We start from the raw sequence: 57257 nt of genomic DNA on the forward strand, positions 1-57257 counted from the left end.
CGTCGCAATAAAATATGATAATATATAAATAACAATAAGTTATTATATTTACCCGTATCGTCGAGGGAACGGCTCGAGACAAAGAGGACGTAAAATGTCGCAAATCGTCGAAGTCGCCGCCGCCGAGCACCGCGCTTTTGGCGCATTGGCGACGATCCGCGCCGGCGACCATCCGCCGCGCCGTCTGACCCGGCAGGAGGCGGGCATCCTCTCCCGCGCGCTCACCGCCGTCGCCGAGGGCGCGAGCGCCGAGCGGCAGATCTTCATGAGCCCCATCGCCAGCGATCACGAATTCGAGGCCGAGGTGCGCGAGGACGGCGTGACCTTGCGCGCTCGAGGCTGCGCGGACATCCTGCTCGACTGGACGCAGACGCGGACGCTGGCCGCCGCTCTGTCCGAATTCGCCGGCTGAGCGCGCCGCGCCCGGCGCGGGGGCTCGCAGGGAGGCGGAGATGGGCGGCTATGTCGGCGCGATCGATCAGGGAACGACCAGCACACGCTTCGTCGTCTTCGACCCTCGGGGCGAGATCGTCGCGCTCGACCGGCGCGAGCATCGCCAAATCTGCCCGCATCCCGGCTGGGTCGAGCACGACGTGACGGAGATCTGGCGCAACACGGAGGCGACGATCGAAGGCGCCCTCGCCGAGGCTCGTCTCGCGCCGAGCGATCTCGCCTGCGTCGGCCTCACCAATCAGCGCGAGACGACGCTGCTCTGGGATCGGCGCACGGGGGAGCCGCTGCGCGACGCCATCGTCTGGATGGACGCGCGTACCGAGCCCCTCGTCGCCCGCTTCGCGGCCGAGGGCGGCAAGGATCGCCTGCGCGCGAAGACCGGCCTGCCGCTCTCGACCTATTTCTCCAGCCTCAAGCTCGTCTGGCTGTTCGAACATCTTCCCGGCGCACGGGAGAAAGCGGAGGCGGGAGAGGTCCTGTTCGGCACGATGGACTCTTGGATCGCCTGGAATCTGACCGGGCGGCATTTCACCGACGCAACCAACGCCTCGCGCACGCAGCTGATGAATCTCGAGACGCTGCAATGGGACGAGGACCTGCTGCGCCTCTTCGGCGTTCCGCGCGCCTGCCTGCCGGAGATTCGCTCGTCGAGCGAAATCTACGGCCTCTGCCGCGGCGCGCTCGACGGCGTTCTGCTCGCCGCGGCGCTCGGCGACCAGCATGCGGCGCTGATCGGCGAAGCCTGCTTCGCGCCGGGCGAGGCCAAGAATACTTATGGCACGGGCTGCTTCCTGCTGATGAATGTCGGCGAGACCCCGCGCCCCTCGTCCAGAGGACTGCTTTCGACGCTCGCCTACAAGCTCGGCGGAGCAAAACCCGTTTACGCGCTCGAAGGCTCGGTCGCCGTCGCCGGCGCGCTCGTGCAATGGCTGCGCGACAATCTCGAAATCATCGGATCGAGCCGCGAGATCGAGATGCTGGCGCGCAGCGTTCCCGACAATGGCGACGTCTATTTCGTGCCCGCCTTCTCCGGCCTATTTGCGCCCTATTGGCGGGAGGACGCGCGCGGCGTGATCGCCGGCCTCACGCGCTTCTCGACCAAGGCCCATATCGCGCGCGCGGCGCTCGAGGCCGCGGCCTTCCAGACGCTCGACATGCTCGAGGCGATGGAGAGCGACAGCGGCGTCGCGCTCGGTGAACTGCGCGTCGACGGCGGCATGGCGGCGAATGAATTGCTGATGCAGTTCCAGGCCGACATGCTGAGCGCGCCGGTGGTGCGGCCGCGCTGCATCGAGACGACCGCGCTCGGCGCCGCCTATGCGGCGGGCCTCGCCGCCGGTGTCTGGAAGAATGTGGAAGAGATCGCCGCCGATTGGCGCGCGGACCGGCGCTGGGCGCCGCTCATGCCGCGAGAAGAGCGCGACCGCAAGCTCGCCAAATGGCGCAAGGCGGTGGCGCGCTCGCTCGATTGGACGAGCGGCTGAGCGCTGCTCCTCTCGCCCATCGGCGAGCAAAATCCCGGTGGACAATGCGCATGCGGCGGTCGTCTCCAGGATTTCGATGGTAGATTTGCTCCCTGTCGACCTCGACGAGGAGCAGCGAGAATGGCCGGTCGACGAGACGTGAGAGCGCGAAAAGCCGATGAACGGCGCTCGAAGGTTCCGAATGTGGACGAGAGCTCGATCGTCGAACGGATACACGAGCTCGCTTTCGATGCGACGACGAGCGTCGCGCCGGCGAAAATCGCCGATCTCCTGGAAAAATGGACGCCGCTGAAAGAGTTCGATCAGAACGACGCGGACGACGTGTGGCTCATCGCGCAGGCGATGGCCTTGGCGAGTCAGGCGCTTTTATACACGTCCTCGCTCAGCGGCGTCTGTCCGCTCGACCGGTTCGTGCGCGAGCGCCGGGCCGGCGCAGGCGCCGAGACTCTCGCCGCGCTCGACGCGCTCGCGCATGCGGAATTCCATTTGCTGCGCATTCTGTCGCGCGCGTCGGAGGAGACCGTGCTCGTCGAAGATCTCGCGAGCGGCGAACGCCTCACCCTTCTTCATTCGGATCTGCCCGACCACGCCATCGCGCTCGATGTCGGCGCATGGCTCGCGCCGCTCCCTTCCGGCGCATTCGTCGCGGCCGGACACATCCTGCCGCTCGACGCCGCCGCCTGCGCGGAAGGCCTGTCCTTCGTGCGGCCCGGCAAGGGCCTGAGCAATCCTCGCCGTTGCGCCGCCGCCGTCTATCGCTATGTCGTTCGCCACGGGGGCCTGCTGGTCGAAGGCCTCAACACGCTTCCGGAGAGCGAGCGCGACGATGATCTCGACGATCTCCTCGACGGGCCGAAAGATCCGTTCGGTCTCCTCGCCGAAGATTTCGCGCAGGCCGATGGCGACGCGCCGGCCGACGCGATTCGCGAGGCGCGCGCCTATGCTTCCGCGCCTTATCTGGTCGAGGCTCTGGGGCGCAGCGTCATCATGCGTCGCTTCGGCAGAGACGCGCTGGCCGAGGCCTATTCCCGCATGGCCTGTCTCATGGTCGAAACGCTCGACCGCCGCATCGCTGCGGGATATGAGACATTCATTCATTCGCTCGCGGATGTGGCGGCGATTGTCGATCGCTCCGTCGCCGAGGTCGGCGCGCCGGCCGAGATCCGCGCCATGTTCGAGGATATGCGCCGGCGCGTGGCCGCGGCGCGCGGCGCGAGAGTGGGCGACGCCGCCGAGGACAAGGAGCTCGCGCGCGTGCTTCAGCTCATTCGAGCCCTGCGCGCCAAGACGGTCGACCAGGGCTGCTCGGAGCAGGAGGCTCTCGCCTCGGCGAAAAAAGTCGCCGAGCTGCTCGACCGCTACGGCCTCTCGCTCGGAGAGATCGAGCTGCGCGCGCAGTCCTGCGAGCATCTCGCCGTCGACACGGGCCGCAAGCGCCGCACGCCGATCGACGAATGCGTGCCGGCCATCGCCGAGTTCTGTGATTGCCGCAACTGGTCCGAGACGACCGCGAGCGGCTCTCTCCGCTATGTCTTCTTCGGCCTGCCCGCGGATGTCGCCGCGGCGCATTGCATCTATGATCTGATCGTTCTCGCCTTCGACGCCGAGATGGCCGCCTTCGAGAAGAGGCGCGACGCCGGGCCGAGGCTGACCGCAAAGTCTTTCCAGATCGGATTTGCGCATGGCGTCGCGCGCAAGCTCCGCGACATGAAGGCCGAACGCGATTCCGCGAACCGGGCGTCGAGCGGACGCGAGCTCGTGCCGATCAAGGCGTCGGCCGTCGAGAATGAATTGGACAAGCTCGGCCTCGCCTTCAGCGAAAAATCGCAACGGCGCCGCCATCGCGTGGAGGTCGGCGCCTATGAGGCCGGCGTCGCCGCCGGCCACAAGTTCGAGCCGCATCGCAGCGTCGAGAGCGAGTGAGCGGCGAGCGCTCACGTCGCGCTTCCGCCGCGAGCGGAAGCGCGACGCGTGCGGCGGCCGCGCCGCTTGTTTGTCGGCGATTTCGGGCGACGACAGCTCGAGCTCGGACGCAACGCGCGCGGCTTTTCGCCACGATTTCTCAAGTTGGTGATTTGTGACGCGAATATGTATATAACGGCGGCCGAACGGCGAAGCAGCCGTCTATCGGGCGGCCGCGCGCGATGCGCGAGCAGGCCACATTTCGGCCGCCGACATTCGCGAACGTGGCGGCGCGAGGGCGCCGACCGTATGCGGCGGCGGACGCCGGACAGTGACGATGTGACGCGCGGATCTCGGGACGAACCCGAACGCCGCCGCGTTTTCAGAGCATCACGGAGCCCGGGACTTCGAGCGGGCGCAGACAGCAAAGGTTGACTATGCCGACCATCGCTCTCGTCGACGACGATCGCAATATTCTCACCTCCGTTTCGATCGCCTTGGAGGGCGAAGGCTATCGCGTTCAGACTTATACCGACGGCGCCGCGGCTCTCGACGGGCTGCGCGCCAATCCGCCGGATCTCGCCATCTTCGATATCAAGATGCCGCGCATGGACGGCATGGAGCTCTTGCGCCGCCTGCGGCAGAAATCCGATCTTCCGGTGATCTTCCTCACCTCGAAGGACGAGGAGATCGACGAATTGTTCGGCCTCAAGATGGGCGCCGACGATTTCATCCATAAGCCCTTCTCGCAACGCCTGCTGGTCGAGCGCGTCAAGGCGATCCTGCGCCGCGCCAACCCGAAGGAGGCCGCGGCGCAGAAGGAATCGGAAGCGAAGGTGCTGGAGCGCGGCGCGCTGGTCATGGACCCCGAGCGCCATACCTGCACTTGGCGCGGCGATCCGGTCGTGCTCACGGTGACCGAGTTCCTCATTCTCCAGGCGCTGGCGCAGCGTCCGGGCGTGGTGAAGAGCCGCAATGCGCTGATGGACGCGGCCTATGACGATCAGGTCTATGTCGACGACCGCACGATCGACAGCCACATTAAGCGGCTGCGCAAGAAGTTCAAAGTGGCCGATCCGGAGTTCGAGATGATCGAAACGCTCTACGGAGTCGGCTATAGATTCAAGGAAGCCTGACAGCGATTCGGCCCTCCATGACCATTGCCGCCGACAACGACACTGTCGCCGCCGAGACGTCGGGGCGCCGCAATCGCGTCGGGCGCGCCGCCTCGGTCAAGCTGCTGCGCCTCGCCCGCGCGGCGCAATCGCGCCTGTCGTCGTCGCTCACGCGCCGCATCGTCGTGCTCAATCTCGGCGGCCTCGTGGCGCTGCTCGGCGGCTTCCTCTATCTCAACCAGTTCCGCGAAGGCCTGATCGACGCGCGCGTGCAGAGCCTGCAGACACAGGGCGAGATCATCGCCGCGGCGATCGCGGCGTCGGCCACGGTCGACACCGACGCCATCACCATCGATCCCGAGAAGCTGCTGCGTCTCGCGCCCGGCGAGAGCTACAGCGTCGAGGAGGGCAGCCAGCCGTCGATGGAGTTCTCGCTCAATCCCGAGCGCATCGGGCCGTTGCTGCGCCGCCTCGTCTCGCCGACGCGCACGCGCGCGCGCATCTACGATCGCGACGGCTATCTGCTGCTCGATTCGCGCTCGGTCAGCGGACGCTCGAACATCCTTCGCTTCGACCTCGGTCCGGCCGGCGGCGCGCAAGGCGCGACAGGCTGGCTCGAGCAGGCGTTCGACGCGCTTCGGCGCTGGACGCGGCGCCCCGAGCTGCCGCTCTACGAGGACATCGGCGCTGGCAATGGCAAGGCCTATCCGGAAGTGGCGAGCGCGCTCGCCGGCGGCGCGCTGTCCGTGGTGCGAGCCAACATCAAGGGCGAGACCATCATCTCGGTCGCCGTTCCGGTGCAGCGCTTCCGCTCCGTGCGCGGCGCGCTGCTCCTGTCGACGATGGGCGGCGACATCGACGCGATTCTCGCCACGGAGCGCTGGGGCATCATCCGCATCTTCCTCGTCTCCGCCGGCGTGATGCTCTTGTTGTCGCTGCTCTTCGCCGGCGCCATCGCCGAGCCGATGCGCCGCCTCGCCGAGGCCGCCGAGCGCGTGCGGCGCGGCGTCAAATCGCGGCAGGAGATTCCCGATTTCTCGCAGCGGCAGGACGAGATCGGCCATTTGTCCGGCGCGCTGCGCGACATGACGACGGCGCTCTACAATCGCATCGAGGCGATCGAGCATTTCGCCGCCGACGTCGCCCATGAACTCAAGAATCCGCTCACTTCCCTGCGCAGCGCCGTGGAGACCTTGCCGATCGCGCGGGACGAGAACGCCCGCGCGCGGCTGCTGACGATCATCAAGCACGACGTCGGCCGTCTCGATCGCCTCATCACGGATATTTCCGACGCTTCGCGCCTCGACGCCGAACTCGCCCGCGCCGATATGGAGACCGTGGATATTTCCGCCGTGCTGAAGACCGTGGTCGGGATGGCGCGCGAGGTCGACCGCGGCGATCATGTCGAGGTGACGCTCGACATCCGCGCCTCGGGCGACGCGCGCCGGCGCTGGCGCATTCTCGGCCATGATTCGCGCCTCGCCCAGGTGTTCGACAATCTGATCGACAACGCCCGGTCTTTCTCGTCGCCCGGCGGCAGCGTGCGCGTGACGCTGCGTGGAGAGCAGGCGATCGGGCCGGGCGGGCAGGCGCTCGACGGCTATGAGATCATCGTCGACGACGACGGGCCCGGCGTTCCGGCCGACGCTTTCGAGCGCATCTTCGAGCGTTTCTACACCGACCGGCCCGAGCAGGGCTTCGGCCAGAACTCGGGCCTCGGCCTCTCGATCTCCCGGCAGATCGTCGAGGCGCACAATGGACGCATCCGCGCGATGAACCGCACCAGGGCGGAGCCGGAGGGAACCGATTCGGCGCGCCCCGGCGATGCGCCGGTCGGCGCGCGCTTCGTCATCTGGCTGCCGGCCGCGAAATGACCGATCCCGCTCCCGTCTTCCCTGCCGAGCGCGCCGAGGAGACGCCGCGCATGATTCACGCCAACGCTCTTCTCATCGGCGCCGCCGGCGTGCTGCTGCGCGGCCCGTCGGGCAGCGGCAAGAGCGCGATTACGCTCGAATTGATCGACCTGGCTCGAAGCAAGGGCCTGTTCGCGCGCCTCATCGGCGATGATCGCGTCGAGATCGAGAACCGCAACGGCCGTCTGCTGGCGCGTCCTCATCCCGTCATCGCCGGCGCGATCGAGGAGCGCGGCGTCGGCATCCTCCCGGCCGTCCACGAGCCGCGCGGGGTGATCCGATGCGTGATCGATCTGCGCGGACGGGGCGAGGACCGGCTCCCGCGGCTGCCCGACTCCGAACCCGCCTCGACGAAACTTTGCGGCGTCGCTTTGCCGCGCCTCGCGGCGGACGCCGGCGAGACCGCGGCCGGGCGAAAGATATTTTCATTTATTCATGATCTTGTAGCATTTTAGCGCCGGACGGAGGTTTTCGCTTGCCAATTTCGCCGCATCGCACAAAATGCCCTCCGAGGCGCCGCGAACGTCGGGACGACATTCGCGTTACTAACGTCGGGAGCCGTCATGCCGATCCTTGCCGGCCCCTCCCGGTTTCGACGTTCTCGTTCTCTCGCGAGACGGTTCATGAGCGGTAGCTGCGAATGATCGGAATGGTCCTGGTGACCCATGGGCACCTCGCCACGGAGTTTCGCGCGGCGCTGGAGCATGTGGTCGGCCCGCAAAAACAGCTCGTCTCGATATCCATCGGTCCGGAGGACGACATGGAGCGCCGGCGCCGTGAGATCATCGACGCCATCGCCGAAGCGGACAGCGGCGATGGCGTCGTCGTCTTGACCGACATGTTCGGCGGCACGCCCTCCAATCTGGCGATCTCGGTCATGAACGGCGGCAAGGTGGAGGTGCTGGCCGGGGTCAATCTGCCCATGCTGATCAAGCTCGCCTCGGTGCGCGAGACGGCGCCGCTCGAGCAGGCGGTGTTGCAGGCGCAGGACGCCGGGCGTAAGTATGTCTACATCGCCAGCCGAGTGCTCAACGCCAAATGACCGACGAGAGTCTATCCGCCGACGCTGCCGACGCCGCGCGCGTCGTCCGGGATCTCGTGATCGTCAACCGCAAGGGGCTGCACGCCCGCGCCACCGCCAAATTCGTCCAGTGCTGCGAGCGTTACGAGGCCGACATCACCGTCTCCAAATGCGGAGACACGGTCGGCGGCAGCTCGATCATGGGCATTCTGACGCTCGGCGCCGCCAAAGGCGCGACGATCACCGTGACCGCCAGCGGGCCGCAGGCCCAGGAAGCGATCGAGGCGCTGGCGGCGCTGGTCGGGAACAGATTCGGCGAGGACGAGTGAGGGCACAGCGAAGAGCGCTGTTCGCTACTCGCTGTTCGTTGCTCTCTCCCGCGGTTTGACCAGCTCGTCCACATCCGGCTCCCCGCAGTGCGCGAGGATTTGGGCGCGAACCGCGTCGCGCAGCTTCAGAGCGGCGGAAAAATCCGTCCCTTCCGGCCGGATCGGCGGCTCGATCCGCAGCGACAGCGCCGCGCGGCGCGGGAACCATTGATCGCTCCGCAACATCGATCGCGTGCCGCGCACTACGCCCGGATAGACCGGCAGGCCCGCCTCGGCGGCGATCTCGAAGGCGCCGAGATAGAAGCCGCCGAGGCCCGGCCGGCGCGTGAAGGTTCCCTCCGGAAAGAAGACGAGATTGCGGCCGCGGGCGGCGGCGGCGATCTTCTCGGCGTCGGCGACGCCGGCGACCGCGTCGAAACGCTCGACGAACAGCGCGCCGAGCCGGCGCAGGAACGGGCCGGCGAAGATCTGGCCTGCGAGCTCGCGCTTCGCGACAAAAGCGGGCGCGCCGGGCAGAAAGGCCGCGAGCAGCGCCACGTCCATATAGCTCGAATGATTGAACACCAGCATCGCCCCGCCCTCCGGCAGGCGCTGCAGCCCCTCGACGGAAACCGGGACGCCGAGCGCCGCGAGCATGGCTCGCGCGATGCGTCGCGTCACGTCCCAACGGCGTTCGAGACCGGGCGTCGCCATCGCCGCGATCCAGGCGGTCGCATAGCCGCAGGCGACGACGAGCCACCACCAAGCCGCGTAACACCAATCGCCCGCGCGGACGGCGAGCCGCGCGAGGCCGGGCCGCAACCCTGCGAGAGCGAGGCGGGCGAGCTGCAGCCACACCGCCCGCGGCGGCGCGCCGAGCCGTCCCTGCTCATAGAGCTCGCGGGCGGCGCCGCGCCTGATCTTGCCGCTCGACGTTTTGGGCGTCGTGCGCGGTGGAACCAGCACGATCTCGTCGGCCGGCGTCCCGCCGATGGCGCTCATCGTCTCCTGCGCCTTCGCCTCGAGCGCGGCGCGGTCCTGTGGAGCGGTCGCATAGGTCTCGGCCACGACGACGATCCGCTCCGTGCCGGAGCGCGGATCGGGAACGCCGAAAACGGCGACGCAGCCTTTGCGAATCCCTTCGATTTCGCCGATCGCCGCTTCGATCTCCTGCGGGTAGAGATGGCGGCCGGCGCGGATCAGAATATCCTTGATGCGACCCGTCACGAAGACGTCGCCGCCGGCCATATAGGCGCGATCGCCGCTGTCGAGCCAGCCGTCGCGAACGAGTTCGCGTGTCTTTCCCTCGTTGCGGAAATAGCCGGCGGTCGCCGAAGGGCCGCGGAACTCGAGCCGCCCCTCGCGCCGCTCGCCGAGCTCGCGCCCGGCGTTGTCCACGATGCGGATCTCGTGCACCGGCAGAGGCTGGCCGCAGGCGACGAGCTCCAGCGCATGCGGGTCGCCGGGCGCAGCCGGCTCGGCCGCCCCGCGCAGGGTCAGGGCCTCCCGATCGACACGATCGATCGGCGGCGTGCGGCCGAGCGGCGGAAAGGCGAGGCCGACGGAATTTTCGGCCAGCCCGTAGACCGGGGCCATGGCCTCGGGACGAAACCCGAAAGGAGCGAATTTTTCCGTGAACCGGCGGATCGTGCGCGCGCCGACAGGCTCGGCGCCATTGGCGACGAAGCGCAGCGAGCTCAGATCGAGCCCCTGGAGCTCGCTCGCGTCGATCTTGTCGAGGCAGAGCTCGAAGGCGAAGTTCGGCGCGGCGCTCAGGGTCCCGCGATGCGCATGGATCGCCCAGAGCCAGGCGGAAGGCCGCGCGAGAAAGGCGAGCGGCGACATCACATGGAGCGGGGCGCCGAAATAGAGGCAGCCGAACCAGGCGCCGATCAGCCCCATGTCGTGATAGAGCGGCAGCCAGCTCACGAAGACGTCCGCGGAGGACGCGCGCAGCGCTCCGCCCATCGCCCTGATATTGGCGAGCAGATTGGCGTGGCTCAGCACGACGCCTTTCGGATCGCCCGTGCTGCCCGACGTATATTGGAGCATGGCGGTCGCCTGTTCGCCGCAGGCGAAGGGCGCGGTCCCACCCTCGCCCGCCGCCCTCAGCTCCTCCACGACGACGATCCGGTCGAGCGTCTCGACGCGGCTGCGCGCAAGGCCCGCGAGGCGCGCGGCTTCCGGCGCGGTGATCAGCATCTTGACGCCGGCGTTGCGCAAGATGCCGATCTGCCGGCGCAGATGATCCTCGATCTGCGAGAGCCGCATGGGCGGATAGATCGGAACGGGAATCGCTCCGGCGTAGAGCGCGCCGAAAAAGCCGATGAAGAAGTCGAGCCCCGTCGGCAGCATCAAAGCGATTCGATCGCCCGGCTCCATGTCTCGCGCCGCGAGCCCCGCCGCCGCGCGCCGCGCTTCCGCCGCCAGGCGGCCGTAGGTCAGCGCGCCGGCGGGGGTCGTCGCATCCTGGAGCAAAGTCAGATGCAGCCGGTCGGGATGGCGCGCCACATGCCATTCCAGCGCTTCGATCAGCGTGCGCGCCACGGTCGCGGCCTCCGCCGGAGGCAAGGGAGCGGCTCGTGCGCGCTCGACGCGCAGCGGCTCACGAGACGACGCCTCGAGCGCCGCGAGCACGTCTGCGATGGTCTCCGCGCGCCCCATCGCCTCGATCGGCAGGCGCCGGTGGAAACTCCGCTCGAGCCGCAGGATCAGCTCGGCGCGGGCGAGGCTGTCGACGCCGAGATCCTGCTCGAGCCGGCTGGAGAGGGCGACCTCGCGCGGCTCGGGGCGAGTCGGATGCAACTCGCGGGCGAAGGCGGCGACGAGCGCGAGGAGCTCGTCCCGCGCCGCTTCGGATGATCGCGGATGCGATTCGGCGCCTTCCGGTCGAGCAGGCACGGCGGGCGTCCCATCCCGAATGCGGCGGCCGGCCAGCCCGCCCGCCCTGCTGCACCCATAGATAGTGCGTCGAAATCCCAGCGCCGCAAGCCCCGCGCAAGCCTGATCTGCCTAGCGTAACTCGTTAGATGCAGCGCAATGCAGTGGAATTGCCGAAAATGGTTTCGCCGATTTCCGCTCTGACCTCCAATTCCCCCGGCGTTCGGGCGTTGTCCCGCGTCTCCGCCGTGGCCGCCAAGGCCGAGGCGACGCCGGCCCCCGCCGCTTCCGCTTCCGCGCCGTCCGCTCCTTCGCCCGGCCCCGGCTTGCGCGACGCTCTGCCGGCGGGCTACCGCAACCTCAATCTTCCGGTCGGCGCCGCGGCTGCGCACGAGCAGCCCGCCGCCGCAACGCCGGGGGCCGACTCCCTCCTCGCCGCCTATGGGCCGAACGCGGCGGCGCTCGCGGATCTTCCGCGCCTCGTCGGCGCGCGCCTGCCGACACGGACTATTCTGCGCGAGACGCAGGCCGCGGCGCTCGCCCGCGCCCAGGCGCGTGGGGAGACGCTGAGCGAATTTCTCGACGTGGCGCCTATTGTCGTCGAGACGAAGCGGCCCTCGCGCAACGCACCCGACGCCGAGACGACGCTCCGTCTCTCGCTGCTCGCCCGCGACGGGGGACGCGACACGACGACGCTGGACGTCTATGTCACCAAGACGGGGCCCCGGGCTTTCGAGGCGGTGGTCTATGACCGCGACTTCGCCTCGAACTCGGGCGGCTTTCCGTATTCGGCTCCGCCGGTGTCGGTCGATCGGCTGCTGCTCGATCCGACGGCCGCGGCGTTGGTCGCGGCTGCGGCCGGGACTCCTCCGCCGGCGCCGTTCATGGCGGAAGAGGGTCGGCCCATGCCCATGATCGCCGCGGCGGTCGCTCTCGCCTGCGCCACGCTTCTCGGCGTCGCCATCGCGCTCGCGGCGGATCGGCCCATCGCCGCCCTGACCCTCGCCGGCGCCGGCCTCGGCGCCTCCTCGCTCCTCATGCGCAGGCGCTCCTGAGAAACCTGCCTCGACGCGTTCACGGGCGACCGCGGGGGTGTAAAAAACGGCGCTCGAACGCAATCTATCAACGCAATCTATTCGTGTATTTTTGAATATATGCAGGTGGGGCGGTCGAGTGAAGGCTCCCGTACGCTTCGAGACGGCTTCAGAAACTTTTTCCAACGCAGCCTGCGGCTCCCCGGCGGAGGGCGAGGGCCCCTCGGCCGCCGAAATCGGCAGAGAAACTGCTTTTCCGGGCGTCCACGACCCCGCGGCGGCGTTCCGATCCGAACGCGACGTCGACAACTCGATCGCGACGGTCGGGCATGAACCGACCATCGCCCTTGCGAAAACTCTACCCCGGTGTCCATGGTGTCACAGGCCCGGGTCAACCCTCGTCTCCCGCCTGCGGCGGAATCAGGTCTTGCCCCATTCGAAGCGACAAGGCGAGCAATGGTCGATATTGCGGAAAATCCGCCGGAAATCTCCGTAGCCATTCCGGTCTATAACGAGGCGCGAAATCTGGGCTCGCTCGTGGCGCGGCTGACGCCCGCTCTGGAGACGGCCGCCCGCTCTTTCGAGGTCGTCTTCGTCGACGACGGCTCGAGCGACCCGACTCTCGAGACGCTGCGCGCGCTCAACGCCGCCGATCCACGCTTCAAGGCGATTTCCTTCAGCCGCAATTTCGGCAAGGAGATCGCCATCGCCGCCGGGCTCGATCATGCGCGCGGCGCGGCCGTGGTGCTGATGGACGCCGATCTGCAGCATCCGCCCGAGGTGATTCCCGACTTTGTCGCCAAATGGCGCGAGGGCTACAAGAACGTCTATGGCGTGCGGCGCGACCGCTCCGGCGATCCCAGGCTGCGCAGCCTCTTCACCGAAATATTCTACGGCTTGTTCGATCGGTTCGGCGACACGTCCTTGCCGCGCGGCGCCGGCGATTTCCGCCTGCTCGACAGACAGGCGATCGACGCCCTCTCGCGCATGCGCGAGAGGGCCCGCTTCTCCAAAGGTCTCTTCGCCTGGGTCGGCTTCAAATCGATCGGCGTGCCCTTCGACGTCGAGGAGCGCGCCGCCGGCCGCTCGAAGTTCGGCTATGGCAAGCTGATCCGCTTCGCTCTGGACGGGCTCATGTCTTTTTCCTCTGCGCCGCTGAAGATCTGGGCCTATGTCGGCATGGGCATTTCTGCCTTCGCGCTCGCCATGGCGTCCTATTATTTCTGGCGCACCATCATCTATGGCGTCGATGTGCCGGGCTATGCCTCGCTCATCGTGTCGATCGCCTTTTTCGGTGGAATTCAATTATTCTCGTTGGGCGTTCTGGGCGAATATATCGCGCTGATCTTCGCCGAGGTGAAAGGCCGCCCGCTCTATCTCGTCGCCGAGCGGCTCGGAGTGGAGGAGCGGTGAGCGGCGCGCGCAGAGTCTCGGGGGACGCCGTTCCGCCGCTCTCACAAGCAAAGGCGTGTCCCTCTCCCATGGGGAGAGAGTGGCCGCGGAGCGGCCGGCTGAGGGGTTTCCCGCTCGCCGGTTTTCGTGCGGGAAACTCCTCACCCGACCCCGCTCCGCAGGGTTGCCTTCTTCCCATGGGAGAGGGAGTCGCGCCCGATCTGGCCGACCTTCGCCGTGGGAGGCGCCGATGATCCGCAGCCTCCTCTCCGTCGGCGGCTTCACGCTGCTCTCGAGGATCACCGGCTTCTTCCGCGATGTCATGCTGTCGGCGATCCTCGGCGCCGGGCTCGTCTCGGACGCCTTTTTCATCGCTTTTCGCCTGCCCAATCATTTTCGCGCCATTTTCGGCGAAGGGGCCTTCAACGCCGCCTATGTCCCCTGTTACTCCAAGGCGCTGGAGCGGGAGGGAAAAGCCTCGGCGAAGGAGTTCTCCAGCGAGGTCTTCACCCTGCTGCTCGTCTCGCAGCTCCTGCTGCTGGCGCTCGCCTACGCCTTCATGCCGCAATTCGTCGCCCTGCTGGCGCCCGGCCTCGACGATCGGCCGGAGAAATTCGAGCTGGCGGTCACGCTGACGCGCATCACCTTTCCCTATCTCCTGTGCATGACCCTGGTCACGCTGCATCAGGGCACGCTCAACGCCAATGGCCGCTTCGCCGCGCCGGCCTTCGCGCCGAACCTGCTCAATCTCTCGGTGATGGCGGCGCTCGCCCTCGCCTTTCTGTTCCCGAACGCCGGCGTCGCGGCGAGCGTCGGCGTCACCATCTCCGGCGCGCTGCAGCTCGCTCTGCTGATGGCCGATGCGCGTTACGCCGGCGTGCTCGAAGGCTTCGCCCGGCCGCGCTGGAAGCGGGTCCGCGAATTCTTCCTCATGCTCGGCCCTGCGGTCATCGGCTCGGCCAGCGGGCAAATCGCCATTTTCGCCGATACGATCATCGCCTCCATGCTGCCCGACGGCGGCCTCTCGGCGATCTCCTACGCCGACCGCATCTATCAGCTGCCCAATGGCGTCATCGGTCTCGCAGCCGGCACGGTGCTGCTGCCCGAGATGAGCCGCCGCCTCGCCGCCGGCGACGAGGCCGGCGCCCATGCGGCGCAGAACCGGGTGATGGCGCTCACCGTCGCGCTCGCCGCGCCCTTTTTCGTCGCTTTCGTCACCATCCCCGAGCTCGTCATGAGCGGCGTTTTCCAGCGCGGCGCCTTCACCGCGGTCGATTCGCTCCGCTCGGCGGATGTGCTCGCGGCGTATGGAGGCGGGCTGATGGCGCTGGTGTTGATTTCCTCGGCGCGGGCGAGCTTTCAGTCGCAGGGCGACACGCGCACGCCCATGTTCGTCGCGCTCGGCGCGGTTGCCGTCAATGTCGCGCTTAAGGTCGCTCTGTTCCGCCCGCTCGGCGCCGTCGGCCTCGCCACGGCGACCTCGGTCGGCCTCTGGATCAATCTCGCGGCGCTGATCGGCATCGCCCTGCATCGCGGCGCCATGCGCTTCGACGAGACTTTTTTGCGCGTCTCCATTGCGAGCCTTTGCGCCTGCGTTCCGCTCCTCGCCGTCGCCGTCCATGGCTATGGTCCGGCGGCATGGCTCGGCGGCCGTTTCGGCGCATTCTCCGACATCGTCGCGCTGGTCGTCCTCGGCGCGGCGGGCGGCCTCGCTTATGCGGCAGTCCTCATCGGCTGTTTGCGCCTGTTCGGCCTGCGCTTGTCGCAGCTGCGCGTGCGCCGCGCCTGAGCCTCAGGCGATCCGCGCGTAGACGGCGTCGATCTTCGCGCCCTTGTCCAGCCCCGCCACGACCGAGATGGTCAGCCCGCGCGCTTCGCTCGCATCGCGGGCGCGGGCGGCGAGCCGTTGCGCGTCGCCCTCGCTCGGCGCGAAGGCGAAGCCGGTCGGTCCCCAGGAGGTCTGGCCGATTCCGGTCGCGCCCTCGTCCGAGAGCCGCGCGAGCAGGCGCTCCACGGCCGCGCTGGTGAAGCGGCGTCCGCCCTGCGCCGGCGCGAAATAATCGCCGACCACCGTCTGGATCTGGGTAATCGCCGCGCCGAATGCGGGAAAGTCGCCTTCCGCCGCCGCCGGCAGCGCCTGCATCAGCACGAGCCGGCAGAGCCGCCCCGCCTCCGCGTCCGAAAACGGCGGCAGCTCGGCGAAGGCCTTGCGCTCCTCGGCCCCGTGCAGCCCGACCGCGGCGGGGTCGGAGATCAGCAGGATACGCCAGTCGGGTGGAAAGGGCAGGCGGGCGACCACCGGCGGCGTCCGGGTCGCCGCGCCACGGCCGCCGTCCACCACCAGTCCGCCGCGCGAAAAAAGTCCCGCGCCGAGCCCTGAGCGGGCGCCGCGCTGCAACAGCTCGGCGTCGGCCGAGACGTCGTCCGGCAGTCCCTCGAGCCGCCGCAGCGCCGCGGCGACGGCCAACGCCAGCTGTGTGCCCGAGCCGAGGCCCGAATGGGGCGGGATGGCCTCGTCCACGACGAGCCGAAAAAATTTGCCCGGCGCGAGCGCCGCCGCCGCGCGCTCGAGCACGTCCGCCGCCCGCTCGGCGTCGGCTCCCGCGACGCTCGTCGTCTCGGCCCTCTCGAGGGTGAGCCGTGTCGCCGGCGCGTCGATGGAGAGGCCGAGCCCGCCGAATTTTCGGCCGAGCGCGCCGTTCATGTCGAGAAAGCCGAGGTGCAGTCTCGCGGCCGCGGCGACGCTCACTCTGGTCGGCATGGCGCCTCGTTTCGGACTTCGTGCGGATTTTCCGCTATATCTCGCTTCCCGGCGCGCGCCGGCAACCACGAGAAGCAGGCGCGAATTCGAAATGGCCGAGTAAGGCGCCGCGCGTGCGAAGGCAAGAGCCCGCCCGCGGGCCGAATGGAGGAGGGGACCCCCATGGCGAAAGAGGAGCGCGTCTACACCGAGGAGGAAGTCACGGCCCGCCTTGCCGCCGAGCTGCCGCGCTGGCGGCTCGAGAATGGCTGGATCCGCCGCAAATACAAGACGCACGGCTGGAAAGGCACGCTGATGGTCGTCAATACGATCGGGCATCTCTCCGAGGCCGCCTGGCACCATCCGGACATTACTCTGTCCTACGCCTGGCTCGAGGTGCGGCTGATGACGCATACGGCCAAGGGCATAACGGACAAGGACTTCGAGCTCGCCCGCAAAATCGAGGAGGTCGTCGGCTGGCGTCCCGGCAAGGACGGTGGCGCGCTCGAGGGCACGCCCGAGAGCGATCAGCGTTTCGCTTATATCAAATACGACTGAGCGGCCCGCCCGCTTCATCTTCTCGTCTTCGGAGAAAAAATGTGACGACGACGACCGAGGCGTCGCGCGAGCGGTTCTTCTCGCTCATCGGAAAGCGGCCCGTCATCATGGGCATCGTCAATGTGACGCCCGATTCGTTTTCCGACGGCGGCCGCTTCCTCGCCCCACAGGCGGCGTCGGCCCAGGCGAAGAAGCTCGCCGCGGACGGCGCCGACATCGTCGACGTCGGCGCCGAATCGACGCGACCCGGCCACACGCCCCTCTCGGCGGAGGATGAATGGGAACGGCTCGAGCCCCTGCTGTCGGCCCTCGTCGCCGATTGCGGGGTTCCGGTCTCGATCGACACCTACAAGGCGCGGACGGCGCGCCGCGCGCTTGCCGCCGGCGTCGCGTTGGTCAACGACATCTGGGGCCTGCAGCGCGATCCCGACATGGCCCCTGCGATCGCCGAAGCGGGGGCGGGCGTCGTCGTCATGCATAATCGCGAGAGCATCGAGGCCGAGATCGACATCGTCGACGACATGCGCCGCTTTTTCGAGCGCTCTCTCGCGATAGCCGAATCGGCGGGCCTGCCGAGGAGCCGCATCCTGCTCGATCCCGGCGTCGGATTCGGCAAGACGCGCGAGCAGGATTTCACCGCGCTGCGGGCGGTCCCGGAGCTGCTCGGTTTCGGCCTTCCGCTGTTGATCGGCGTCTCGCGCAAGCGGCTGTTCGGCGCGCTGCTCGGCGCCGGGATCGATGCGCGCCTGATCGCGACCGTCGCCGCCAATCTCGTCGCCGCCATGGAGGGGGCGCATGTGTTCCGCGTGCATGACGCGGCCGAGCACAGGGCGGCCTTCGCCGTGCTCGAAACTCTGCGGCGCCGGCCGGAGGAGGCGAGATGAACGATCTGACGCGCGTCGGTTTCGGCTTCGGCAGCAATCTCGGCGACCGGCCGGCCAATATCAGAGAGGCGGTTCGGCTCCTCGGCGCGCGCGGGATCGCGACGCTCGACGCCGTGTCGCGCATCTATCGCACGCCGCCTTGGGGCGATCTCGACCAGGGCGATTTCGCCAACGCCTGCGCCCTCGGCTGGACACGCCTCGGCGCCTATGAGCTGCTGGCGGCGGTCAAGACGATCGAGGCCGATATGGGCCGCCGGCCCGCCCGCCGTTGGGGGCCGCGGCTGATCGACGTCGACATCTTGTTTCTCGGCGACGAGACGCTCGCCGATCCCGAGCTGACTTTGCCCCACAAGGAGCTGTTCGCGCGCGCCTTCGTTCTGAAGCCGTTGGCCGAGATCGGCGCCGGTCTGCGGATCGACGGGGCGAGCGTCGCGGAGGCGGCCCAAAGGGTCGCCGCTGACGGGATCGCTCCCTGGGACGAATGTCCACCGCCCGAACCTGAGCCACAGAGCCGCAGTCTGGACGGGTAGTCGTATTATCCTTATGGACGGGGTACAGGCGAGCGACCGAAAGCGAGCAGACTATAGTGTTTTATCAATGTGATATCGGTATATAGAAAATTCCTATCATTCGTGCTTCGGGTAGGTATCTGCAGGAAAATGGGCGTCGTTTGACCATCTGATCGGCAGACGATGGGCTATTCATTAGATAGTCATAGACCACCTCTTTAGATATTGTCATTAGAGACGCGTACGGAAATGGTTGCGGCTCGCCGAACGAGGGTATGGGCGTGGCGTTTCGGGGTGGACCCGGAGTGTTTCGCCATTTGCATTCGTTCTGCGCGGCGGCTTGGGGACTTCGTCTTCGAGTAAGGAAGAAGAAAGCCGGGCTCGTGGCCTTTCGGGGGAGCGGGGATCGGCGCGACGGGAGATCGAAAGACGCGCCGGCGACGGCGCGCGCATTTCACGGAACCGGGAAGACGAAGGCGTTTCCACGCAGGGAGGGGGAACGCGAGGGGCCGCCCCTTGAGAATCCCTGGGAGCACTTAGGAGGATTGAGATGAGCGTAACAACAGAGACGACAGCCGGCGCAGCCGCCGGCTCGGACGCCATCGTGGATCTGCGTGGCATGTGGATCGGCGTTGCCGGCCTGAACATCTTCTATCTGATCGTCCGCATTTACGAGCAGATCTACGGCTGGCGCGCGGGCCTCGACTCGTTCGCTCCGGAGTTCCAGACGTATTGGCTGTCGATCCTGTGGACGGAGATTCCGCTGGAGCTGGTTTCGGGCCTGGCGCTCGCCGGCTGGCTGTGGAAGACGCGCGACCGCAACATCGACGCGGTGGCTCCGCGCGAGGAGCTGCGCCGTCACGTCGTGCTGCTTCAGTGGCTGACGGTCTACGCCGTGGCGATCTACTGGGGCGCGAGCTTCTTCACGGAGCAGGACGGCACGTGGCACATGACGGTGATTCGCGACACGGACTTCACGCCGTCGCACATCATCGAGTTCTACATGAGCTATCCGATCTACTCGATCATGGCGGTCGGCGCGTTCTTCTATGCGAAGACCCGCATTCCGTTTTTTGCGCACGGCTACTCGCTGGCGTTCCTGATCGTGGCGATCGGCCCGTTCATGATCATCCCGAACGTGGGTCTCAACGAGTGGGGCCACACCTTCTGGTTCATGGAAGAGCTGTTCGTGGCTCCTCTGCACTGGGGCTTCGTGTTCTTCGGCTGGATGGCGCTCGGCGTGTTCGGCGTGGTTCTGCAGATCCTGGGCGGCATCAAGCGCCTGCTGGGCAAGGACGGCGTCGCGGCCCTGATCGGCTGAGACGATTGAATTGGACCGCCCGTCTTTCGGGCCGGGCGGTCTGCAGCGACATCTCGCGATCCACAGTCTCCTGATGAACGGGACCTTCGTCCGAACGGCCGCGCGAGGCGCGGGGCCGGCTCGGGCGGGGTTTCGGGAGCGGCGGGGAGCGCGGGGCGAACGATAAGACAACTCGGCGCGAGAGAGCCGGGGACTGGTCGACGGCTGCGGCGGGAACCGCCGGGCGGACCGACACCAAGGAGAAGAGTGATGTCTACATCGAAGAGCGGGGGGGCGATCGGGCCTTTCCATTCGGTCGCGGAAGCGGCGGGATGCGTGAAGACCGCCGACTGGCTGATTCTGACGCTGCTGTTTCTGGCGGTTCTGGGCGGCTATCATATTCATTTCATGCTGACGGCGGGCGACTGGGACTTCTGGGTCGACTGGAAGGATCGCCGCATGTGGCCGACGGTCGTTCCGATCCTGGGCGTGACCTTCGCCGCGGCGACGCAGGCGTTCCTGTGGACGAACTTCAAGCTGCCGTTCGGCGCGACCTTCGCGGTTCTGGGCCTTCTGATCGGCGAGTGGATCAACCGCTATGTGAACTTCTGGGGCTGGACCTATTTCCCGATCAGCCTCGTGTTCCCGTCGGCTCTGGTGGTTCCGGCTCTGTGGCTGGACATCATCCTGCTTCTGTCGGGGTCCTATGTGATCACGGCGGTGGTGGGCTCGCTGGGGTGGGGCCTTCTGTTCTATCCGAACAACTGGCCGGCGATCGCGGCGTTCCACCAGGCGACGGAGCAGCATGGCCAGCTGATGACGCTGGCGGATCTGATCGGCTTCCACTTCGTCCGCACGTCGATGCCGGAATATATCCGCATGGTCGAGCGCGGCACGCTGCGCACCTTCGGTAAGGACGTCGTTCCGGTCGCGGCGTTCTTCTCGGGCTTCGTGTCGATGCTGGTCTACTTCCTGTGGTGGTTCGTCGGTCGGTGGTATTCGACCACCAAGGTGATCTCGAAGATCTGATCGAAGAGACGCGAACGAGCTTCTCTTTGGTCCCTCGGAAAAGAAGAGGAGCGGTTTCCCGCGGGGGGAGCCGCTCCGGAGAAGACGAGCGAGGCCGCCGGCGCGCTCATGCGGCACGGCGGGCTCTGTAGAGAAAACTGGGAGGTAGGTTCACATGAAAGCTTTGGAGAGAATGGCCGGGCTGGCGACCTCGCGGGTCGCGAAGCTCCTCGGCCTGAGCGTCGCGGCGGCTGTCGCGGCGACGGCGGCTTCGGTCGCCCCTGCGGAAGCGCACGGCGAGAAGTCGCAGCAGGCGTTCCTTCGCATGCGCACTCTGAACTGGTATGACGTGAAGTGGTCGAAGACCTCGCTGAACGTCAACGAGTCGATGGTTCTGTCGGGCAAGGTTCACGTGTTCTCGGCGTGGCCGCAGGCGGTCGCGAACCCGAAGGCGTCGTTCCTGAACGCGGGCGAGCCGGGCCCTGTCCTGGTCCGGACGGCGCAGTTCATCGGCGAGCAGTTCGCTCCGCGCTCGGTTTCGCTGGAGATCGGCAAGGACTATGCGTTCTCGATCGATCTGAAGGCGCGCCGCGCCGGCCGGTGGCACGTCCATGCGCAGATCAACGTCGAAGGCGGCGGCCCGATCATCGGACCCGGCCAGTGGATCGAGATCAAGGGCGACATGGCGGACTTCAAGGATCCGGTGACGCTGCTGGACGGCACGACGGTCGACCTCGAGACCTACGGGATCGACCGCGTCTACGCGTGGCACTTCCCGTGGCTGATCGCGGCCGCGGCGTGGATCCTCTACTGGTTCTTCAAGAAGGGCTTCATCGCCTCCTACCTGCGCATCAGCGAAGGCAAGGACGAGGAGCAGATCGGCGATGACGACCGCCGCGTCGGCGCGATCGTTCTCGCGGTGACGATCCTGGCGACGATCATCGGCTATGCGGTGACGAACAGCACCTTCCCGCGCACGATTCCGCTGCAGGCCGGCTTGCAGAAGCCGCTGACGCCGATCACGGAAGAGGGCACGGCGGGCGTTGGTCCGAAGCTGGTGACGACGGAGCTGAAGGGCGGCGTCTACAAGGTTCCGGGCCGTGAGCTGACGATCCAGGTGAAGGTGTCGAACAAGACCGACGAGCCGCTGAAGCTCGGCGAATATACGGCGGCGGGCCTTCGCTTCCTGAACCCCGACGTGTTCACGACGAAGCCGGAGTTCCCGGACTATCTGCTGGCCGACCGCGGCCTGTCGACCGATCCGACCCCGATCGCCCCCGGCGAGACGAAGACGATCGAGGTCAAGATCCAGGACGCCCGCTGGGACATCGAGCGTCTCTCGGACCTCGCCTACGACACGGATAGCCAGATCGGCGGTCTGCTCCTGTTCTTCGGCCCGAGCGGCAAGCGCTATGCGGCCGAGGTCGGCGGCCCGGTCATTCCGAAGTTCGTCGCCGGCGACATGCCCTGATCGACGCGACCCCTTCGATCCACAAATCACCCGGCCGGACCGAAAGGTCCGGCCGGTTTCTTTTCGCGGGAGCGGCTTCCGAGACCGGCCGCCGCCGAGGCGCGCTTCCTTACGAAGAAATCGCCATGGACGTCGGTCGGCGCGCTTGTCGCGCCGACGCCCCCTACGATATTGGGCAAGCAGACGTCATCGCCGGCCGCCTGTCCCCGGGGCCGGCGATGAGCCTACCGCAATGGCTGGAGACGGCGGGGTGACGAGCAAGACCGCGCAGGCCGCGCCGCGCGCTTGGCAGCGCATGCTGTCCGGCCGGCGCCTCGATCTGCTCGATCCCTCCCCGCTCGATGTCGAGATCGAGGACATCGCCCATGGTCTCGCGCGAGTGGCGCGCTGGAACGGGCAGACGATCGGCCCGCATATTTTCTCCGTCGCGCAGCACAGCCTGATGGTCGAAACGATCGCCGGCGCGCTCGAGCCGAGATTGGATCGCAGCGGCCGATTGTTCATGTTGTTGCACGACGCGCCCGAATATGTGATCGGCGACATGATCTCACCCTTCAAGACCGTGATCGGCGACACGTACAAGAGCGTCGAGAAGCGCATTCTGACCGCTATTCTCCAGCGTTTCTCCTTGCCGCCCGATCCCGACCCGGCGCTTCTGCGGCTCGCCAAGCGCGCCGACCGGGCCGCCGCTTTTTTCGAGGCCACGCGCCTCGCCGGCTTTACACGCGCCGAGGCCGAGCGCATCTTCGGCCGCCCGGCGATCGCGCCGGACGCCTGCGGGGAGGCGCTCGCTCCACTCACGGCGGAGACGGCGCAGAAGAATTTTCTCGCCCGTTTCGCCGCGATCGAACGAGGGGATGAGGGGGGGTGAAAATGGCGCGCCTCTACGTCTGCTCGCTCACCAAAGTCGTGGACACGGTGCGCTCCAGCGGCGCCCGCTCGCTCGTCACGATATTGACCGGGGGCGCCTCGCTCGTGCGCCCGTGCGAGATCGCGCCGGAGCGCCATCTGCGCCTGTCCGTCTCGGACATCGACGTGCGCCAGGAAGGACATGTTCTGGCATGCTGCGAGCACATCGAGACACTGCTCGCCTTTGCGCAGGACTGGGATCGTCGTGATCCCCTGGTCATTCACTGCTACGCGGGCGTCAGCCGCTCGCCGGCCGCCGCCTTCATTCTCGCCTGCGCCCTTTCGCCACAGAAGAGCGAAACGGAACTCGCCTCGGATCTGCGACGCGCATCGCCGACGGCGACGCCCAACCGTCGCCTCGTCGCGCTCGCCGACAGGATACTGCGGCGCGACGGCCGTATGTGCGCGGCGATCGAAGGCATCGGCCGCGGCGCCGATTGCTTCGAGGGAGCGCCTTTCGCGCTCGAGCTCGCGTGACGCTTCGACGCGGCGCGAATGTCGATCGGGGGAGCGCTGCGCCGGGCCCGTTGCCCGTGGAGATCGGCCTCACCGCGGCGATCGTCGCCGTGCAGGGCGATGCGCCGCTGATCCTCACCGTGCGCGGAGGCGACGCCGCCGCGCGCGCCTCGCTCCCGTCCGGACCTTTCGATCCGGTCGCGCACAGAACCTTCGAGATCGGCCTACGGTCCTGGGTCGCCGAGCAGACCGGCGCGACGCTCGGCTATGTCGAGCAGCTCTACACCTTCGGCGACCGCGGCCGCCATGCGCGCGCCGGCGACCGCGATCCGCATGTCGTCTCCGTCGGCTATCTGGCGTTGACCCGGATCGCCGATGGCCAGACGGGCGAAATCGCCGGCTTTCGAAGCTGGTATGATTTTTTCCCCTGGGAGGACTGGCGCGAGGACCGGCCGGAGCTTCTCGAATCCACGATCCTGCCCGGCCTCGCCGAATGGGTCGAGGAGGCGCCTGGCGCTCTCTCCTCCTCGGGCCTGAGGCGGCGCGACCGCGTCAATCTCCTCTTCCAGCCGGCGAGCCGCGGCTTCGACGAAGAGAACGCGCTCGAGCGCTACGAGCTGCTCTATGAGGCGGGCCTCGTGGAGGAGGCCTGGCGCGACGGGCGCGAGGCCGCGCTGAAGCGGGGACGACGTCCGCCGCCGCTCGGCGCGCCGATGCAGCACGACCACCGGCGCATATTGGCGACGGCGATGGGCCGGCTGCGCGCGAAGATGAAATATCGTCCGGTGATCTTCGAGCTGATGCCGCCCGCCTTCACGCTCACGGAGCTGCAGAGAACTGTGGAGGCGATCGCCGGACGTCATCTGCACAAGCAGAATTTCCGCCGTCTCGTCGAGACCTCCGCGGCGGTCGAGCCGACGGGCGAAGTGTCCTTGAAGACGGGCGGCCGTCCGGCCGCGCTCTTTCATTTTCGCCGCAATGTCCTGCAAGAACGATCCGCGCCGGGGCTGCGGGTCGGCGTGAGAGGATGATCGCTCTTTAAGAGGTTCTTCACCATGACATGGTGAATTTTCCTCGAGCGTATCCTCGTCGAGCGTAGGGGTGTTGCTTGGGTTATCTGTCGCCGCCGCCCGCTCCGGCGCCGGTCATCGTCTATAAGGACGTGGGCGGTCTCGTCTCGGACTATCAGGCGCAAACCGAAATCTATCGGCGCGAGGGCCGCGAGGTCCGTCTCCACGAATGCCGGTCGGCCTGCACATTGGCGCTGAGCCTGCCCAATGTCTGCGTCTATCCGGATTCGCTGGTGAAGTTTCATCTGGCCTATAACGCCGTCGACCGTCAGACCGACGCAGGCGTCTCGGAAGAGCTGTTCCGCTCCTATCCGTCCGCTGTGCAGCAGCGGCTCGGCGGGCTCACGCGCCAGTACAGGGTATTGACAGGAAACGAGCTGATCTCGCTCGGCGTGCGGAACTGCAACGGCGACCGCACGATGATCGCCTCCGCGCGCCGGGCGCCGAGCGCTCCGGCGCCGGAGAGCCCGATCGGCGATCTCGCCGAGACCGTCCGCGGCGCGGTGGCCGAGGCCTTCGGTCCTTCGGCGCCGGCCCCGCAAGGCCCGATCCGCATCGCCGTGGCGCGGCGCGGCGTCGACGCGACCCCCACCGCCTCGATCGGCGCCCGTGTCGCCGATGCGCCGGAGCCCCCCCGTCGACCGCTCATGCTCGCCGAGGCCGAACGTCCGGCGCCCATGCTCATTCCGGGAGGCCAGCCGATTCTCGCGAGCGGCGTCTTCGTGCCGCCCCTGCCGGCGCGACTCGCACAACGATGAGTGCGCAAAGCGTGAGCGCGGCATTGTGTCCGAATTGCGCCTCGGCTATTTTTCGCCACGATGTTGCACTACGGACACAGTCGGCGGGCAAATCGTGGCGTGCTTGCGCAGATTCCGCGTCACGGCGAAGCGCCGGTCGTGCGCTTCGCCGACTTGTGACTCTTCCCTTCGAACTCCCGCGCCGCTGCGCGCGACTATGAGCCAACTCGTCGGGCGCCCGCGCCCGTCGCCAGCGGAAAGACGAGATAATTTGCTGGATCGCTGGAGACTGACGTCTTTCGTCGGATCATGGATGATCGCCCGCGCCGCCGGCGCTCTTTCGATCCTCGTGACGGCTCTCGCGCCCTCTTTCACCGAGGACGCGGCCGCCAATGGCGAGACGCGCACGCTCTATCTCTACCATGCCCATACGCATGAGCAGATCGCCGCGACCTATCTGGTGAACGGCCGCTACGACGAGTCGGCGCTGGAGCAGCTCAACTGGTTTCTGCGGGACTGGCGGCGCGACGAGCCGACCAAAATGGACCCGCGCCTCTTCGACGTCGTCTGGCAGGCCTATCGCGAGGCCGGGGCGACCGAGCCGGTGCATGTCGTCTCCGCCTATCGCTCGCCGGAGACCAACGCCATGCTGCGCGCCCGCTCGCGGGCAGTCGCCCGCTATTCGCAGCACATGCTGGGCAAGGCGATGGACACCACCATGCCGGGCATGTCCATGTCGCAGATCCGCGAGATCGGCATGCGCATGCAGCGCGGCGGCGTCGGCTATTATCCCCGCGCCGGCACGCCCTTCGTCCACCTCGACGTCGGCAGCGTGCGCTCCTGGCCGCGCATGACCTATGACCAGCTCGTGCGGCTGTTCCCGGACGGCAAGACCGTGCATCTGCCGACCAACAACCAGCCGCTCGCCCGCTATGAGGAGGCCAAGGCCGAGATCGAGGCGCGCGGCGGCTCCTATGCGCCGGTCGAGCGCAAGAGCAAGAGCTTCTTCGCTTTGCTGTTCGGCGGCGGAGACGACGACGAAGACGCCGCGGCCGCCGCGCCGGAACCGGCGCCGCGCAAGCAATGGGCGTCGCTCGCTCCGCGCCGAACCGCCCGCTCGGCCGAGTCGGAGGAGGAGGGCGCGGTCGAGGCGGCGCCGCCGTCCGAGAAGCCGGCGCGGCGCGGCAGGGTGGAGAAGTTGCTCGTGGCCGCCGAGCGCAATCTGCCGCGCGGCGAGACGGAGCTGCGGCAAGGTCCCGCGGAGCCGTTGTCGCCCGAGCGGGCGAAGTCCCCTCCGATCGCCGTCGCCGCGCTTGAGCCTGTCGCCGTCGCCGAGGCGGAGCCGGCGCTCGTTCCGCTGCCGCCGCGGCGCCCATCTGGACTAGCGCTTCTCGGCGCGCCTCTGCCGCCGGCGCGGCCCTACGGGCTCGTCGCGCTCTCCGACGGCCTCGCCTCTGTTCCGTTGCGGTCTGGGGCGGGCGTCGCCATCGCCAATCTCATCGACGCTCCTGCTTCCACGCCGTCTGCGCCGCTGGAGCCACGCCCGGCCAAGCCCGAGCCTCTGCTCGCCTATGCGCCGACCTTTCCGCCCGCCGCCGCGGATGCGCCACTCGCCTCATCCGTTGCTCCGCAGCGCGAAGCGGCGGCCGAACCGACGACAGGTTTGCGCCTTTCCTCCGCCATCGCCAAGGCGCCCGCGGCGGCGGCGCCGCCCGCCGTTGCGAAAATCGCGCTGGTTCCGGCCCGGCTGGACCGTTCGAATTTTCGGGCGCTGACTTCGAGTCGCTCGGCGCGGCTGCTCGCTTCGGGCTCGGCGCTCGGTTCGATGATCGGCGCGCCGCGCTCGGCGGCCCGCGCCGAGTCGAGCCTGTTCGCCGCGACAGCGACAGCTGGTCAGGCCGGCGTTTTCGCCGCCCAGCCGAACGTTCTGCCGGCCGACCATTTCGCGCGGCCCTGACAAGTCGCTGAGCGAGCGATCCGTCGATCCGCTCTCGAATTTGCGGGCCGACGCGGCCGGCGCACGGGCCTCTCGAGCTCACCCTCGTGCTCGAGTTCGCCGGCCGCCCTGTTCTCAGGCCGCCGGCGCCGCCGCCGCCTCGGGGCTCGCCAACATCCGCCGCAGCTCCGCCGCCGGCGCCGGCCGGCTGAACAGGAACCCTTGCATCTGCGTGCAGCCTTCCTCGCGCAGCCGCGCCAATTGGTCGAGCGTCTCGACGCCTTCCGCGACCGTCGCGACGCCGAGGCATTGGCCGAGGCCGGCGACCGCGCGCACGATCGCCCCGCATTCGTGATTTGCGGGCAGCTCGCGCACGAAGGACCGGTCGATCTTGATCTTGTCGAAGGGGAAGGAGCGCAGATAGCTGAGGCTCGAATAGCCGGTGCCGAAATCGTCGAGCGAGATGCGGACGCCGAGCGCGCGCAGCCGATGCAGCACGGAGAGATTGGCGTGATTCTCGGCGAGCAGAACGGTCTCGGTGATCTCGAGCTCGAGCCGGTGAGGGGCGAGGCCGCTCGCGGCGAGCGCCGACATCACCGCCTGCGCCAGCGCCCGCGAGCGGAACTGCGCGGGCGAGAGATTGATGCTCACGCCGATCGGCTCCGGCCAGTTCGCCGCCTCGCGGCAGGCCTCGCGCAGCACCCATTCGCCGATCGGCACGATGAGGCCCGTATCCTCGGCGATGGGGATGAACTCGCTCGGCGGCACGGAGCCCCGCGTCGGATGAAACCAGCGCAGCAGCGCCTCCGAGGCGACGATCTCATTGGTTTCGATGTCGATGACCGGCTGATAATAGATCTGGAACTCGCCCGCGCGCAGCGCTTGCCGCAGGTCGGCTTCCAGCGTGCGCCGCTGGTGAATGGTCGCGGCCATCTGCGGCTCGAAGAAGCGATAGACGCCGCGCCCGTCGGCCTTGGCGCGATAGAGCGCGATATCGGCGTTCTTCAGCAGTGTGTCGGCGTCTCGGCTGTCCGCGGGCGCGACGGAGACGCCGACGCTCGCGCCGATATTCACCTGATGGCCGTCGATGTCATAGGCGCGGCCCAGCGCTTCCACGATGACGCCGGCGAGGCGTCCGGCCTCCGCGTGTCCCGCGTCGAATTGCACGATGGCGAATTCATCGCCGCCGACGCGCGCGACGAGATCGGCGTGCGGCAATATGCGCAGCAGACGTTCTGCGACCGCGACGAGCAGCCTGTCGCCGACCGGATGGCCGAAGGCGTCGTTCACATCCTTGAAGCCGTCGAGATCGAGATAGAGCACCCCCAGCCCCGCCGAGCCGTTCGAGTCGAGGCGCTCCAGCCCCTCGGAGAGACGCATGCGGAACAGCGTCCGATTGGCGAGGCCGGTGAGGGGATCGTGGTGGGCGAGATGGGCGATGCGCGCGGCCGCCTCTCGCTGCTCGGTGACGTCGACGACGGCGAGCAGCACGGCCGGGCGATTCTCGAAGACGAGCTCGCGCGCATAATTGAGAACTTTGATGATGCGTCCGCCGGCGGCGCGATTCGACCAGACGCGGTCGGACGGGAACCGCCGTGTCGGAAAATCGCGGCTCATCGCCAGCGCCGCCCATTCCTCCTCGGCGTAGAGGTCGAACAGGCCGGAGGCGAGAAATCGCTCCCGCGGGAGTCCATAATGAGCCACGGCCGCGTCGTTGACGGCGAGGACGCGCAGGCTCTGCGGGTCGTGGACCCACATGGGCATGGGATTGTTCTCGAACAGGAGGCGGAACGAGGCCTCCCGCTCCTTCAGCTCGGTCACATCGGTCAGCGTGAGGCCGATGAGGTCGCCCATCGGTGAGGCGGCGACGCGCAAATGCGTGGTCTTGCCGCCGGCGCGGCGCTCGACGTCGAATTCGTCGTGCCGCATCGCCTCGAAGATCGCGCCGAGGCGCTCGAATGTCCCATTGGTCATCCATTCCGGCGCGATCTCGCGCAGCCGTCGCCATTGCAGATCGCCCTCGGCGCCGCCCAGAATGCGCGAGGCGCTGTCGTTGAGGCTGACGATCTGCAGATCGACGATGCGCCGCCCGGCCCCATGGACGGCGGCGAGGGTGACGAGGCCATCGCGCGTCGCGCGATAGATGGCGTCGATCAGATTATGCGTCGAGGCGCGCTCGCGGGCGAAGATCAGGAACAACGCGCCGCCCCAGCGGCAGGAGAGGGGAAAGGCGACGATCTCGCAGGTCCGCACCCGCCCGTCGCGGATCGAGCGGGCCAGGGTCGCGGCGGGGGTCGCGCGAAGATGCGCCTGCGCCAGCGCGCCATGCAGCGCGTCGGCGTGATTGCGGGGAAGCGAGTCGATCGAAAGCCGCCGCGGCGCGACGCCGAGCCAGGCGGCGAAGCCGTCGCCGCCATAAAGAAGTTTATAGCAGCCGTTCCGCTCGCGCGTCACGAGCGCCAGATCGTCGGCGAGCCGCCCGAGGCTGCCGAGCCCGATCGCTTCATAAGGCGGCAATCGGTCCGGCGTCGCCTCGACCTGCCAATTCAGGCAGAGTTCCTCGATATCGTCGAACTCGGTGGCGACGCCATATTGCGGTGCGATTCTTTTCATGGGGAGGGATGGAGGCTGGACGCGGCCGGGACGGCCCCGGATGGCGCCAAGCTGAACCATCGCTTTGAAAAAAAAGTAAATGTTTCAACGTCTTGCATGAAATCTTCGTCATATTGTCTTCACAATACGCTCCAGGCTATTGAACAAAAATCGAAAAATGATCGATCGACGGGCCGCGAGCCGTGCGCGTCTTTCGTGGAGCAGGCCGGCGAACATCGGTATATTGACCGGATCAGCAGCCAGCGGACCGCAGCAGAAAAGACGAATGGCCACAAATCGCAAGCCCGCCACGCCGAGGGAGGCTCCGCAGGAGCCGTTCAAGCGCGCCGTCGCCGGCGCCATGCGCGCCATGGCGAGGACGCCGGAGCTCGAGGTGGCCTTCGCGCCCGAGCGCGCGGCGTTGTTCGGCTCGGACGGCAAGGCCAAGGCGCGCCTGCCCGAACCGCCGCGCAAGCTCACGGCGCATGACGCGGCGGTGCTGCGCGGCCACGCAGATTCGATCGCCCTGCGCCTCGCCTGCCATGACGAGGCGATCCATCGCCGCGTGCAGCCCGCCGATCTCGAAGCGCGCGCGGCCTTCGACGCGCTGGAGCAGGCGCGCGTCGAATCGATCGGCGCGCGGCGGATGACTGGGGTCGCCGCCAATATCGGCGCCATGCTCGACGACCGCTATCAGCGCGCCAAACTCGGCGACATGGCGAGTCGAGACGACGCGCCGCTCGAGGACGCGCTCGCCTTGATCGTGAGGGAGCGGCTCACAGGCTTCGCGCCGCCGCCCCATGCGCAGAAGCTCGTCGATCTCTGGCGTCCCTTCGTCGAGGAGCGCGCCGGAGACGAGCTCGACAAGCTGTCGGCGTCGATCGAGAATCAGCGCGGCTTCGCGCAAGCGGCGCACCGGCTGCTCACCGCGCTCGAACTGTCGGGAGAAAGTGCGGGCGGCGAGGAGCAATCCGAGGATTCTGAGCAGGACGAGCCGAAAAACCCCGACGAGTCGGAAGGGGACGAGAACGAGGAGGAGACGCCTTCCGGCTCCTCCGAAATGGAGACCGCCATGGCCTCCGAGGAGTCGCTGAAGGAGGGCGAGAGCGAGCCGGCCGAATCGCCGGACGCCGACAAGATGGAGGAGGTCGAGTCCGGCGATCTCGACGAGGCGATGGAGGCGCGTCGCGGCCAGGCGCCGCCGCCCGACCGAACCGGCGGCGACTATAACGTCTACACGACGCGCTTCGACGAGATCGTGAAGGCGGAAGAGCTGTGCGACGCCGAGGAGCTCGACCGGCTGCGCGCCTATCTCGACAAGCAGCTGCTGCATCTCTCCTCGGTGGTCGGGCGCCTCGCCAACCGGTTGCAGCGGCGGCTGATGGCGCAGCAGAATCGTTCCTGGGAGTTCGACCTCGAGGAGGGCATGCTCGATCCGGCGCGCCTGCCGCGCGTCGTCATCGATCCACAGCAACCGCTCTCCTTCAAGCGCGAGAAGGACACGGATTTCCGCGATACGGTGGTGACGTTGCTGCTCGACAATTCCGGTTCTATGCGCGGCCGCCCGATCACTGTCGCGGCGACCTGCGCAGACATTCTGGCGCGCACCTTGGAGCGCTGCGGCGTGAAGGTCGAGATTTTAGGCTTCACCACCAAGGCGTGGAAGGGCGGACAGTCGCGCGAAGCCTGGATCGCCGACGGCAAGCGGCCCAATCCGGGCCGGTTGAACGATATCCGCCATATCATCTACAAGGCCGCCGACGCGCCCTGGCGGCGCGCCCGCCGCAATCTCGGGTTGATGATGCGCGAAGGCCTGTTGAAGGAGAACATAGACGGCGAGGCGCTCGACTGGGCGCATCGCCGCCTGCTCGCGCGCTCCGAGCAGCGTCGCATTCTGATGATGATCTCCGACGGCGCGCCGGTCGACGATTCGACGCTCTCGGTCAATCCGGGCAATTTTCTCGAGCGCCATTTGCGGCACGTGATCCACGAGATCGAGACGAAATCGCCCGTGGAGCTGATCGCCATCGGCATCGGCCATGACGTGACGCGCTATTATCGCCGCGCCGTCACCATCGTCGACGCCGAGGAGCTCGGCGGCGCGATGACCGAGAAGCTCGCGGAACTGTTCAGCGAGAATGCGCAGACGCCCGCGGCGGCGGGCGGCTTCGGCGCCGCGCGCCGTGTCGCGCGGCGCTGAGTGATTTCCCGCATAGGCGGTTCGTTTCGATCCGGTTAATTTCGTATCCAGCGCTCAACCGCGCCGAAACCACGGGTCGGCGGCGGGAACTCGAGGGCGGCAATTGCGTTTACGTTTCGGCGCGATGGTCGTGTTCGCGTGGAGTGACGATCATCCGCGCGCCTTCGTGCGACGGATGAAAGTGACGAGGGGTTGCGTAATGATTACCTTTGGCAAAGTTCGAAATGCGGGATTGCCCGCGGCGTCCTACGAGCCGCTCGACGTCCAGAGGGTTCTGTGCGTCGCCGCGATCTTCTCGCTGGCTTCCCTTCCCCTGCTGCTTTGTGTCGCGTTATCGATCTGGGGCTGACACGCCGCCCGGAGCGATTGCGGTCGACCTCGATGGGGCGCGGCGGCAAGGGCGGCCAGTGAAAACAGGAGACCCCGCGTTGCCGACGCGGGGTCTTTACGTTTTCGAGACTCTGAAATGGCTCAGGCGCTCGGCGCGGCCAGCTTCTTCGCGATCTCGCGCTTCAGAGCGCGCGCGCCGTCCGACAGCTCCGTCTCACGCGCCTTCAGCAGGAAGGCGTCGAGCCCCCCGCGATGCTCGACCGAGCGCAGGGCCGCGGCCGAGACGCGTAGCCGCACGGAGCGCGCCAGCGCGTCGGAGGCCAGAGTCACATTGACCAGATTGGGCAGAAAGCGCGTGCGCGTCTTGCGGTTGGAGTGGCTGACGAGATTGCCCGTCTGCACGCCTTTGCCGGTCAGTTCGCAACGGCGGGACATGGTCTTCTTCCTTTCGATCGGCCGAATGCGCGCAGTTCCGCGCTTCGAAATCGTCGCATGACGAGAAATTCGCAAAAGGCTCTCGCGCCCCGGGCGAGCCCTTGGTTGCGCGCCTTATAGCGGCAGGCTGGGCGAGAGGTCAACAGAGGATCGCATTCGACCGATGTTTCGGTCTCGCGCTCATTGCCGCGGCGGGACTTTCAGCGCTGCTTCGATCGCGATCAGGGTGGGCACGATCGCTGATTTTTCGCGTTCGAATTCGTCGACGACGATCACGCCGCCGGCTTTCTCCAGGGCCTGAATGACTTCGAGACGGCGCTCTAGCGCCTCGAAGAGATTTGCAGCGACAGCACGCTCCAGCTCGATCCTGATCATCGTCGTTTCCGCGGCGGAAGGAGAGACCGGGAAGAGTATTACCGACAGCCGCGGCCGATGGGAACGGCAGAAAAGCGGCTCGGCGCGCCCCGGGGGCGTCGCCCCCGCCGGAGCGTCACCAGCTGAAGCGGACTCCGGCCTTGCCGCCGCCGCCGATGAGGCCCGAGCCGCCGCGGACTTCGCCTTGCACGAAGGACGCAATTCCCTCGCCATGGTCGAAATTCAACGCGACGATCCCGCGGCCACGCGGCTTGCCCTCATTGGATTGCGCGAGGAAATTGCCGCCGTTGAAGGCCAGCACGCTGACGAAGCCCCCAGCGACGAGCACGTCGTCATAGGCGAGGCCGGTGACGGTGAGAGTGGTCGGAGTGGCGGCGAAGAGGAAGTTCGTGCCGACGCGCGCGCCGCCCTGCACCCGCACCTGCTCGCCGTCGGCGAGGCCGAGAGCTTTCGCGGAACGGTCGTAGAGAGTGGCCGTATATTGGGCGCCGACGGTCGGCTCAAGCCACAGATTCGTCGTGAGCGGCAGGCGATAGTTCAAATTGCCGGCGAGGCTGACATTCTTGACGTTGGTGGATTGTGCGGCGGAATAGGGAACGATTCGCGCCGCCACGCCATAGTAGATATTGCCTTCGCCGTCGATGTAATTGGGCGCGAAGGCGATATTGTCGGTGAAGCTGGCGTTCAGATTGAATATGTCCGCCTTGGCGAGGAAATCCGCCGAGAAGGGGCCGTCGAAATAGGTCGCATAGACGCCCGCCGAGCCGCCGTTGAAGCGCGCCTGGAGCCGGCTCGAGCCATTGTCGACCAATGCGAGGTTCGAGGAGATCGCCGCTGTCGTCAGCGTGAGGTCGGAATGGGCGGCTCCGAGCAGCACGCCCGCGATGAGGCCGTCGTCCGGCTTGAAGACGCCTCGCGACGTGAGGTCGAAGCCCATCTGGAAGCCGTAGCTCGTCGTCTCGCTCTTGGCGCTCACCCGGATCGGGATGGTCGACATGCCGAGATTGACGCCCGGCAGGACATAGGCGTCGCCGCCGCCGGTGCGCCGCTCGAAATCGCCATAGCCTTCGATCCAGGAGCCGAAGCGGGCGTCGGGCGAGATCGGGATCGGCGTTCCGAACAGCATCCAGCGCGCTCCGCCCGCGCTTTCCGCGCCGATCGGCTCGATCTCCCCGGAAACGGCCGGCGCCGACGCATATCTGCGCTTGCCTCCGGCGCCGGCGGGACGGCTCGACGCGGGCGATCCGACGCGGCCCTTCTCCTCGGCGACGGCGACGCGCTTGCCCTTTTCGGCGCGCGCGGTTTTCGCCTGCGGGGTCTTGGCCTGTGCGGTCTTGGCCTGCGCGGTTTTCTCGCGAGTCGTCTTGGCGCGCTCGGCCGGCCGCTGCTGGGCTTCCCGCCGCTGCTGCTCGTTCGGCCGGCACTCGCCGCCGACGCGGGAGAAGCCCGCCGCGCAGGACGCCGCCTCCTGCTCGCGCCGCTCCCTGAGCTTGCCGAGCGCGCTGTTGTTGCTGCCCTGCGTCGTGGATTGAGAGAGCGAGCTCAGCGCCTGGCTGGCGAGGGCGGCGCCCGAAAAACCGGACGCGTCGTAACATTGGCCGTTGATGAGCGGGGCGGTGCTCGGACACAGCACGTTGCGGGTGCGCTCGGCGAAGGCTTCGAGCTCGGGATTGTCGCCTCCGCCGACGGCTCCCGCTGAGCCGTTGCCGGCGCCGCCTCCGATTTCCTGCCCCCGCGCCGCTCCAGCCCCGAGAAAGCTCGCGAGAGTGGCGGACGCCACGAGAATGAGAATCAGTGTCGCCCGTTCCGTCATCGCATCGTTACCCTTGACAAGTTGTTGACGCGTATAACAATTCTACTGCTCGCAAAACTCTGGCCCCGATCAGATTACCTTATTCGCGGCCGCTGCGTAGGATTCCTTAAGGCGGAAATGGTAAAGATGTTACGAATGTTGCAAATCTGCCACAGGCTCCTCCTCGCGCTGGCGCTCCCATTCGCGCTCGCCACGGCGGCGTTCGCGGACGACCTCGACCTCTGCATCGATTCCGCCGCGAACCCGGACGCTTCGATACCCGCCTGCACGCGGCTCATCGAGCGGGGCAAATTGACGGAGGAGCAGGCGGCGGAGGCCTATAGTCAGCGGGGCGAGGCGAAGGTCGGCAAGGGCGACCTGGACGGGGCGTTGAGGGATTTCACCGCGGCGCTCGATCGGAACCCCAAGCTGACGGTCGCCCTCGAGCGTCGCGGCCTCGTCCACAAGCGGCTCGGCGAGCCCGAGCTCGCCATCGCGGATTTCAGCCGCGCGTTGCGCGACGATGCGTTGCGCGACGAGCAGCATCGGCCGCTGGCGGCCGATCTCTACAACTTCAGGGGCGCGACGCTCCTCGACAAGGACGAATACGACGCCGCCATAGCCGATTTCAACCGGGCGATCTCGCTCGAGCGAAAACATGTGAACGCCTACATCAATCGAGGCCAGGCTCATTACTTCAAGCGCGACTTCGACAAAGCGATCGCCGACTTCGATCAGACGGTGCGGCTGAAGCCCGACGAGCCTTTCGGCTATTCCAACCGCGCCATGGCGCGAATGGAAAAGGCGGATTTCAAAGGCGCGGTCGCCGATTACGACCGCGCCATCCGGCTCGAACCCAAAAATCCGACCTGGCATACCCGCCGCGGCGAAGCCTGGCGGCTGCAGGGCGACCTCGAACGCTCGCTCGCCGACCACGATCACGCGCTCTCGCTGAAGCCGAGCGAAGAAGTCTACAATAATCGCGCCCTGACGCTGAAGGACATGGGCCGGCTCGCCGAGGCCCAGAGCGACTGCAGCGAGGCCATACTGATCAATCCGAGCTTCGATCTCGCTTATACGAACCGCGGGCTCGTCCGCCGGCTCTCCGGCGATCTGCGCGGCTCCTTGCGCGATCTCGACAAGGCGGTCGGCCTCGCGCAGCGGTCGCCGATCGCGCTGACCTTCCGCGGCGACGCCTATCGCGAGATCGGGGACCTCGAGCGCGCTCTCCAGGACTATGACGAGGCGATCCGCATCCTTCCCGACTTCATCGCCGCGCATACCGGCCGAGGTCTCGCCCTGGAGAAGAAGAAAGACCGCGAGGGGGCCAAGGCCGCTTATCGAAAGGCGGCAAGTTTCTCCTCGGACGCCGGCGCGGGGGTCGCCAAGCCGGCCCAGAAGCTCGCGAACGAGCGGCTCGCGGCGATCAAGGCCGAGGATATCGCCGAGGGCCTGGATTTCGACCCCGGCGTCCGCGTGGCGCTCGTCGTCGGCAATTCGGCCTATCGCGCCGTCCCCGTTCTGCCCAATCCCGAACGGGACGCCGACGCCGTGGCCAAGGCGCTCGAAGGTCTCGGCTTCAAGACCGTGATCAAGGTCTACAATGCGAGCAACGCCTCCTTCCTCGCCGCTCTGAAGATGTTCGAGGAGAAGGCGGCGAAGGCGGACTGGGGCGTGATCTTCTACGCGGGCCACGGCTTCCAGATCGCCGGCGGCAATTATCTCATTCCGGTCGACGCGCAATTGCGCACCGACCAGGACGTTCAGAAGGAGGCCGTCCCGCTGGAGCGCGTGCTTCAGGCGGCCAACAAGGCGAAGAAGCTGCGTCTCGTTCTTCTCGACGCCTGCCGCGACAATCCCTTCGAGCCGAAGATGAAGCGCGTGATCACGACGCATGTGGTGACGCGCGGCCTGTCCAGCATCGAGCCGCGCGGCGGAACGCTCGTCGCCTATGCGACGCGCGACGGCAATACGGCCGAGGACGGCGACGGCGACCACAGCCCCTTCACCCAGGCGCTGCTCGACAACATCACCAAGAGCGGGCTCGAGATCAACATGCTGTTCCGCCAGGTGCGCGATCAGGTGCTGAAGCTGACCCAGGGCCGCCAGGACCCGTTCACCTACGGCTCGCTGTCGAGCGAGCGGTTCTATTTCGTCGGCAAATGACCCGTCGCGGAGCGCGGCCGCTCAATTCAGGCCGTATTCCCGATAATCGTTCTCGATCGAGGGATTGATGCTCTTGGCCTTGGCCATGTCCTCGTCGGCCTTGTCGGCCTGTCCGAGCTTGAGGCGCGAAAGCCCGCGCCCATAGAGCGACGACGCATGGCGGGCGTTGTATTTCAGCGCCTCGTTATAGTCCTCGATCGCCCCGTTCAGATCGCCCTGCTTGAAGCGGACGAGCCCGCGGCTGTCGAGCGCGTCGGTGAAGTTCGGCCGGCGGCGCAGCGCCTCGTTGCAATCCTGCAGAGCGCGGGAGAGCTCATTGGCGATGGCGCGGATCCAGCAGCGGTTGTTCCAGGAGTCGACATTGTCGGGATTGAGCCGCGTCGACCGCTCGAAATCGGCGAGGGCGGCGGGATACTCGCGGTGCAGCGCCAGCAATTGCCCGCGCCGGCTGATCGAGGTCTCGTCGCTCGGATTGCGCGCGATGCGCGCGTCGAGATCGGTCTTGAGCGCCAGCTCAGACGCGGAATAGGCCTTGACCTCGAGCGGCCGGCGGTCGGGGAAGGTCGGCGTCGCCGGTCCCGGCTTCGGCCGGTCGGGCGCCGTGACCTGCTCCTGCTTCTTCGGCTCCGGCGGTTTGACGGGCTCGGGGATTTTCAGGGGCTCCGGAACCTTGACCGGCTCCGGCGTCTTCAGCGGAGCCTTGGACGGCGGTTTCGGCGATTCGGGGCCGGCGGTCCGGCGATTGCCGTCGAGCCAGAAGGGCCCCTCGAGTCCATTGTCGAGCAGCGGCGCTGGCTGGCCTTTCGACTGGCGCGCGATTTCGTCGCGCGCGGCGGCGAGCGCCTGCGCCACATTGCGCTCGGCGTCGCCGATCTGGCGGACGATCTCGGTCACGAACAGGCTGTTCTTCGCCGACGGCGGGTCGTTGGTGATGGCTCCGACGGCCGAATAAAATCCGAGCGTTCCCGTGCTCGACGGTGGAACGGCGAGACCCGGCGGCACGCTGCGGAAGCGCGTGTCGAACGGGTTGCGCCGTGAGGCGTCGACGAAGACGATGCGCGCCTTGACGTCGCGCGCCGCGATCTTCGCCAGCACGCCGTCGAGCGACACGGCCTGGCTGGCGACGTCGTCCTCGCTCCAGATGTGCGCGTCGACCGGAACGAGGTAATTCCTGCCGCCGGCCTGCACCGCATAGCCGGCGAAGAACAGCACGGCCGTCGAGCCGGAATCGAGACGCTGCAGGAAACGCTCGATCGCGCTTTCCATGTCCTTCTTGCCGAGATTCTTCGCGACCTCGGTCTGGAAGCCGAGCCGTTGCAGCGTCTCGGACAGCTTGTCGGCGTCATTGGCCGGCGTGGTCAGCTCCGCTTCCCCGTCCGGATAGGCGGCGTTGCCGATCAGCAGCGCCTGGCGCGGCGAGCCGGACGGAGCCGCGCCGCCGGCGGAAAAGAAGGCGCACGCCGCCAAGAGCGTCGAAGTCACGGCGAGAAGCCGAACGAGCCTCATGTATCACCCGCGCTGAGATGCCAATGTTCGGACGAGCGGACGTCCGTGCGCTCGCCGCCCGATTAGCATATTTCCGCCGCGGCTCGATAGCGGTTCGTGACAGGGCTTCGAAGTCGGGTTAACGCAGCGACGCCGCAGGCGCGCCTCGAGAAGGCGTTGCCGGTCCACGCCGTTTCGCTTAGAGACGAACGGGCGATCCTCCCGCGGCCGGAGCGACCTGGTTCTTGCGATTCATATCCGACACCAAGCGGCGTTGCGCCGCCCGATCCGCGCGCGCGGCGGTCGCCGCGGCGCTCTGGACCAGCCTCGCGGCGCCGTCCGTCGCGTTCGCCGCCTGCCGCGGGCGCGACGTCTTCCCCATTCTGAAGACGGTTTCGCCGCTGGTCTTCGCCCGCATGGCGGCGGAGGTCGAGGCGACTCCCTTCGCCGAGGGGCGCTTGTTCCGCCTGACCGGCGCGGGCGGCAAGCGCTCCTATCTGTTCGGCTCGCTCCATCTCGCCGATCCGCGCGCGTCGAATTTCTCGCTCGTCGTGAGCGAGGCGCTCGCCGAATCCGACACGGTCGTGCTCGAGATGGTCGAGACCGCCGAGGATCTCGACCGTATCACGAAGGACGATCCCGCCCGCATGCGCGCGACGCTCGTCGCCGACAAGGACCGCCGCGCCGAGCGTCTGCTGTCCCGGGACGAAGTCGGCCGGCTCGAGGCCCTGGTTCGCCATCGGCGCATCGGCGGCTTGCCCCTGCTCGACTTCAAGGCCTCGGCCCTGGCGCTGCTGCTCGATCTCCCGCCCTGCGCCGCGGACGCCGCCGATCAGAAGAGCTACGCCGACGCTCTGCTGGCCGAAGCCGGGCGGCGCAAGGGCGCGGCGGTCGTCGGGCTCGAGACCTTCTTCGAGCAGATCGAAATCCTGGACGGATTGACCCGCGCCGAGGAGCGAGACCTGCTGGCGGCGGCGCTGAAGCAAGCCGATCAGGCGGAGGACGCCGTCGAGACGACGCTCGAGCGCTACAAGGAGAAGAATCTCGGCTGGCTGCTCGCCTGGATGCGATCGGCCGATCCGCTGCCCTTCGTCGCGGGCGCGCAGATTCCGCCGCCCTTTCTCGACCGGCTGATCACCAAGCGCAATTATCGGATGCGCGATCGCGCCTTGCCGATCGCCGCACGCGGGGGGGCTTTCATCGCGGTCGGCGCGGCGCATCTGCCGGGCGCCGAAGGGCTCCTTTCCCTGTTCCGGCAGTCCGGCTACGAGATCGAGCGGATCGAGTAGCGGCGGGGCGGACCCGTCAGCGGGCGTCGCCGCGCGAAACGCGGTCGCGTCCCGCCTCGGCGGCCGGGGCGTCCTCGACGCGGATCGGCGCGACCAGATCGCCGTCGCGCAGGAACGGCCCGGAGCGGACGACGACGAGATCGTCGGCGGTGACGCCGGAGCGGATCTCCACATCGGTCCCCGACAGCAGGCCGATCTCGACCCGGCGCGCGACGACGCGATTGTCGACGACGACATGCACGATCGTGCCGTCCGGCTGATACATGATCGAGGAATAGGGCACGCCGGTTCCGCATCGCTCGGCGACGAGGATGACGCCGCGGGCGAAGACGCCGGTCTGCAGCGAGCGGCCGGAGTCGATGGCGATCTTGACGCGGCCCAGCTGGCTCGCGGGATCGACCGAAGGCGCGATGAACTGCACTTTCGCCGGCGCCGGCGGGGCGCCGAGCGGGGTGACGACGACCTTCTGCCCGACAGAGAGCTTCTTGAGATCGTCGATGGGCGCCTCGGCGCGCAGATCCATCTCGCCATTGGCGACGATGCGGAACAACCCCCCCTGACGCGGCGAGGCGGGCATGCCCGCCACGGCGGCGTTGCGGCTGACGACGCCGGCGACCGGGCTGCGCAGAGCGATGGTCCCGGCGCCGCCCGGCGAGCCCTCGAACGGCGCGAGCTGGGCGAGGACCTGGCCGGCCGACACGATATCGAGCGGCTCGACCAGAACCTGCGAGACCACATAGCCCTCGCGGCTCGCCCCGACCTCGACCTCGCGCCGCGCGCTGATCGCGCCCGTCACTTCCACCTGATCCTTGAAGCACATTTCGCGCGCGCGTTTCACCGAGACGGAGAGGGCGCCGGCCGGCGCCTCCGGCTTGTCGGCGGCCTGCGCCGCCGCGGCCGCGAGCATCGCGAGGAGGGAGAGCGGGAGGCGCCGGCGGGCGATCCGAGAGACGCGAGCGGACGCGCCGCTGTTTCCGCCGCGCGTCGCGGCCCGATCCTCCTGCGTCATGACGCCTGTCATCTCCCCGTCCGTTTGCGGCCGCCGCTCGAAAAGAGTGAATCGATCATGCCGCCGATGTCGCCGTCGCCCTTGCCCAGCGCGCCGCCCAAGGAGCCGAGCGCATCGATCGAGGAGCCGAGCGCGCCGGCGAGATCGGCGTCGACCGACGGGTCCCGCCATGGGCCGTGGACGCGGATCGGCGTCTCTATGCGCTTGCCGGCGAGCGACAGGCGCGCCTTGAAGGTGAAATCGATCGCGCCCTTGACGAGATCGGCGCGGCCGGCGCCGGCGGCGTCGACGAGCTTCGACTCGAACTTCAGATCGTTCGAGGCCGCCGTCCCGTTCTTGAACGTGAAGGAGCCGCCGAATTTGCGGAAGCGCGTGAGCGAGCCGTCGTCCACGGCGCCGAGCAGCTCGGAGGCGAAGGGAATGCCGATCGTCTGGCCGACGCCGCCTCCGCTCACCCGGCCGTCGGAGAGGGAGATTTCGGCGCGGCCTTCCGCCGCCTGCAGCGCTTCGGCGAAAGAACCGCCGGTCGTCTGCAGGTCGACGCGCGACGTGGCGACGCCGTCGAGGAGGCGTCCTGCGCCGGCGTCCGCCATGAGGGAGCCGATCCGGGCGCCGCCGATCGACAGGCTGATCTGATGCACGAGCCCGGTCTCGCCGCGCGCCCCGAGCGTGTAGCGTCCGCGCAGACCGCCGTCATAGAAGCGTTTCGCGTCGATCGCGACGTCGACCAGCCGGTCGGCGGCCGTGGTGCGCGTCGTGACGTCGCCGAAGCGGAAATGGCCGATGCGCAGATCGTCGATCGCGATCGTCGCCTGGAGCCGCAGCTGGTCGAGCGCGCGCGGATCGATCTGTTCCAGATCCTGCACCGTGACGACATGAGCGCCGCTTCGCGCCTCGGGCGACACGCGCAGCGAGGAGCCGGCGGAATCGTCCGTCAGAACCATCCGGCTCACGCGAATATCGGCGGCAAGGCTCGGCTGCGACGAGAGATCGAGAGAGGCGTCGGCCGTGAAGGGCGCGTCGCCGACCGTTCCGTCGACGCGCGCGAGCCGCAGGCGCGACGAATCGAGGGAGACCGTCCCCGTCGCCTCGACGCGTTGACCCGTCCCCGCCGCGCGCGGCGCGACGACGAGCTTCGCCGCCCCGTCGCCCAGAGGCCAGGAGAAGCCGATCGAAGCCGTGTGGGACTTCGTCTCCAGAGCCAGATCGACCGCGGCCGTTTGCGCGGCGGGCGCGAGCCGGCCCGACAATTCGAGCCCATCCGCGCGGGCCGAGAGGGTCGTGGCGTCGTCGATCGCCACGCCCCGCGCCGCCGCCTTCAGCGCCGCGAGCCGCGGGAGCGGCCGCGACGTCGCCGCCGCGACGATGTTCAACGGATCGGACGTTCTCTGCGGCCGAGGAAGATCGAAGGCGACGCCGCCGAGCGTCGCGCGCCACTCGCCCGACTCGCCGAGGAGCGCCGAGAGATCGCCGGAGAGTTTGGCCTCGCGTACGGCGAGGAGCGGCCGGCGCGCCGCGTCGCCGCTCGCCTCGCGCGCCGTCACGTCGCGCAACGCCAGTTCCGGGCCTAGATCGATGTCGAGCGCGCCGATCGACCAGACGAGGCCGGTTTCCGCGCCGAGGCGTTGCTCAAGGCTGCGCAGCAGCCGGTCGGAAACGCTCGGCCAGAGCGCGACGCCGAGCGCGGCGACGGCGGCGAGAGCGATCGGCCCGGCGAGAACACGCGACAGTTTCACGGCGTCGCGACCTTTCCAATTGCGGCCGGCCGCTCAGCGCGCCGGCCGGACCGCGCGCCGCTGCGCCCGTTCAACTCGGACCCCGCGAAAAGCGTTCCCATGCGTCACTCGACGCGCGCTTTGTCCCGGCACCAGGAACGCCACACTTCGTCGGTGGAGGCGGGCTCCTTGTCGAAGAGGCACCAATCGGCGTCCGATCGGATCGAGCGCGTGGCGACTTTCTTGTCGTCGCCCGCGATGACGGTGCGGCAGGCGCTGCTCAGATGCGCCTTTTCGCGCTTGAGGCAGGCGACGATCCCATCGACGTTCGGAATCTCGGACATGCACAGGCGGAACACGTCGGGCGTGCAGGCGGCGCGCTCGGCGGTGGTGCCGCGCTCGGCCGCCGCGGCCGGGCCCGCGAGCAGCAGCGAGCCGAGGACAATGACTGCGATCTTCATTCTCATCCCCTCACTCTCGGCCGAGACGCCACGAAGAGCATACCGCGCTCGGTGTAGCGGACCGAGGAGCAAATCGGCTTTCGCCCTGAAACCGTCGAGCGCCGACGGCGCTGGCTGTCGGCAAGCTATCACAGCGGACGCTCGGCCGGCAAGGAAGCGGACGAAAGCTATCCGAGCCTCGGTTCTATGCCGCGCTACACTCGCCGCGGCGTGTCGTGAGGGGCGGTAATCGTGACGAAAGCTCGTTTGCCCGGACGTTTGCTTCCGATCGCGTCTTCGCGCCGAGCTATGGGACGGTTCCGGATTACGCCGCCTTGATCGGGCGCAGCGTAGAGCCGCTGCGCCGCGACCGCTCAGTCGATCCCGGCCCCGGTCCAATCCTCGAAAACCACCGCCGAACCGTCTGCCCGCTCCGCCGCCAGAGCGCAGGCGTAGCCCGGCGTCGGCGGCAGGGCGTGCATCATCCAATCGGACACGCGAAGCGACTCGTCGCACGAGCAGAGCAGCGCCGGGGCGCGCGCCGGATCGACCTCCACGTCGAAGGCGTCGAGCGGAAAGCTCAAGCCGAGGCCCAGCGCCTTCACCACGGCCTCCTTGCGCGTCCAGGCCGCATAGAAGGATGCGAGCCGATCCGCGGCGGCGGCGATCCCGCTCTGCTCGCGCGCCGAAAAAGTCGTGCGGACGAGATCGTCCACATCGGCGATCGGGCGGATGGCCTCGATATCGACGCCGAGCTCGCGCTCGATCCCGAGAGCGACGAGCACGACCTCTCCGGAATGGCTCGCATTGAAGCGTAGGGGCGAGCCGAGCGCATATGGAAGGCGCGGCTTGCCGAAGGGCCCGTTCTCGAAGGCGACGCGCCGCGGCGCGACGCCGAGGAGCCGCCCGAGGATCATGCGCAGCATGGCGCGGCCGAGCGCGAACAGGTCGGCGTCGCCCTGTCGCAGGAAGCGCGCGCGCTTTGCGCTCTCTTCGTCCGACAGCGTGGACAGGAGCCGCGGCAGGCGCCGTCCCGGCTCGCCGGTCAGATCGGCGCGCCAGACATGGATTTCGTTGCGCGTCAACATGCCCGCCTTCTCGTCCGCCCTCTCCGGCTCGAATACTGTCCGAACGAAAACGGAAAGCAAGCTCAGGACGCGCCCGCGAATTGCTCGAGCAGCGCGTCGCGCGCCTCCGCGATGCGACGGTAGAGCTCGTCGCTGCCGCCGGCGTCGGGATGGGCGGTCTTGGCCTCGCGCCGAAAGGCGGCCTTGATCTCGGCCGGCTCGAGCGCCCCTTCCAGCGGAAGGTTCAGCGCCTTGCGGTGCTCTCGATCGTCGTCGTCGTCGAAGTCGAAACGCATCTGGAACGCCCGGCGCTGCGCGCGTCCTTCGAGTCGCAGCTCGACCTGATCCTCTTGCCATCTCCGGCGGGACATGACGAGGCAGGCGCCGAAGGCGATGCGACCCTGCGCCTCCAGCTCGTCGAGGCTGAACGGGCCGACCACGCCGTAAGGGTCCGCGAGATAGGCCAGCCGGCCGCCCTCGCTCTCCTCGATGCGGCCGATCGCCACCTTGTCGAGGACCCCGAGCGAGCCGTTCCAGACGACCCATTCTTCTTTGTCCGACATTCCCGCCCGCTCTCGTCCACGCGCCGGCGCCGGGCGCCCCGCAATTGTGCGAAAGCGTCCGCTATGACCGGCCCGAAAGGCCGGTCATGCATGTTCGGAGCCAGCGCGCGGGGCAGGGTCCGTCAGGCCGGCGCGAGCGTCTTGGCGAGAAACACGCGCCTGTGGCCCGGCGGAAAGCCCGAGATTTCTCCGCAGCGGGAAAATCCGTATGTCTCATAGAAGGCGACGGCGCGCGGATCGAAGCTGTCGAGATAGACGCCGACGCATCCGCGCGCCCGCGCCGCCTCTTCGGCCCGCCGCAGCAGGCTGGTCCCGAGGCCGAGGCCCCGGCGTTGCGGCGCGACCCAGAGATGCCGGATATAGAGCCAGCGCCAATGCGTCACGCCATTGAGGCCGCCGAGCAGCGCGCCATTCTCGTCATGGGCGAGGATGGAGACGGGCGCCTCGTCGCGCGGAGAAAAGCGCGCCGCGATCTCCGCGCCGAGCGCCGAAGCGACGGCCGGGCTCTCGCGCTCGAGGTCGTGGAGGACGACGCGAACGGGCGCCGTTTCGGGAGATTTGTCGTTCATGGTCCGATCCCGGCAAACCGGCGCCCCGCCGATTTTATTCTGTGTCCTCGCGGCGCTCGCCGCAATGCCGACCGTCTCGGACGCCGGCGCGGCCTCCCGCCGGGTCGAAGACTATCGGCCCGTCTTCCTCGCCTGCCGCGACGCGGCGGGCGCTTCGCGCCTCGCCATCCGGCGGATGCGGGTCGGCGGCGCCGGCGCTCTCTTGACCGTCGATCCCGAGACGCTCGCGACCAGCGTCGCTCCGGCCGCCGACTGGCGCTGTGTGGAAACGGACGATTCCGCGCAGGCGCATACGCGCTTCTCGCGCGCGCTGCGTCCCCTCGGGCAGGACGGCGGTTTCGCCGATGGACGCAGCGTCTCGACCAACGCCGGGCTCGCCCATGGCGCAGGCGGCGGCTCCTTCCTGACCGGCGACCTCTGCCCGAGCCGCAGAGCGCTCGATCGCGGCTTTTTCGAGCGTCTCGCCGCCGCAGCGCCGGGGGCGCCGGTCGCGCTCTCCGTCTCGGGACGCTGGCTGCTCGGCCATAGCGCGGATTTCGAATGGCTCATGGAGAAGGCGAGGAGCGGCGCGCTGGCCATTTCGTGGGTCGATCACTCTTTCGACCATCCTTACGTTCGCGGCCTGGCGGAGACGCGCAATTATCTGCTGCGGCCGGGGAGCGACCTCGACGCCGAGATTTTCGCGACAGAGCGCCTCTTGATCGAGAAAGGGGCGACGCCCTCGGTCTTCTTCCGCTTTCCCGGCCTGGTCGCCGATACGCGGCTCGCCGAGGCGCTGCGCCGGCGCCATCTGATCGCGCTCGGCGCCGACGCCTGGCTCGTGCTGTCGCCGGCGCCACGCGCCGGCTCCATCGTCCTCGTCCATCCGAACGGCAATGAGCCCGCGGGTCTCCGGCTGTTCGAGCGCCTGCTCGCGAGCGGGCGGCTGCAGCGGCCGTTCCGGCCGATCGAGCAGGCGCCGGAATAGCCCCGCTCAGCCGGCGCGAAACGTCTCCCAGCCGGCCGCGCGCAGCCGGCAGGCGGGACATTCGCCGCAGCCGCGCCCCCAGTCGAAGCGCCGGCCGCGCTCGCCGAGATAGCAGGTGTGGCTCTCCTCGACGATGAGCGAGACGAGCGCCTCGCCGCCCAATTGCTCGGCGAGGCGCCAGGTCGCCGCCTTGTCGATCCACATCAGCGGCGTATGGATCGCGAGCGGACGGTCCATGCCGAGCGAGAGCGCGGTCTCGACGGCGCGGATCGTGTCGTTGCGGCAATCGGGATAGCCGGAATAATCGGTCTCGCACATGCCGCCGACGAGATCGCCGATCCCGCGCCGATAGGCGAGCGCGGCCGCGAATGTGAGGAACAGGATGTTGCGGCCGGGAACGAATGTGTTCGGCAGGCCCGAGGCGTCGAAGGCGATCGCGGCGTCGCGCGTGAGCGCGGTCTCCGAGATGGCGCCGAGCGCCTCGATCGAGATCGTGTGATCGTCGCCGAGCCGCTCCGCCCAGAGCGGCGAGAGCCGCGCCAGTCCCGCGCGCAAAATCTCGCGCTGCTCGAGCTCGACGCGATGGCGCTGGCCGTAATCGAAGCCGATGGTCTCGACTCGGGCGAAGCGCGCCAGCGCCCAGGCGAGGCAGACAGCCGAATCCTGTCCGCCGGAGAAGAGGACGAGAGCCGAGGCGTGGGGAGTGTGCGTTTGGTCGGTCGATGTCATGGCGGCCTGTTTCTCGGGAACGGTTCTTTCGCCCTTCGTCCTTCGCGCAATCGAAGCGGTTCATGCAATATGGTTCCGCTCGACGGGGGCGCCGGCCTCGGCCTGTCGATCTGCCGCAGCCTCGTCGAGGCGATGGGCGGAACCATCGTCGCCCAGAGCCCGGCGAAGGGGCGCGCGCATGCTGATGCGCTTTCCCATCGCCGAGCAGCCGCGCGTCGTGAGCGCGCCGCCTACCAGCGATAGCCGAGCTTGGCGGTGACGGTGCGTCCGGCGGTGTAATTGCACGCGACGTTCAGGAAGCAGACCGCGTGGACCGCATCCGACACATTATTGGCGTTATTGGCGTTGACGGCGAGTCCGATGATTACTTTCCTGGACTTGTGGGCGTCAACGCAGGGGCTAGGAGTTTGTAACAGTTCCAAGAAAAATTTCGTATCACGGGAGTTGCCACAGTCTGATTATTTAGATTTATTCTTATTCTCGACTTGGAGCCGTCGGCCCCCGTTGCGCCCTCGACTCCTCGCGTGGGCGTGCTATGCGACGGTCCGGGCTCGGGGGCGCGTCGCCACGCCGCCGAGCCGGAGCCTCGACCGCGCCATGTTCCTCACGCGAGACGACGTCAAATCCATCGTCGACGGCCTCATCGGACGCTCGCAGGCCGATTCCTGCACGGTCTTCATCGAGGGTTCCGAGACGCAGAGCCTGCGCTTCGCCGGCGGCAGCGCGACGACCAATGTCGCGAGCGCACAGGCGCGCCTCCGCGTCGCCTCGCACATCGGCGCCCGTTCGGGCTCCGTCTCCGTCGGCGGGCTCGACGCGCGGGAGCTGGAGCACGCTCTGGCGCGGTCGGAGCAGATCGCACGGCTGATGCCCGAAGATCCCGAATTCATGGCGCCGCCCGGCCCGCAGAACTATCTCTCCGGCGCGCGCCATGACGAGGCGACGGCGGCGCTCGGCCTCGGCGATCTCGCGCAAGCGGCGGCGCGCATCATCGAGGAAGGACGTGCGCACGGCGTCGCGATGTCCGGCTTCGCCGGCTCCGGCCGCCGCTTCGAGGCGATAGCGACGAGCAACGGCCTCTTCGCCTATGACCGGACGAGCTTCGTCGATTTCTCGACGACGGCGCGCCGGCGGGACGATCTCTGGTCCGGCTGGGCCGGCGGGCGCGCTTTCGCGGCGACGGCGCTCGACGCCGCCGCGATCGGCCGCCGCGCCGCCGAGAAGGCGGCGCAGGAGGCCGAGCCGGTCGATCTGGAGCCCGGACGCTACACGGTCGTCCTCGAGCCGGTCGCCGTCGGCGAGCTCGCCCGCTGGCTCGTGTGGATGATGGATGCGCGCGCGGCCGACGAAGGCCGCAGCTTCTTCTCTGCGCGCAGCGGCGCCTCGCGCATCGGCGAGAAGCTGTTCGACGAGAAGATCACGCTTCGATCGAGCCCGCAGGACGAGATCGCGCCCGAGTCGTGCTTCGGCGCCGAAGGCCTCGCGCAGACGCCGCGCCGATGGATCGAGAAGGGCGTGCTGCGCGAACTCACGCGCTCACGTTTCTGGGCGCAGAAGACCGGCCTCGAGCCCGTTCCCACCGCGCGCGGCTTCACGCTCGAGGGCGGCGCGACGAGCATCGACGAAATGATCCGGGCGACGCGACGCGGCGTGCTGGTGACGCGCTTCTGGTACACGAACATGCTCGATCCGAGCAGCCTGCTGCTGACCGGCCTGACGCGCGACGGCAATTTTCTCATCGAGAACGGGCGCATCGTCGCGCCGGCGCGCAACATGCGCTTCAACGAGAGCCTCGCGCATATTTTTTCGCGCGTCGCCGCGATCGGACCGAGCGCGCGCGTCTGGGTGGACATGGGCGGCGATGCGGCGATCGGCGCGCCGCCGATGATGGTGGAGGAGTTCGAATTTTCGTCGAAGTCGAGCGGGATTTAGAGGCGCCGCCCTTCCTTCTCCCGCTCTGCGGGAGAAGGTGGCCCTCGCGTCAGCGAGGGTCGGATGAGGGCCGCCGCGGTTCTCCGCGGCTCGGCGAGTCATTTTCGAAATCATTGGAGCGGGACCGACCCTCATCCGACCCCGCTTCGCGGGGCCGCCTTCTCCGGCCCGCGGGAGAAGGGAGCGCCCTTTATTGCCGCGTCTCGTCGTAAGACTTCTCCTCGACGATGGCCGAGCCGCAGAAATCGTTGATGCGGCGCTTCAGCAGCGCGCGATGGTCGTTGCGCTGGTAGACGCTGCGGGCGAGCGCGACGAACTCGGCGCCGAAGTCCTGCCGCTTCTCGCAATTGCGGATGTGGTCCTCTATGTCCCACAGCGCGAGATTGGTTTCTTTCAATTCGCGCGTCAGAGCGTCGAGCGCGCCGCCGCGAAAGCCCCGTTCGTCGCGCTGGCGGCACAGCAGCGCGAGCTCGCGCGCGACATTGGCGCGCTTGGCCGGATCGACGATTTTTTCAGATTTGATTTCGAGAATCGTGATCCGGTCGATCAGATCGCCGACCGAGCAAGGCGTCATCACCGGCTCGGCGTGCGGCGCGCGCGCAACGCGGTCCAGCTCATGCGCCACGCGTGCGAAAACCTCGTCCCAATCGCCGCGCTGCTTTTGCCGGAACAGGCGCGCGCTGTCGTACCAGGGCGTGTTCTCGCGCTCCAGCATCCAGCGCCATTCGGGCGAATGCTTGATCGCGATCCACACCGGCTTGCCCAGCGCGCCCGCGAGATGGGCGATCGACGTGTCGATGGTGACGACGAGATCGAGATTTTCGATCACCGCGGCCGTATCGACGAAAGCGTCGGCGCCGGAATCGAAATCCGCGCCGAGCGACTCGACCCGCATGCCGTCCGGCGCGTTCCGCAATTGCTCGGCGCCGAAATTCTTCTGAAGGCTGACGAGCCGCACGCCCTCGACGCGCGCGAGCGGCGCGAAAGCCGCGAGCGGCGCCGCGCGCGTATGATCGGAGCGCGAATGCGAGCTGCCGTGCCAGGCGATCCCGACCTTGAAGCCGTCGCCGCGCATGCGCTCGCGCCAATGCGCGACGCGCTCCGGCTCGGCGCGGAGATATGGACGTCCGCAAATCGTCTCCGCGCGCGTCGCGAAGGCGCGCGGCAGGCTGCAGATCGTGACGCAATAATCATAATCCGCCTCCGGCGGCGGCGCCGTGACGATCGCGACATCCGGCCCGAGGCCGCGCATCACGCGCGCGAGCGAAGGGCGGCAATGGTACGTCGCGCGCGCGCCGGCCTGCGCGAGCAGCGGCGCATAGCGGCTGAACTGCAGCGCGTCGCCGAGGCCGGCTTCGTCCAGCACGAGGATGGATTTGCCGGCGAGCGGCTCGCCGCGCCATTCCGGCCAGCGATAGGAGATCTCGGCCTTCGGCCGGTCGCCCTGCACCCATCTGTGCTCGAACAGCTCCAAGCCTTCTTCGAATTGCCCGAGCAGCAGCAGCAGAGAGCCCTTGTTCGCCTTGGCCTCCGCGTTGCGCGGATCGATCGCTGCGGCGCGGTCGAAATCGGCGAGCGCCTCGTCATAGCGGCCGAGCTCCTTGAGCACGATCGCACGTCCGCAGAGCACGTCCGCATCCGCGCCCGCGAGACGCAGCGCCGCGTCGAAAGAGGCGAGCGCTTCGTCGAGCTCGGCGCGGCGCAGCTCCGTCATGCCGCGGCATCGCCAAGCGAGCGCGAAGCCGGCGTCGACGGCGATGGCCTCGATCGCGGCCGCATGCGCCTCGTCGAAGCGTCCGAGCTCGAACAAGGCCATGCCGCGGTTGGTGGCGAGCCGCACGTCGCGCGGCGCGCGCGCGAGCGCCGCGTCGAAGACGGCGAGCGCTTCGTCGAAGCGTTTCAATTCGTGCAGCGCATTGCCCTTCGTCAGCAGGGCGGGCGCATGATCCGGAGCGATGGACAGGATATGGTCGCACAGCGCGCCGGCTTCGCTGAAGCGGCGCAGCGCCATGAGGGCGGCTGCGGCGCCGTCGGCGGCGTCGAAATAAGTCGCGTCCAATGCGAAAGCCTGCGCGAAGGAAGCGAGCGCCTCCTCATGGCGCTCGAGGCGCGCGAGAGATACGGCCCGGTTTCGCAGCAATGCTTTGTCGGCAGGCTCGCGCGCGAGAGCGCGATCGTAGTCTTCGACCGCCTCCGCGTCGCGCCCGAGCGCGTGCAGGGCGAGGGCGCGGTCGCCGAGAGCGGCGGCATGGCCCGGCGCGAGGGCGAGAACCTGCGTCAAAGCGTTGCAGGCGTCGAAATGTCGCTGCAGCGACAGCAGCGCCTCGCCGTAATTGAACCAGGCCTCGGCGTTGCCGGGATCGAGACGCAGCGAGGCCTCGTAATCGGGGAGGGCCTCTCTCGCGCGTCCGCATTTTTGCAGGGCGACGGCGCGGCCCCACAGCGCTTGCGCGTGATCGGGAGCGAGCGCGACGGCGCGGCCGAAATGCGCGATCGCCTTTTCCTCTTCGCCCTTTGCGACGCGAATGAGGCCGGCGAGATAGCTCGCGAAAGGATGTGCGTCGACGACGTCGCGGCGTTCGTCGATTTTCCGTGTCGCGGCAGACAGCGAGCCTTCGCGCACATCCGCCATCAACGTCGTGAGAAAGAGTTCGGAGTCGGCGGGCAAGCGCGAGAGCTCGGGGCGTGGCTTGCGCTGTTTCGGCCTCATCGACCTGCCTCTTCGCATCTGCAACGAACAGCCCGAGTAGAGGCCGGAGCTTGTCTCGGACTGACTTCGCGAGAGGGAGTGCGCCAACGCCGCACTTATCGCACCCGATATGAAAAAAGCGTTCACCAGGGATCGTTAACGTCTAAGCCACACGAATCGAGTATGAATTCATTGGTGGCGTCTAGACAGGGATCGATGATCGAAGTCCCGGCGAAGCCATTGGCGCGATCGGCGCTCTATGACACGGGGCAGGATATGACCAATTCGTCGCAGCGGTCGATGACGATGGAGCAGAGGCTCGGATTCATGGACATGTCCGAGGAGGCTCGGACGGCGCTGCGACAGCTCAAGCCTCTTCTCGCGCGTGCGCTCGGCCCGGCTCTCGACGTCTTCTACGACAAAGTTCGCGCGGATGCGCAGCTGCGCGCCTTCTTCAGCGACGAGCGCCACATGACCGCGGCGAAAGGCGCGCAGCAACGGCATTGGACGCAGATCGCCGGAGCGGATTTCGGGCCCGAATACGAGCGCATGGTGCAGAGCGTCGGCAAAGCGCATGCGCGTATCGGCCTGGAGCCCAGCTTCTACGTTTCCGCCTATGCGGTGATCGTCGATCGGCTGATTCGAGCCGTGGTCGAGGAAAGCACGCCGAGCTCGATGTTTTCCGGCAAGGGACGGGCCGGCCGGCTGGCGCAGAGCGTCACGGCGCTCGTCAAAGCGGCCTTCATCGATATGGATCTGTCCATCTCGGTCTATCTCGACACTCTCCGCGAGCAGCGGCGCGTGGCGGACGAAAAGCGCGCCGACGCCGAGGCGGCGCAGCGCCGCGCCCTCGATGCGATGGCCAGAGCGCTCGACGCGCTCGCCCATGGCGATCTTCAGCGGCGCATCGACGAGACGCTCGACGGCGACTTCGACAAGATCAAGGACGATTTCAACAACGCCGTCGCGAAGCTGCGCGATGCCTTCGCCGACGTCGGCAATTCCGCGAGCGTCATCCAGTCGTCGAGCACGGAAGTGTCGCGGGCCGCCGACGATCTCGCGCGGCGCACGGAGACGCAGGCGGCGAGCCTCGAGGAGACCGCTGCGGCGCTCGAAGAGATCACCGCCACGGTGAACAAGACCGCCGAAAGCACGCGCCATGCGAGCGAAGTGTTCGACGCGGCCAAGGCGGAGGCCGAGAAGGGCGGCGCCATCGTGCGCGAGGCCGTCGGCGCCATGCGCCGCATCGAGCATTCGACGCGCGACATCGGCCAGATCATCGGCGTCATCGACGAAATCGCCTTCCAGACGAATCTGCTCGCGCTCAACGCCGGCGTCGAAGCCGCGCGGGCGGGCGAAGCGGGGCGGGGCTTCGCCGTCGTCGCATCCGAGGTGCGGGCGCTCGCCCAGCGGTCGGCCGAGGCCGCCAAGGAGATCAAGGGCCTCATCGCGGCGTCGACGGCGCAGGTCGAGAACGGAGTCGTGCTGGTGACGCGCACCGGCGACGCGCTGGAGCTGATCGTCGGACAGATCGGCGATGTGAGCCAGGTCGTGACCGAGATCGCCGCCGGCTCGAGAGAGCAGGCGACCGGCCTGAGCGAGGTCAACAAAGCCGTCAGCCAGCTCGACAGCATGACGCAGCAGAACGCCACCATGGTCGAGCAGACCACCGCGGCGAGCCACAGCCTGTCTCACGAGGCGGCGGAGCTCACGCGGCTGATCTCGCATTTCAAGCTCGTCGCCGGCGCGAGAGAGGGCAGGCCGGCGGCGGCGGAGGCCCGACGGCCGTCGGCCTCCGCTCCGCGCCGCCGCGCCGCCGCGGGCGGCGTCCAGTCGGACGCCGCGAGCGACGTGGATTGGCGGAGCTTCTGAACGATTCCGCCATTCGCCGCCGCATGCGGCTAAGTAATTTCCACAGGCAGTTTACAGCGCCCGCGTAACGTATCAAGCCTCTCGATCCAGCGCGAGGCGGAGCGCCCCGCATCCACGATCGAAGCACGCCGAGCGCGAGCCGGCCCGCAGCGGCTTCGATCTCAGATGTCCACGGCCGAAGCGGCCCCGGAGCGCGCGTGACTTCCAGACGCAAGCGTCGACGGCGCCCGCTTCCGCCGCGGAAGGGAGGCAGATCGGTGGACGAAACCTGCGTTCGCGTCCGCGAGCCGTCGAAGCTGCTGCGTCGCGTGTCGGACAAGGCGACGCGCGCGGAGGACGGGTCGGACGCCTCGCGGCCGAGCGTCGAGCGCATCTGTCGCCGCCTGCTCGAGGAGCTGCGCGAGGGTACGGTCGAGCTGGACCAGAATGCGGTCATTCTGCACTGCAATCGGCGATTTCGTGAGATGCTCGGGCGGCCCGTCGCGAATCTGGCAGGCGGACGCCTCCTCGATCATGTCGCGTCCCCACAGGCGGACCAATTCGCCGAATTCCTCGCCACGGAGCGGGCGGAGAGCCGGGAGTTCGAATTCGCGCGCGCCGACGGGTCGCTGCTGCCGGTGAGCGTCGCGCTCGGCGCGCCGATCGCTTCCTCCTCGCGGCTCGCGGTGGTCACCGATCTTTCGCAGATCAAATGGATGGAGCGCAGCTTCGCCGCGGGCGAGGCGTTGCGCGAGCGCGAGAAATGGCTGCGCCTCGCCGTCGCCGCGGGCCGGGTCGGCACGTTCGACGCCGATCTCGTCAGGGGACGCAGCTGCTTCTCGGCGACTGCGCACGAGATTCTCGGCCTGCCGCCCGAGCGCGCGATCGCCCTGGCCGAAGTCGAGGCCATGCTGTTCGAAGCGGACCGGCCAGGCTTCGAGGCCGAGCTGCGCGCGGCTTGCGCAGGCGCGAACGGCGGCGAATGGAGCTACGAGCTGCGCATCAGGCGCGCCGACGGCGCGCTGCGCTGGATCGCCGTCGCGGGCCTGTTCGAGCTGCGGCGCAGCCCGCGCGGACCCGTGCCGATACGCGTGCTCGGCACGGCGATCGATGTGACCGAACGGCGCGAGATCGAGGAGTCCCTGCGCCGCAGCAACGAGCGCCTGCGGCTCGCGCTCGCCGCCGGCGCCATCGGCAGCTGGGAGCTCGACATCGGCTCCGAGACGGTGGAGGTCGACGCCAAATACCGCGAGATCTACGACCTGCCCGCCGAGGCGCCGATCCGCACGCAGATGGTGCTCGACCTCATCCATCCCGACGAAGCCGGCGCCGTGGCGCGCGCGATCCTCGCCGCTCTCGATCCGGCGGGCGACGGCCGCTATCAGGCCGAATATCGCATTCGCAGGCGCGGCGACGGCGACGAGCGCTGGATCGCCTCGCGCGCGCAGGCGTTCTTCGAGAGCAATCGCGCCGTCCGCATGATCGGCGTCGTGAGCGACATCACCGAAAAGAAGAGGAGCGAGGGCGAGTTGCGCGAGAAAGCGCAGCTCGCCGAGCAGCTCGCGGGCGTCGCGGCTTCCGTGCCCGGGCTCATCGCCTCCTTTCGTCTCGCGCCGGACGGCGGGGCGTCGCTGCCTTACACTTCGCCGAATGTCGAGGAAATCTACGGCCTTTCGTCCGAGGCGCTGCGGGGGAACGCGGAGATCAAATTCGCGCGCATCCATCCGGACGACCTCGCGCATGTGCAGGAGAGCATCGCCGAATCGGCGCGAACGATGACGGTCTGGCGCGACAGCTATCGTTACAACCATCCTCGCAAGGGCTGGATCTGGATCGAGGCGCAATCCTCGCCGATCCGTGAGCCCGACGGCGCGGTTCTGTGGAACGGCTATCTGCAGGACGTCACCGAGCGCAAGCGCATCGAGCAGGCGCTCGTCGACAAGGAGGCGCGGCTGCACGCGACCGTCGAAGGCGCGCACGACGCGATCGTCACGTTCGACGAGCGGGGAGCGATCCAGTCGCTGAATTCGGCGTCTGTGCGCATGTTCGGCTATTCTCGGGCCGAGGCGATCGGAAAAAGTGTAGAAACGCTCATTCCCGCTTGTGTCTGCGGCGGACGCCGGTCGGGGCTTCTCGCGCGCATGCACGAGACTTGCGCGGAGGCCGGCGCGATCTGCGAGGCCGAGGGGCGGCGCAGGGACGGCGCGCCCTTTCCGGCGGATCTCTCGGTCAGCGAGGCGGCTTATCACGGCCGGCGACTGTTCATCGCATTCGTCCGCGATCTGAGCGAGAGGCGCCGGATCGAAGCGCGGGTGCAGAAGCTGCATGCGGAGCGGCTCAACGCGGTCGGGGAGTTCGCCGCGGGTCTCGCGCATGAGCTCAATCAGCCGCTCTCGGCGACGACCATCTATCTGAAGGCGGCGCGGCGCCTGTTGCAGATGCCGGCGGGCCAGCGTCCCGCCAATGTCGAGGACGCGCTCGACAACGCCGCGACGCAGATCATGCGCGCCGGCCAGATCATCTGCCATCTGCGCGAGTTCATCACGCGCGGCGAGCCCGACAAGACGATCCAGAGCCTGCACGAACTCATCGACGAGGCCAACGAGCTCGTCATGGTCGAAGCCAAGCAGGCCAATATTCGCGTCGCCTTCCAGTTGAACGCGCCCGACGACCGTATCCTGGCCGATCGGGTGCAGATCAAGCAGGTCGTCGTCAATCTGATGCGAAACGCCAAGGATGCGATGAGCGCATCGCGGACGCGCAGGATGATCGTCTCGACCCGGCTCGCCAGCCGGAGCATGATACGGGTGGATGTCGCGGACACGGGCTCGGGCCTCACCGAGGAGGCGCGGGCCGGCCTGTTCGAGCCCTTCACCACCACCAAGGCCAACGGCCTCGGGGTCGGCCTGACGATCGCGCGCTCGATCGTCGAGGCGCATTATGGGAAGATATGGGCCGGCCCCAACCGGGACGGAGGCGCGACTTTCAGTTTCACTTTGCCGCTCGGCGTGGAGACCGAGACGTGAGCCATCCGATCGTCCATGTCATCGACGACGACGCCGCGGTGCGCGACGCCTTGCGGCTGCTGCTGACGACCGAAGGTCTCGACGTCGTCACCCATGATTCTGCGCTCGGCTTTCTCGCCTCCGTCGATCGCGAGAGCACCGGCTGCATCGTCACGGATGTGCGCATGCCCGAGATGACGGGAATGGAGCTGCTGCTCAAGGTGAAGGAGATGGGCCTCTCGCTGCCGGTCATCGTGATCTCGGCTCACGCCGACGTGCCGCTCGCCGTGCAGGCGATGAAGGAAGGCGCGCTCGACCTTCTGGAGAAACCCTTCGACGACGAGGCCCTGCTCACCGCCGTGCGCCAGGCGCTGGCCTTCGACAGCGGCAAGCGCGCGCAGACCTCGCAGGAGCAGGAGATCGCGCGTCGGCTCACGACGCTCACCGGCCGCGAGAACGAGGTGCTGGCCGGGCTGCTCAAGGGCCAGCCCAACAAGATCATCGCCCATGAGCTCGGCATCAGCGTGCGCACGGTCGAGGTTCATCGCGCCAATGTGATGGCCAAGATGCAGGCCGGCAGCCTGCCGGAGCTCGTGCGCATGTCGCTGACGGGACAGGCGAAGGGACCACAATCGGAGCCGGACGCCCAGCCGCCGGGAGATCGCTGAGCGAGAGGATGGGGGAGCAGCGCTATGAAGGACGATTCGGCGCGCCGTGCGCGGCGCGCGAGGGACCATTGCGATCAGGACCGCCGTGCAGCCGGCTGCGGCGGATCGTCGACGTCTTTCTGGCGGCGCGTGCGCATCATTTCGGTTAATATGCACGTATAGATGGAATATCTCGATCGTCACAGGCGCGGAGCGGCGACGCCCCAGGGGGTCGCGCCTTCCGTGTGAAAACCTCTATCGGGCGAAATATGATGATGAATTGTTCGAGCTTCGCGAGCGGCGGCCCGGCTCGGGCCTTGTTGATCTGCA

Annotated in this window: 48 protein-coding genes; 32 read left to right on the plus strand and 16 right to left on the minus strand. The window is 67.9% G+C overall.

From position 1 onward, the window contains the following. The first annotated feature begins 94 nt into the window (after nucleotides 1–94). From AC6IW9_RS06420 to AC6IW9_RS06455, 8 genes are all read left to right on the plus strand, one after another. Nucleotides 95–412 (plus strand): hypothetical protein, encoded by a 318-nt coding sequence (locus tag AC6IW9_RS06420; RefSeq protein WP_497770418.1) that lies wholly within the window; start codon nucleotides 95–97, stop codon nucleotides 410–412. 40 nt (nucleotides 413–452) lie between these two features. Beyond that, entirely contained in the window at nucleotides 453–1937 is a 1485-nt protein-coding gene (gene glpK / locus AC6IW9_RS06425) for a glycerol kinase GlpK (RefSeq protein ID WP_497770421.1), read from the plus strand. Nucleotides 1938–2057: 120 nt separating this feature from the next. Further along, nucleotides 2058–3860, plus strand: a complete 1803-nt coding sequence (locus AC6IW9_RS06430; RefSeq protein WP_497770423.1) for a DUF2786 domain-containing protein — start codon at nucleotides 2058–2060, stop codon at nucleotides 3858–3860. A 416-nt stretch (nucleotides 3861–4276) separates the two neighbouring features. Further along, complete coding sequence (locus tag AC6IW9_RS06435; protein ID WP_222574859.1) at nucleotides 4277–4975, plus strand: response regulator transcription factor; 699 nt, start codon at nucleotides 4277–4279, stop codon at nucleotides 4973–4975. Nucleotides 4976–4992: 17 nt separating this feature from the next. After that, on the plus strand, nucleotides 4993–6828 hold the full coding sequence (locus AC6IW9_RS06440) for a sensor histidine kinase (protein ID WP_497770427.1): 1836 nt from the start codon (nucleotides 4993–4995) through the stop codon (nucleotides 6826–6828). Further along, nucleotides 6825–7322, plus strand: coding sequence for an HPr kinase/phosphorylase (locus AC6IW9_RS06445; RefSeq protein WP_497770430.1), 498 nt, complete (start codon nucleotides 6825–6827; stop codon nucleotides 7320–7322). The genes AC6IW9_RS06440 and AC6IW9_RS06445 overlap by 4 nt, the downstream gene beginning before the upstream one ends. Nucleotides 7323–7507: 185 nt before the next feature. Further along, on the plus strand, nucleotides 7508–7909 hold the full coding sequence (locus AC6IW9_RS06450; protein ID WP_222574856.1) for a PTS sugar transporter subunit IIA: 402 nt from the start codon (nucleotides 7508–7510) through the stop codon (nucleotides 7907–7909). Further along, the gene (locus tag AC6IW9_RS06455; protein ID WP_497770434.1) at nucleotides 7906–8217 is read left to right on the plus strand and encodes an HPr family phosphocarrier protein; all 312 of its coding nucleotides are present in this window, start codon (nucleotides 7906–7908) and stop codon (nucleotides 8215–8217) included. The genes AC6IW9_RS06450 and AC6IW9_RS06455 overlap by 4 nt, the downstream gene beginning before the upstream one ends. 24 nt (nucleotides 8218–8241) lie before the next feature. Here the strand turns inward: AC6IW9_RS06455 and AC6IW9_RS06460 are convergent, their stop codons facing one another. Then, nucleotides 8242–11097 (minus strand): AMP-binding protein, encoded by a 2856-nt coding sequence (locus AC6IW9_RS06460; RefSeq protein WP_497770437.1) that lies wholly within the window; start codon nucleotides 11095–11097, stop codon nucleotides 8242–8244. Nucleotides 11098–11255: 158 nt separating this feature from the next. Here AC6IW9_RS06460 and AC6IW9_RS06465 point away from each other — a divergent pair, with 158 nt between their 5' ends. The 3 genes from AC6IW9_RS06465 to murJ all read left to right on the plus strand — a co-directional run bounded on the left by AC6IW9_RS06465 (nucleotide 11256) and on the right by murJ (nucleotide 15291). Beyond that, entirely contained in the window at nucleotides 11256–12131 is an 876-nt protein-coding gene (locus AC6IW9_RS06465) for a hypothetical protein (protein WP_497770439.1), read from the plus strand. A gap of 435 nt (nucleotides 12132–12566) precedes the next feature. Then, on the plus strand, nucleotides 12567–13523 hold the full coding sequence (locus AC6IW9_RS06470) for a glycosyltransferase family 2 protein (RefSeq protein ID WP_497770442.1): 957 nt from the start codon (nucleotides 12567–12569) through the stop codon (nucleotides 13521–13523). Nucleotides 13524–13752: 229 nt separating this feature from the next. Continuing rightward, nucleotides 13753–15291, plus strand: a complete 1539-nt coding sequence (gene murJ / locus AC6IW9_RS06475; protein WP_497770445.1) for a murein biosynthesis integral membrane protein MurJ — start codon at nucleotides 13753–13755, stop codon at nucleotides 15289–15291. A gap of 3 nt (nucleotides 15292–15294) precedes the next feature. Here murJ and AC6IW9_RS06480 read toward each other — a convergent pair whose 3' ends face one another. Then, nucleotides 15295–16263, minus strand: a complete 969-nt coding sequence (locus AC6IW9_RS06480; RefSeq protein ID WP_497770447.1) for a beta-ribofuranosylaminobenzene 5'-phosphate synthase family protein — start codon at nucleotides 16261–16263, stop codon at nucleotides 15295–15297. A gap of 162 nt (nucleotides 16264–16425) precedes the next feature. Between AC6IW9_RS06480 and AC6IW9_RS06485 the strand changes: the two genes are divergently transcribed. The 11 genes from AC6IW9_RS06485 (at nucleotide 16426) to AC6IW9_RS06535 (ending at nucleotide 27101) form a co-directional block, all read left to right on the plus strand. Further along, nucleotides 16426–16800 carry a 4a-hydroxytetrahydrobiopterin dehydratase gene (locus AC6IW9_RS06485; protein WP_497770449.1) on the plus strand — a complete coding sequence of 125 codons (375 nt, stop codon included), beginning with the start codon at nucleotides 16426–16428 and terminating at the stop codon, nucleotides 16798–16800. A gap of 107 nt (nucleotides 16801–16907) precedes the next feature. Next, nucleotides 16908–17684: a dihydropteroate synthase gene (gene folP / locus AC6IW9_RS06490; RefSeq protein WP_497772455.1), complete on the plus strand. Its 777-nt coding sequence runs from the start codon at nucleotides 16908–16910 to the stop codon at nucleotides 17682–17684. After that, nucleotides 17681–18214 carry a 2-amino-4-hydroxy-6-hydroxymethyldihydropteridine diphosphokinase gene (folK, locus tag AC6IW9_RS06495; RefSeq protein ID WP_497770452.1) on the plus strand — a complete coding sequence of 178 codons (534 nt, stop codon included), beginning with the start codon at nucleotides 17681–17683 and terminating at the stop codon, nucleotides 18212–18214. Before folP ends, folK begins: the two co-directional genes overlap by 4 nt. A gap of 529 nt (nucleotides 18215–18743) precedes the next feature. Then, the gene (amoC, locus tag AC6IW9_RS06500) at nucleotides 18744–19514 is read left to right on the plus strand and encodes a bacterial ammonia monooxygenase, subunit AmoC (protein WP_497765230.1); all 771 of its coding nucleotides are present in this window, start codon (nucleotides 18744–18746) and stop codon (nucleotides 19512–19514) included. A 249-nt stretch (nucleotides 19515–19763) separates the two neighbouring features. Continuing rightward, nucleotides 19764–20522, plus strand: a complete 759-nt coding sequence (amoA, locus tag AC6IW9_RS06505) for a bacterial ammonia monooxygenase, subunit AmoA (RefSeq protein ID WP_497765231.1) — start codon at nucleotides 19764–19766, stop codon at nucleotides 20520–20522. A gap of 154 nt (nucleotides 20523–20676) precedes the next feature. After that, a complete protein-coding gene (amoB, locus tag AC6IW9_RS06510; protein ID WP_497765232.1) occupies nucleotides 20677–21972 on the plus strand; it encodes a bacterial ammonia monooxygenase, subunit AmoB in 1296 nt (431 codons plus the stop codon). A 232-nt stretch (nucleotides 21973–22204) separates the two neighbouring features. Then, a complete protein-coding gene (locus AC6IW9_RS06515) occupies nucleotides 22205–22843 on the plus strand; it encodes an HD domain-containing protein (RefSeq protein WP_497770454.1) in 639 nt (212 codons plus the stop codon). 2 nt (nucleotides 22844–22845) lie between these two features. After that, nucleotides 22846–23358, plus strand: coding sequence for a tyrosine phosphatase family protein (locus tag AC6IW9_RS06520; protein WP_497770456.1), 513 nt, complete (start codon nucleotides 22846–22848; stop codon nucleotides 23356–23358). Next, nucleotides 23355–24368 carry an NUDIX hydrolase gene (locus AC6IW9_RS06525; protein WP_497770459.1) on the plus strand — a complete coding sequence of 338 codons (1014 nt, stop codon included), beginning with the start codon at nucleotides 23355–23357 and terminating at the stop codon, nucleotides 24366–24368. Before AC6IW9_RS06520 ends, AC6IW9_RS06525 begins: the two co-directional genes overlap by 4 nt. A 77-nt stretch (nucleotides 24369–24445) precedes the next feature. Continuing rightward, nucleotides 24446–25165, plus strand: a complete 720-nt coding sequence (locus AC6IW9_RS06530; protein WP_497770462.1) for a hypothetical protein — start codon at nucleotides 24446–24448, stop codon at nucleotides 25163–25165. 250 nt (nucleotides 25166–25415) lie between these two features. Beyond that, complete coding sequence (locus AC6IW9_RS06535; protein ID WP_497770465.1) at nucleotides 25416–27101, plus strand: peptidoglycan L,D-endopeptidase MepK; 1686 nt, start codon at nucleotides 25416–25418, stop codon at nucleotides 27099–27101. A 114-nt stretch (nucleotides 27102–27215) separates the two neighbouring features. Here AC6IW9_RS06535 and AC6IW9_RS06540 read toward each other — a convergent pair whose 3' ends face one another. After that, complete coding sequence (locus AC6IW9_RS06540; protein WP_497770468.1) at nucleotides 27216–29693, minus strand: putative bifunctional diguanylate cyclase/phosphodiesterase; 2478 nt, start codon at nucleotides 29691–29693, stop codon at nucleotides 27216–27218. Between the two features lie 265 nt (nucleotides 29694–29958). On the opposite strand from AC6IW9_RS06540, the gene cobT reads away from it, so the two are divergent. Then, nucleotides 29959–31872 (plus strand): cobaltochelatase subunit CobT, encoded by a 1914-nt coding sequence (gene cobT, locus AC6IW9_RS06545; protein WP_497770471.1) that lies wholly within the window; start codon nucleotides 29959–29961, stop codon nucleotides 31870–31872. 103 nt (nucleotides 31873–31975) lie between these two features. Continuing rightward, entirely contained in the window at nucleotides 31976–32221 is a 246-nt protein-coding gene (locus AC6IW9_RS06550; protein WP_497770474.1) for a hypothetical protein, read from the plus strand. 122 nt (nucleotides 32222–32343) lie between these two features. Here the strand turns inward: AC6IW9_RS06550 and rpmB are convergent, their stop codons facing one another. The 3 genes from rpmB to AC6IW9_RS06565 all read right to left on the minus strand — a co-directional run bounded on the left by rpmB (nucleotide 32344) and on the right by AC6IW9_RS06565 (nucleotide 34825). Further along, entirely contained in the window at nucleotides 32344–32637 is a 294-nt protein-coding gene (rpmB, locus tag AC6IW9_RS06555) for a 50S ribosomal protein L28 (RefSeq protein WP_497770477.1), read from the minus strand. Between the two features lie 180 nt (nucleotides 32638–32817). Further along, nucleotides 32818–33012, minus strand: a complete 195-nt coding sequence (locus AC6IW9_RS06560; protein ID WP_497770479.1) for a hypothetical protein — start codon at nucleotides 33010–33012, stop codon at nucleotides 32818–32820. 115 nt (nucleotides 33013–33127) lie between these two features. Then, complete coding sequence (locus tag AC6IW9_RS06565; RefSeq protein WP_497770482.1) at nucleotides 33128–34825, minus strand: autotransporter outer membrane beta-barrel domain-containing protein; 1698 nt, start codon at nucleotides 34823–34825, stop codon at nucleotides 33128–33130. A 135-nt stretch (nucleotides 34826–34960) separates the two neighbouring features. On the opposite strand from AC6IW9_RS06565, the gene AC6IW9_RS06570 reads away from it, so the two are divergent. Then, nucleotides 34961–36970, plus strand: coding sequence for a tetratricopeptide repeat protein (locus AC6IW9_RS06570; RefSeq protein WP_497770485.1), 2010 nt, complete (start codon nucleotides 34961–34963; stop codon nucleotides 36968–36970). A gap of 21 nt (nucleotides 36971–36991) precedes the next feature. Here AC6IW9_RS06570 and AC6IW9_RS06575 read toward each other — a convergent pair whose 3' ends face one another. Further along, a complete protein-coding gene (locus AC6IW9_RS06575) occupies nucleotides 36992–38476 on the minus strand; it encodes a caspase family protein (RefSeq protein ID WP_497770488.1) in 1485 nt (494 codons plus the stop codon). A gap of 224 nt (nucleotides 38477–38700) precedes the next feature. Between AC6IW9_RS06575 and AC6IW9_RS06580 the strand changes: the two genes are divergently transcribed. Next, nucleotides 38701–39744 (plus strand): TraB/GumN family protein, encoded by a 1044-nt coding sequence (locus tag AC6IW9_RS06580; RefSeq protein WP_497770490.1) that lies wholly within the window; start codon nucleotides 38701–38703, stop codon nucleotides 39742–39744. Nucleotides 39745–39760: 16 nt separating this feature from the next. Here the strand turns inward: AC6IW9_RS06580 and AC6IW9_RS06585 are convergent, their stop codons facing one another. The 6 genes from AC6IW9_RS06585 to AC6IW9_RS06610 form a co-directional block, all read right to left on the minus strand. Continuing rightward, nucleotides 39761–40765 carry an efflux RND transporter periplasmic adaptor subunit gene (locus AC6IW9_RS06585; RefSeq protein ID WP_497770493.1) on the minus strand — a complete coding sequence of 335 codons (1005 nt, stop codon included), beginning with the start codon at nucleotides 40763–40765 and terminating at the stop codon, nucleotides 39761–39763. Then, nucleotides 40762–42489: an AsmA family protein gene (locus tag AC6IW9_RS06590; protein ID WP_497770495.1), complete on the minus strand. Its 1728-nt coding sequence runs from the start codon at nucleotides 42487–42489 to the stop codon at nucleotides 40762–40764. The genes AC6IW9_RS06585 and AC6IW9_RS06590 overlap by 4 nt, the downstream gene beginning before the upstream one ends. A 104-nt stretch (nucleotides 42490–42593) precedes the next feature. Further along, entirely contained in the window at nucleotides 42594–42929 is a 336-nt protein-coding gene (locus AC6IW9_RS06595; protein WP_497770497.1) for a hypothetical protein, read from the minus strand. 353 nt (nucleotides 42930–43282) lie between these two features. Continuing rightward, nucleotides 43283–43996 carry a 4'-phosphopantetheinyl transferase family protein gene (locus AC6IW9_RS06600; RefSeq protein WP_497770499.1) on the minus strand — a complete coding sequence of 238 codons (714 nt, stop codon included), beginning with the start codon at nucleotides 43994–43996 and terminating at the stop codon, nucleotides 43283–43285. A gap of 62 nt (nucleotides 43997–44058) precedes the next feature. After that, on the minus strand, nucleotides 44059–44538 hold the full coding sequence (locus tag AC6IW9_RS06605; protein WP_497770502.1) for a J domain-containing protein: 480 nt from the start codon (nucleotides 44536–44538) through the stop codon (nucleotides 44059–44061). Between the two features lie 122 nt (nucleotides 44539–44660). Continuing rightward, complete coding sequence (locus AC6IW9_RS06610) at nucleotides 44661–45107, minus strand: GNAT family N-acetyltransferase (RefSeq protein WP_497770505.1); 447 nt, start codon at nucleotides 45105–45107, stop codon at nucleotides 44661–44663. 64 nt (nucleotides 45108–45171) lie between these two features. Between AC6IW9_RS06610 and AC6IW9_RS06615 the strand changes: the two genes are divergently transcribed. Then, nucleotides 45172–46074 (plus strand): polysaccharide deacetylase family protein, encoded by a 903-nt coding sequence (locus tag AC6IW9_RS06615; protein WP_497770508.1) that lies wholly within the window; start codon nucleotides 45172–45174, stop codon nucleotides 46072–46074. 6 nt (nucleotides 46075–46080) lie between these two features. Here AC6IW9_RS06615 and queC read toward each other — a convergent pair whose 3' ends face one another. Further along, entirely contained in the window at nucleotides 46081–46803 is a 723-nt protein-coding gene (gene queC, locus AC6IW9_RS06620) for a 7-cyano-7-deazaguanine synthase QueC (protein ID WP_497770511.1), read from the minus strand. 69 nt (nucleotides 46804–46872) lie between these two features. On the opposite strand from queC, the gene AC6IW9_RS06625 reads away from it, so the two are divergent. Then, the gene (locus AC6IW9_RS06625; protein WP_497770514.1) at nucleotides 46873–47046 is read left to right on the plus strand and encodes a hypothetical protein; all 174 of its coding nucleotides are present in this window, start codon (nucleotides 46873–46875) and stop codon (nucleotides 47044–47046) included. Here the strand turns inward: AC6IW9_RS06625 and AC6IW9_RS06630 are convergent. Further along, nucleotides 47034–47225, minus strand: a complete 192-nt coding sequence (locus AC6IW9_RS06630; protein WP_497770517.1) for a hypothetical protein — start codon at nucleotides 47223–47225, stop codon at nucleotides 47034–47036. The two genes, AC6IW9_RS06625 and AC6IW9_RS06630, sit on opposite strands and share 13 nt — an antisense overlap. Before the next feature lie 175 nt (nucleotides 47226–47400). Between AC6IW9_RS06630 and AC6IW9_RS06635 the strand changes: the two genes are divergently transcribed. Continuing rightward, a complete protein-coding gene (locus tag AC6IW9_RS06635) occupies nucleotides 47401–48735 on the plus strand; it encodes a TldD/PmbA family protein (protein WP_497770519.1) in 1335 nt (444 codons plus the stop codon). Between the two features lie 190 nt (nucleotides 48736–48925). On the opposite strand, the gene AC6IW9_RS06640 is transcribed toward AC6IW9_RS06635, so the two are convergent. Further along, nucleotides 48926–51571, minus strand: coding sequence for a DUF6165 family protein (locus tag AC6IW9_RS06640; RefSeq protein ID WP_497770521.1), 2646 nt, complete (start codon nucleotides 51569–51571; stop codon nucleotides 48926–48928). Nucleotides 51572–51640: 69 nt separating this feature from the next. On the opposite strand from AC6IW9_RS06640, the gene AC6IW9_RS06645 reads away from it, so the two are divergent. The 3 genes from AC6IW9_RS06645 to fixJ all read left to right on the plus strand — a co-directional run bounded on the left by AC6IW9_RS06645 (nucleotide 51641) and on the right by fixJ (nucleotide 56948). Then, nucleotides 51641–53296: a methyl-accepting chemotaxis protein gene (locus tag AC6IW9_RS06645; RefSeq protein ID WP_497770524.1), complete on the plus strand. Its 1656-nt coding sequence runs from the start codon at nucleotides 51641–51643 to the stop codon at nucleotides 53294–53296. A gap of 257 nt (nucleotides 53297–53553) precedes the next feature. Next, the gene (locus tag AC6IW9_RS06650; protein ID WP_497770527.1) at nucleotides 53554–56301 is read left to right on the plus strand and encodes a PAS domain S-box protein; all 2748 of its coding nucleotides are present in this window, start codon (nucleotides 53554–53556) and stop codon (nucleotides 56299–56301) included. Then, on the plus strand, nucleotides 56298–56948 hold the full coding sequence (gene fixJ / locus AC6IW9_RS06655) for a response regulator FixJ (RefSeq protein ID WP_497770529.1): 651 nt from the start codon (nucleotides 56298–56300) through the stop codon (nucleotides 56946–56948). The genes AC6IW9_RS06650 and fixJ overlap by 4 nt, the downstream gene beginning before the upstream one ends. Nucleotides 56949–57257: the final 309 nt, after the last annotated feature.

Source organism: Methylosinus sp. shoA, from assembly GCF_059718125.1.

Excerpts from the sequence above, each read along its gene's own strand:
- glpK (WP_497770421.1), top strand. The coding sequence starts at position 453 with ATGGGCGGCTATGTCGGCGCGATCGATCAGGGAACGACCAGCACACGC.
- AC6IW9_RS06570 (WP_497770485.1), top strand. The coding sequence starts at position 34,961 with ATGTTGCAAATCTGCCACAGGCTCCTCCTCGCGCTGGCGCTCCCATTC.
- murJ (WP_497770445.1), top strand. The coding sequence starts at position 13,753 with ATGATCCGCAGCCTCCTCTCCGTCGGCGGCTTCACGCTGCTCTCGAGG.
- AC6IW9_RS06595 (WP_497770497.1), bottom strand. The coding sequence starts at position 42,929 with ATGAAGATCGCAGTCATTGTCCTCGGCTCGCTGCTGCTCGCGGGCCCG.
- AC6IW9_RS06470 (WP_497770442.1), top strand. The coding sequence starts at position 12,567 with ATGGTCGATATTGCGGAAAATCCGCCGGAAATCTCCGTAGCCATTCCG.
- AC6IW9_RS06440 (WP_497770427.1), top strand. The coding sequence starts at position 4,993 with ATGACCATTGCCGCCGACAACGACACTGTCGCCGCCGAGACGTCGGGG.
- AC6IW9_RS06450 (WP_222574856.1), top strand. The coding sequence starts at position 7,508 with ATGATCGGAATGGTCCTGGTGACCCATGGGCACCTCGCCACGGAGTTT.
- AC6IW9_RS06565 (WP_497770482.1), bottom strand. The coding sequence starts at position 34,825 with ATGACGGAACGGGCGACACTGATTCTCATTCTCGTGGCGTCCGCCACT.
- amoC (WP_497765230.1), top strand. The coding sequence starts at position 18,744 with ATGAGCGTAACAACAGAGACGACAGCCGGCGCAGCCGCCGGCTCGGAC.
- AC6IW9_RS06615 (WP_497770508.1), top strand. The coding sequence starts at position 45,172 with ATGCCGACCGTCTCGGACGCCGGCGCGGCCTCCCGCCGGGTCGAAGAC.
- AC6IW9_RS06585 (WP_497770493.1), bottom strand. The coding sequence starts at position 40,765 with ATGACAGGCGTCATGACGCAGGAGGATCGGGCCGCGACGCGCGGCGGA.
- amoB (WP_497765232.1), top strand. The coding sequence starts at position 20,677 with ATGAAAGCTTTGGAGAGAATGGCCGGGCTGGCGACCTCGCGGGTCGCG.
- queC (WP_497770511.1), bottom strand. The coding sequence starts at position 46,803 with ATGACATCGACCGACCAAACGCACACTCCCCACGCCTCGGCTCTCGTC.
- AC6IW9_RS06560 (WP_497770479.1), bottom strand. The coding sequence starts at position 33,012 with ATGATCAGGATCGAGCTGGAGCGTGCTGTCGCTGCAAATCTCTTCGAG.
- AC6IW9_RS06455 (WP_497770434.1), top strand. The coding sequence starts at position 7,906 with ATGACCGACGAGAGTCTATCCGCCGACGCTGCCGACGCCGCGCGCGTC.
- cobT (WP_497770471.1), top strand. The coding sequence starts at position 29,959 with ATGGCCACAAATCGCAAGCCCGCCACGCCGAGGGAGGCTCCGCAGGAG.
- AC6IW9_RS06610 (WP_497770505.1), bottom strand. The coding sequence starts at position 45,107 with ATGAACGACAAATCTCCCGAAACGGCGCCCGTTCGCGTCGTCCTCCAC.
- AC6IW9_RS06430 (WP_497770423.1), top strand. The coding sequence starts at position 2,058 with ATGGCCGGTCGACGAGACGTGAGAGCGCGAAAAGCCGATGAACGGCGC.
- AC6IW9_RS06465 (WP_497770439.1), top strand. The coding sequence starts at position 11,256 with ATGGTTTCGCCGATTTCCGCTCTGACCTCCAATTCCCCCGGCGTTCGG.
- AC6IW9_RS06420 (WP_497770418.1), top strand. The coding sequence starts at position 95 with ATGTCGCAAATCGTCGAAGTCGCCGCCGCCGAGCACCGCGCTTTTGGC.
- AC6IW9_RS06625 (WP_497770514.1), top strand. The coding sequence starts at position 46,873 with ATGGTTCCGCTCGACGGGGGCGCCGGCCTCGGCCTGTCGATCTGCCGC.
- amoA (WP_497765231.1), top strand. The coding sequence starts at position 19,764 with ATGTCTACATCGAAGAGCGGGGGGGCGATCGGGCCTTTCCATTCGGTC.
- AC6IW9_RS06600 (WP_497770499.1), bottom strand. The coding sequence starts at position 43,996 with ATGTTGACGCGCAACGAAATCCATGTCTGGCGCGCCGATCTGACCGGC.
- AC6IW9_RS06575 (WP_497770488.1), bottom strand. The coding sequence starts at position 38,476 with ATGAGGCTCGTTCGGCTTCTCGCCGTGACTTCGACGCTCTTGGCGGCG.
- folK (WP_497770452.1), top strand. The coding sequence starts at position 17,681 with ATGAACGATCTGACGCGCGTCGGTTTCGGCTTCGGCAGCAATCTCGGC.
- AC6IW9_RS06645 (WP_497770524.1), top strand. The coding sequence starts at position 51,641 with ATGATCGAAGTCCCGGCGAAGCCATTGGCGCGATCGGCGCTCTATGAC.
- folP (WP_497772455.1), top strand. The coding sequence starts at position 16,908 with ATGGGCATCGTCAATGTGACGCCCGATTCGTTTTCCGACGGCGGCCGC.
- AC6IW9_RS06540 (WP_497770468.1), bottom strand. The coding sequence starts at position 29,693 with ATGAAAAGAATCGCACCGCAATATGGCGTCGCCACCGAGTTCGACGAT.
- AC6IW9_RS06435 (WP_222574859.1), top strand. The coding sequence starts at position 4,277 with ATGCCGACCATCGCTCTCGTCGACGACGATCGCAATATTCTCACCTCC.
- AC6IW9_RS06520 (WP_497770456.1), top strand. The coding sequence starts at position 22,846 with ATGGCGCGCCTCTACGTCTGCTCGCTCACCAAAGTCGTGGACACGGTG.
- rpmB (WP_497770477.1), bottom strand. The coding sequence starts at position 32,637 with ATGTCCCGCCGTTGCGAACTGACCGGCAAAGGCGTGCAGACGGGCAAT.
- AC6IW9_RS06485 (WP_497770449.1), top strand. The coding sequence starts at position 16,426 with ATGGCGAAAGAGGAGCGCGTCTACACCGAGGAGGAAGTCACGGCCCGC.
- AC6IW9_RS06515 (WP_497770454.1), top strand. The coding sequence starts at position 22,205 with ATGGCTGGAGACGGCGGGGTGACGAGCAAGACCGCGCAGGCCGCGCCG.
- AC6IW9_RS06445 (WP_497770430.1), top strand. The coding sequence starts at position 6,825 with ATGACCGATCCCGCTCCCGTCTTCCCTGCCGAGCGCGCCGAGGAGACG.
- AC6IW9_RS06605 (WP_497770502.1), bottom strand. The coding sequence starts at position 44,538 with ATGTCGGACAAAGAAGAATGGGTCGTCTGGAACGGCTCGCTCGGGGTC.
- AC6IW9_RS06480 (WP_497770447.1), bottom strand. The coding sequence starts at position 16,263 with ATGCCGACCAGAGTGAGCGTCGCCGCGGCCGCGAGACTGCACCTCGGC.
- AC6IW9_RS06635 (WP_497770519.1), top strand. The coding sequence starts at position 47,401 with ATGTTCCTCACGCGAGACGACGTCAAATCCATCGTCGACGGCCTCATC.